This is a genomic window from Streptomyces marokkonensis (assembly GCF_008312835.1).
Classification (GTDB): Bacteria; Actinomycetota; Actinomycetes; order Streptomycetales; family Streptomycetaceae; genus Streptomyces; species Streptomyces marokkonensis_A.
Map to the genome: position 1 here is coordinate 1 of NZ_VSKS01000018.1, position 54,407 is coordinate 54,407.

Sequence of the window (54,407 nt, forward strand, 5' to 3'; positions counted from 1 at the left end):
GGGTGCTCCCGGGGTGGAGGGGCCGGGGGCCGGGTGGGGCGGCGGGGGCGTGTGGCCCGTGGGTGGGGCGTACGGCGGGGGCGTGTGGCCCACGGGTGGGGCGTAGGGCGTGGGCGGCGGGTACGGCGCTCCCGGCTGGGGCGGCACGACCGGGGCCGCACCCGGGCCCGAGGGCGCACCCGGGCCCGGGTGCGCGGACGTGTCCGGGGGCGCGGACGTGTCCGGGCCGGGGTGGGTGGCCGGGGGATGGTCCGCCGGGGGGAGCAGGGACGGGTTCTGGGGGACGCCCGGGAGGCGCTGGTTGAGGATGTCGCTGACCGTGCGCAGGGCCAGCTGCTTGGGCCCCTCCAGCTCGAACTTCTCCGCGCCCTCACTCCCCAGCAGTTCCTTCACCAGTTCCATCTGCGCCTGGATCATGCGCAGTTGGTCCTCGCGCATGCTGGTCATCACGAGCCGCGAGTCCTCCGGGTGCTGGGCGAGATGGAGCGCCCAGGCCTGCACACCGCCCTGCGACAGATGCCACTGGTAGAACTCGATCTTCTGCGCCTCGATCTGCTGCAGCTCCAGCATCTGCCGGCCCTGGAGCATCATCTGCTCGTGCTGCCAGCGCTGCTGCTGCAGGGCCAGCTCCTGCTGGCGGCGCCCGTACTCCATGGCCCGCTCGAGCTGCAGCTCGTCCTGCTGCCGGAAACGCTGGTCCGTCCCGACGTCGACCTGCATGCCCTGCTGTGCCGTGCGGATCTGCTCGGCCGCCGAGTGGTCGATCGCCTGGAGGCGCTGCTGGTGGTCGATGTTCGCCTGGTCACGGCGCAGCCGCAGCGTCCAGGTGACCTGGAGCCCCGCGGGCGCACCGAGTGGCCCGACGAGCGTGACCGCCCGCAGCAGCTCCCGCTCGGCCGCCCCGCTGTCGGCGATGGCGAAGCCGCGGGTGACCGGCCGGGCCGCCTGCTGCAACTCGCCGGTCAGCAGCGCGGGCACGTCCCTGATGCCGCTCGCCACGAACCGCGCCGCGTCCAGCACCTGCCAGGAGACGTCCACCTCCGCCGTGAACTCGAAGGCGTCGTTGTCGCTGGGCAGGGCGAGGGTGTCGGTGAAGGGATGCACGCCCATGTCCACCTCGTACACCGCCGTGTACCGGCGGGCCGCGATCTCGCTGCGGCTCGGCCTGGTCGGCGGGGGATAGGCCTCGTACCCGCCCTTCGGGGTGGAGAAGACCAGGGCGTGGTCGATACGGACCACGTGCTTCAGGGACAGCTCGAAGCGGGACAGCTGCCGCACGGTGAGCACCGGGTCGATCAGCCGCGTGTGCCGGTCGGCGGGCTGCTGCCACTCGGGCGGGCGGTGGAAGGAAGGCATGGCGCGTCTTTCGTCAGCGGGGTGGAAGCGTGCTCAGCAGACGGGCGGCCACCTCCGGGGGAGGGTTGCCGTCCTCGCCGGGCATGGTGCGCAGCAGATGGCTCAGCCGCTGGTACTCGGTCGGGGTGGTGACGAGCCTCGGCAGAAGCGCGGCGAGGGCCCATTCGGCGGTCGTGGAACGGCTCGCGATCAGCACCCAGTCGCGCAGCGCGTCCAGCGCGAGCCGGGTGTACTGCGGGTCGGCGAGGGCCTCCCGCCACAGGCGCGCGAGGCCCTGGGCCGCGGTGCCGTCGCCGGCCGAGGCGCGGGCGTACCAGCTCAGGACGAACGGGGTGCCGTACCGCTCGTCGCCCTCGGTGCGGCGGCAGGCGTTGACGAAGCCGCCGAGGGAGAGGTCGCGCACGGCCCGCTCGTCGTCGAGGCGGGAGAGCAGGTCGGTGAGAACCTCGTCGGCGGCCGGCGACAGCAGCAGCAGTTCCACGGCCTCGGCGAGTTCCCGCGCCATCTCCACGTCGAAGTCGTCCGGATCGCCGTGGTGCCGGTACAGCGCCCGGGTGGCGTCGCGCAGCGCGGCGAGTGCCTGGGCCGGCCGTTCGGGGCCGATCAGCGCGTACGCCCGGACCGCCACCCAGCGCAGCCGCCGGTCCTCGGCCGTGGACCAGGCGTCGAGGATGCGCGGGATGTTGGGCGTGTCGATGTGGTGGGCCAGGGTGAGCGAGTTGACCGCGACGAGCCGGTGCCGGAACCGGTTGGAGGTCGCCCACGGCTCGATGACCAGGGCCATCGCGGACGGCAGGTCGGTGCGGGCGAGGACGGCGACGGTGGACGCGGCCCGGGTGCGGACCAGGGGGCGGCCGTCGTCGGCGAGCCGGCGCAGCCAGGCGATCAGCGCGGGGCGGGCCGACGGGTGGCCCGTCCACACCTCCCGCAGCAGCACCAGGGCGGCCCGCTCGTCGTGGAATGCCGCCTTGGCCTGGGTCACCGGGCCCCACTCGGTGTGCTCCTCGGCCTCGTAGCGGCGGGCGCGGGCGAGCTGGAGGCGCTTGCCGACGTGGGTGCCGAAGACGGGGATCTCGGGGACGCGGGCCCGGTTCTCGGTCTGCTGCAGGAAGCCGTAGAGCAGGTCGCTGAGTTCGGCGGTGAGCGCGTACGGCCCGTCGTCGAAGGCGGCGAGTGCGACGAGGAACGCCTTGTCGCGCAGGTGAACGGTGGTCTCGTCCTCCTCGAACCACTCCTGGACCTGGCTCTCCAGCGACACGAGCGAGAAGTCGGCGACCGCCTGTTCGGTGACCTCGCCCGCGGCGTACCGGCCGAGGAGCTGGGCGAAGGCGGCGACCTCGCGCAGCTGGTGGCCGTGGGCCAGGAACTCCTTGACGTCCGGGAGGCCCAGCAGGCGTTCCACGGTCCCGTCGGTGGTGCGGGTGCGCAGGTGTGCGGCCAGCACGTCCTCGGCCGCGGGCGGCCGCCAGCCGGCGGCGGACACGTCGTCCTCCAGGACGGCGGTGGGGCCGACGGTGATCACCGCGTAGGCGTCCTGCTCGGCGAGCCGGTCCGCGGCGCCGAGCAGATGGGTCTCGCGCAGGGCGTTGCCGCGGCGGGTCGCGAGGTCGCACAGGACGTATCCGCGGGCCCGGCCGGTGCCCCGGCCCGCGTCCGGACCCGGGCCCGCTTCGTCGTCGCGCGCGGTGAAACGGTCGGCGAGGGAGTTGGGTGTGGTGTCACGGTCCAGCGCGAGCACAGGAGTGGCGCCGACTTCGTGCAGCAGCATCAGGGCGGCCGTGCGGCGGCCGGTGAAGCGGGCGCCGGACAGCACCAGGACCCGTTCACGGCGCAGCCGCCGCACGAGGTCGTCGAAGGCGTCGCCGTCCGCGGTGACGAAGGAGGCGGCGAGCCGTTCCAGGGTGCCGCGCGGGATCTCGCCCGAGGCGGAGGCGGCCGTGGACAGCCCGGGGAACGACCAGTGGTGGACCGTCTTGCTGCCCATGACGACGTCGCCGGTGACACGGCCGCCGGAGACGCCGTGCTGGTCGCCGGCGGTGTAGCCGCCGCCGAAGCCGGCCTTCATGGTGCGCGGACTGTGGTCGACCAGGTCACGCCGGGCCGACCAGGCGTTCTGCGGCTGGTCCCGCTCCTCCGACTCCTCGGTGGCACCGTCCTTCGAGGCCTCGTCGGGAGGGGTCTCGCCCGGCGCGGGAGCGGCGGGTGCGGGGCTGCCGCCTCCCGGGCCCGCGGCCGGCGGTTCCTGGCCGCTCACGGCCGCTCACCCCGCTCCGTCCTGCTCCCCATGACGACGTCACCGGTGACCTGACCGCCGGAGACGCCGTGCTGGTCACCGGCGACGTAACCGCCGCCGAAGCTCACCGTGCCGCCGCTGATGTCGAAGACCGGGCCCGGCGCCGGGGCTCCCCGATGTCCGGCCGGCGCCGGGCGGCTCTGGTGAGGACCGTCCTGCGGTGCGGGCGCGGCCGGCGCCGGGCGGTCCCCCGATCCGCCCGGCGCCTCCCCCGCCCCCCGGTCACCGTGGTCCTGGGTGGCCCCGCTCCGGTCGCCGGAGTCCTCCGGTACGGGGCCGTGCAGCCACGCCGTCAGCGGGCCGTTCTTGCTGTCCACCGTCACGCGGTGGAAGTCGGCGGCCGGGACGCCGAGGTGGCCGTGGCGTACGACGCCGGTGTAGACGGTGTCCGAAACACACAGGGCGAAGTCGTCGGAGCGTTCACGCAGGGCCGCGCGCAGCAGGGCGGCGTCCAGCAGCCGGCAGGCGTGGTTCAGGTCGGAGCCGACCCAGCCGTCGTGGCGGTCGACGGCCACGTACCCGCTGGCGACGACACCGCGCAGCCGGATCTGCGCCGAGCGGGACGCCATGCGGTTGACGGCCCGCAACTGCTCGGGCACCCCCGTGAGCAGGGCCCGCAGCAGCGCCGTGACCGGGGCGTTCGCATCGATCAGCTCCATCACGGAGTCCCCGCGGTCGGCCCGCATGCGCAGGTTCTCGTCGATGCCGGCGCTCTCCAGCGCGCGGTCGGTGACGTCGTAGAGCATGCGCCGCAGATACGCCTGCTCGACGTCGTCCCGGTCGCTGAACCTCTCGATGTCCAGCAACAGGATCGTGCGGCTCACGGGGTCGGTCATGGTCGCCCTTCGAACGGTGGGGGTAGCCGTGCAGGGCATCAGAGTGTCGGGAGCGGGAGGTGGGGCGTGAGGGCGTATGACCCACTGGAACTGTGACCGCGTACACAGAACCCCACCACCTCGCCCTCCTCGGGGGGCGGAACCGGGGCCCGTGGCCTGCGCGGCCGGGCTCGGCGGGCGGCCGACCCGCGTGCGCGTGGCGCTGCGCTGCGCTGCCGCGACGCGGCGTCGGCACCGGTCCGGCGGCGCTGCTTGCCGGCCCCGCTGCCCCGTTGCCGCGCGCTGCTGGGATGCACGGGCGACCTGTGCGCTCCTGGGCCGGGGCGTGTCACCGCTGACGCCTGGCCTGACGGGCCTGCGGCCGGGTTTCGGGGTCCGACGCGCGTGTTCGGGCTGCGGCTGTCGCCGTCGCGCTGCCGGTGTATGCGGTGTCGGGTTCTGCGGCTCGCTCCGGGGCCCGTGGGCCTGCGCCGGGCTTCGCGGCTCGACGCGCGTGTTCGGGGCTGCGGCCTTTCAGCCTGCCGCTGTCGCGCTGTCGCGCTGTCGCGCTGTCGCGCTGTCGCGCTGTCGCGCTGTCGCGCTGTCGCGCTGTCGCGCTGTCGCGTTGTGGGGCGGCGCGTACCGTGCAACTGCTCGCCGGCGCCGCTGCCTCACTGCCTCGCGGTCTCGCGGCCGGGGGGCGGCCGTCGCGGTGGGTCAGCCGCCGGCGGTGTCGGGCTCACGGGGGCCGCTGTCCCGGCCCGTTGGCCCGTTGGCCGGGCCGCGTCGGGGGTGCGTGCCTTCCCTGATCGGTGCCGGACGGTCCGCCGGCGGTCCCGCGTCGGGCGGACGCTGGGGGGACGGGATGCCCGGGGCGGGCTGGTCCGCGGCGGCGATCCTGCGGAGGATGCCGGGGCGGAGGATCAGCAGCGTGCGCCGGCCGGTCGAGACGGCCTCCTTCTCGCGCAGCTCGCGCAGCAGGCGCTGGACCATCTCCCGCGACGCGCCGACCGAGCCCGCGAGCTCCTGCTTGCTGAGCGGTACGGCGAGCTCGATGCCCTCGGCGGTACGGCGGCCGTGGCTGCGGGCCAGATCCAGCAGGAGCACCGCGAAACGCTGGCGGACGCTCATCGACGCGAACTCCAGACGCCGCCGGTCGGCCGCCCGGGTGCGGTCCGCCGTGAGGCCGAGGAGGGCGAAGGACACCGCGGGGGAGTGGCCCAGGAAGTCCTTGAAGAGCCCGTGCTCGACGGCCACCGCCCGCACCGGCTCCAGCGCGGTCACCGTCGCCGACCGGGGACGCCCCGTCAGCGCCGCCGACTCGCCGACGACGTCACCGGCGCCGCGCAGGGCGAGCAGCGCCTCGTAGCCGTTGGCCGCCGCTGCCGTGACCTTCGTCCAGCCCTGGACCAGGAAGAGGACGTGCGAGGAGGGCTCGCGCTGGTGCAGCAGGACGACCCGGGGAGCGAAGCGCAGCTCGCGGCCGAGGGAGAGAAGTGCGGTCCGTTCCTGGCTCTCCAGGCGGGCGAGGAACGGTACCCGGTCCTCCAGACCGCCGTCGTCCGGTCCGTACGGCGCCGATGTCATCAGGCTGACCCCCCGTTCGTCTGCGGCGGACGGATCAAAGTACTGAGTGCCGCACATGTAAAGGGCGCGATCCGGCCAGCACGGGATATTGGCCACGGACCGGCCACCGAGCGCCCCCACGGGCGGGTGCGTCCGCGGGCGGGCCGTCCGGAGGGGTCCGGGAAACCGGCAGGGCGAAGGGGTCCGGAAACCGGCAGGGCGAAGGGGGAGAAGTCCGGCGTGTCGGGCCGCGCTCCATTTGTTTTGACCGGAGTCCGTGAGCTAGGTACGCTCAGACCTTGTGCCTGGGGTGTGCCCTGGCCTTCGTGCGTGCCATCACACCGCACCGGGGGCTGTGAAACGGCCACCGCAATTCAGCGCTTCCTTCTGCCTTGCGGTGGGAGTCCGCCGGATTCGACACACCCGACCGCGTGGGTCGGAGATGTTCCAGGTTAGCTGTACCCATCGGCACACAGAAACCGGAGAAGTAGTGCCTACGATCCAGCAGCTGGTCCGCAAGGGCCGGCAGGACAAGGTCGAGAAGAACAAGACGCCCGCACTCGAGGGTTCCCCTCAGCGCCGTGGCGTCTGCACGCGTGTGTTCACGACCACCCCGAAGAAGCCGAACTCGGCCCTGCGTAAGGTCGCGCGTGTGCGTCTGACCAGCGGGATCGAGGTCACCGCCTACATTCCGGGTGAGGGACACAACCTGCAGGAGCACTCGATCGTGCTCGTGCGCGGCGGCCGTGTGAAGGACCTGCCGGGTGTTCGCTACAAGATCATCCGCGGCTCGCTCGACACCCAGGGTGTCAAGAACCGCAAGCAGGCTCGCAGCCGTTACGGCGCCAAGAAGGAGAAGTAAGAATGCCTCGTAAGGGCCCCGCCCCGAAGCGCCCGGTCATCATCGACCCGGTCTACGGTTCTCCTCTGGTGACCTCGCTCATCAACAAGGTGCTGCTGAACGGCAAGCGCTCCACCGCCGAGCGCATCGTCTACGGTGCCATGGAGGGTCTGCGTGAGAAGACGGGCAACGACCCGATCATCACGCTGAAGCGCGCGCTGGAGAACATCAAGCCGACCCTCGAGGTCAAGTCCCGCCGTGTCGGTGGTGCGACGTACCAGGTTCCGATCGAGGTCAAGCCCGGCCGCGCCAACACGCTCGCGCTGCGCTGGCTGGTCGGTTACTCCCGCGCCCGTCGCGAGAAGACCATGACCGAGCGTCTGCTCAACGAGCTCCTCGACGCCAGCAACGGCCTCGGCGCCGCTGTGAAGAAGCGCGAGGACACGCACAAGATGGCCGAGTCCAACAAGGCCTTCGCGCACTACCGCTGGTAGTCGCAGACCCCATCGAGACCGAGAGAAGACTGAAGCCTTATGGCTACCACTTCGCTTGACCTGGCCAGGGTCCGCAACATCGGGATCATGGCCCACATCGACGCGGGCAAGACGACCACCACCGAGCGGATCCTGTTCTACACCGGCGTTTCGTACAAGATCGGTGAGGTCCACGACGGCGCTGCCACCATGGACTGGATGGAGCAGGAGCAGGAGCGTGGCATCACGATCACCTCTGCTGCCACCACCTGCCACTGGCCGCTGGAAGACGTCGACCACACCATCAACATCATCGACACGCCGGGCCACGTCGACTTCACCGTCGAGGTGGAGCGTTCCCTGCGCGTACTCGACGGTGCCGTGACGGTGTTCGACGGCGTCGCCGGCGTCGAGCCCCAGTCCGAGACGGTGTGGCGTCAGGCGGACCGCTACGGCGTTCCGCGTATCTGCTTCGTCAACAAGCTCGACCGCACCGGTGCCGAGTTCCACCGCTGCGTCGACATGATCAGCGACCGTCTGGGTGCCCAGCCGCTGGTCATGCAGCTGCCGATCGGTGCCGAGGCCGACTTCAAGGGCGTCGTCGACCTCGTGACGATGAAGGCCTTCGTGTGGTCCGCCGAGGCGGCCAAGGGCGAGATGTACGACGTCGTCGACATCCCGGCCACGCACACCGAGGCCGCCGAGGAGTACCGCGGCAAGCTGCTCGAGGCCGTCGCCGAGAACGACGAAGAGCTGATGGAGCTGTACCTGGAGGGCACCGAGCCCACCGTGGAGCAGCTGTACGCGGCGATCCGTCGCATCACCATCGCCTCCGGCAAGGGCGGCGGCACGACCGTCACCCCCGTGTTCTGCGGCACCGCGTTCAAGAACAAGGGCGTTCAGCCCCTGCTCGACGCGGTCGTGCGTTACCTGCCCTCCCCGCTCGACGTCGAGGCCATCGAGGGCCACGACCCGAAGGACGCGGAGAAGGTCGTCGCGCGCAAGCCGTCGGAGGACGAGCCCCTCGCCGCGCTCGCGTTCAAGATCATGAGCGACCCGCACCTCGGCAAGCTCACCTTCGTCCGCGTGTACTCCGGCCGTCTGGAGTCCGGCACCCAGGTGCTGAACTCCGTGAAGGGCAAGAAGGAGCGCATCGGCAAGATCTACCGCATGCACGCCAACAAGCGTGAGGAGATCGACTCGGTGGGCGCCGGTGACATCGTCGCCGTCATGGGTCTGAAGCAGACCACCACCGGTGAGACGCTGTCCGACGACAAGAGCCCGGTCATCCTGGAGTCCATGGACTTCCCGGCCCCGGTCATCCAGGTCGCCATCGAGCCCAAGTCGAAGGGCGACCAGGAGAAGCTCGGCGTCGCGATCCAGCGCCTGGCCGAGGAGGACCCGTCCTTCCAGGTCCACTCGGACGAGGAGACCGGCCAGACCATCATCGGTGGTATGGGCGAGCTGCACCTCGAGGTGCTGGTCGACCGTATGCGCCGTGAGTTCAAGGTCGAGGCCAACGTCGGCAAGCCCCAGGTCGCGTACCGTGAGACGATCCGCAAGGCCGTCGAGCGCGTGGACTACACCCACAAGAAGCAGACCGGTGGTACCGGTCAGTTCGCCAAGGTGCAGATCGCGATCGAGCCGATCGAGGGCGGCGACGCCAGCTACGAGTTCGTGAACAAGGTGACCGGTGGCCGCATCCCGAAGGAGTACATTCCTTCGGTGGACGCCGGTGCCCAGGAGGCCATGCAGTTCGGCATCCTGGCCGGCTACGAGATGACGGGCGTCCGCGTCACGCTCATCGACGGTGGCTACCACGAGGTCGACTCCTCCGAGCTCGCGTTCAAGATCGCCGGTTCGCAGGCCTTCAAGGAGGCCGCGCGCAAGGCTTCGCCCGTGCTCCTGGAGCCGATGATGGCCGTCGAGGTCACCACGCCCGAGGACTACATGGGTGAGGTCATCGGTGACATCAACTCCCGCCGTGGCCAGATCCAGGCCATGGAGGAGCGGGCCGGTGCCCGCGTCGTGAAGGGTCTCGTGCCCCTCTCGGAGATGTTCGGTTACGTCGGCGACCTGCGCAGCAAGACGTCCGGCCGGGCCAGCTACTCCATGCAGTTCGACTCCTACGCCGAGGTTCCGCGGAACGTCGCCGAGGAGATCATCGCGAAGGCCAAGGGCGAGTGAGGGACTCCGTTTAACGGACCCCGTCCTCACGCTTTAGGCTTGACCCCGGAGCCTGCAAGTGGGCATTCCGTCGCCAACCCGGCGGAATGCCCAGGGTCCGGGTTTCCCAGCAAAGATCACCTGGCGCCGATGAGTAAGGCGTACCAGAACCACTCTCAGGAGGACCCCCGTGGCGAAGGCGAAGTTCGAGCGGACTAAGCCGCACGTCAACATCGGCACCATCGGTCACATCGACCACGGTAAGACGACCCTCACGGCCGCCATTACCAAGGTGCTGCACGACGCGTACCCGGACCTGAACGAGGCCTCGGCCTTCGACCAGATCGACAAGGCTCCCGAGGAGCGCCAGCGCGGTATCACCATCTCCATCGCGCACGTCGAGTACCAGACCGAGACGCGTCACTACGCCCACGTCGACTGCCCCGGTCACGCGGACTACATCAAGAACATGATCACGGGTGCGGCGCAGATGGACGGCGCCATCCTCGTGGTCGCCGCCACCGACGGCCCGATGCCGCAGACCAAGGAGCACGTGCTCCTGGCCCGCCAGGTCGGCGTTCCGTACATCGTCGTCGCCCTGAACAAGGCCGACATGGTGGACGACGAGGAGATCCTGGAGCTCGTCGAGCTCGAGGTCCGTGAGCTGCTCTCCGAGTACGAGTTCCCGGGCGACGACCTGCCGGTCGTCAAGGTCTCGGCGCTCAAGGCCCTCGAGGGCGACAAGGAGTGGGGCAACTCCGTCCTCGAGCTCATGAAGGCCGTGGACGAGAACATCCCGCAGCCCGAGCGCGACGTCGACAAGCCGTTCCTGATGCCGATCGAGGACGTCTTCACGATCACCGGTCGTGGCACCGTCGTCACCGGTCGTATCGAGCGTGGTGTCCTCAAGGTCAACGAGACCGTCGACATCGTGGGCATCAAGCAGGAGAAGACCACCACCACGGTCACCGGCATCGAGATGTTCCGCAAGCTGCTCGACGAGGGCCAGGCCGGTGAGAACGTCGGTCTGCTCCTCCGTGGCATCAAGCGCGAGGACGTCGAGCGCGGCCAGGTCATCATCAAGCCGGGCTCGGTCACCCCGCACACCGAGTTCGAGGCGCAGGCCTACATCCTGTCCAAGGACGAGGGTGGCCGCCACACGCCGTTCTTCAACAACTACCGCCCGCAGTTCTACTTCCGTACGACGGACGTGACCGGCGTCGTGACCCTCCCCGAGGGCACCGAGATGGTCATGCCGGGTGACAACACCGAGATGAAGGTGGAGCTCATCCAGCCCGTCGCCATGGAGGAGGGCCTGAAGTTCGCCATCCGTGAGGGTGGCCGGACCGTGGGCGCCGGCCAGGTCACCAAGATCAACAAGTGAGCTTGCTGATCTGACCTGGTAGCTCCTGCTGCGAGCACCTGAGAGGGCCCGCACGACTTCGGTCGTGCGGGCCCTTTCGCTTGTGCGGGCGCCCGAGAGTGCTGGGCGCGCCGAGCGTCAACGCCGGCATCGGGCAGGTCACTCGGTCGCGTGGACGGTATTGCATATGTCTGCGACCTATGCAATGCCCTCATAGGTTCGCCCCATGGTCCGATCATCCCAGGCACTCAAGGGCTTGTGGGCCGACGACGAGAACACCGCAACCACCTTCATCGAACTCACGGAACAAGGCCTCGGGACGACGCAGGCCGCGGAATTGTGGAGGCATCTCATGGCCGTCGACCTCTCGTTCTTCCAGTCGCAGACCGCTCAGCAGCTCTGGGCGGAGGGCCGGGCGGAGAGCCGGGCGAAGGACCTCCTGCTGCTGCTGGGGCATCGGGGTGTCGAGGTCTCCGAACAGGACCGGGCGCGCATGGTCGGCTACGGTGACCCCGACGTGCTGGGCCTGTGGTTCAGGAAGGCCCTCACCGCCACGTCGACGGCGGAGGTCTTCGCGTCGGCCGAGGAGGCCGGGACCGCGGACCGATGACAGGGAAGCGGCCCCGGGTACGCCGTCACAGCGCGCCCGGGGCCGGTTCCGTCCCCCGTCGGGATGGTCAGTCGCAGCTCAGACGCGCTGCCAGAGCGCCGGGACGTTCGGGGGCTCCCAGCCCGGCTGGGCCTGGTGGCCCTGGAGGCAGCGGTATGTGGCGCCGCCGTAGGTGACCGTGGCGCCCGGCTGGTAGACGGTGCCCGCCGACCAGGTGCCGCCCCCGGGCGGGGGCTCCTCGCCGCCGCCGTCGTCGGTCGTCTTCAGGGTGAGGCCGTAGTTCTGGAGCAGCGGATTGATCGGCTGGTGGAACGTCGTGCCGCCGCTGCTGCAGTTGCCCGAGCCGCCCGAGGTGACGCCCTGCGCCTGGCTGCCGGAGATGTACGAGCCGCCCGAGTCACCGGGCTCGGCGCACACCGTGGTCTGGGTGACGCCGGTGATGGTGCCCTCGGGGTAGGTCACGCTGGTGTTGTGCTGCTGGATGGTGCCGCAGTGCCAGCCCGTGGTGGAGCCGGAGCGGCACACCGAAGCGCCGACCGTGGCCTGGGTGGAGCCGGTGACCTGGACGTTCTGGCCGCCCGCGCCCTTCACGTACGGCGTCGCCGTCCACTGGGAGTTGGTGGCCACCCACGCCATGTCGCGGCCCGGGAAGACCGAGCCCTGGAAGGTGCCCTGGGCCACCCGGTTGTGGCCGCTGGTGCTGTCGCCGGTCCGGCCGCAGTGCCCGGCCGTGGCGTAGCCCTGCTGCGTGCCCTTGGTGACGGGGAAGCCGATCGAGCAGCGGCCGCTGTTGTTGATGTAGTACGCCTCGCCGCCGCGCAGGTCGTACAGCGCGCGGGGCCGGTCGGCCGACTTCTCGATCCGGGTGAGGGAGCGGTCGACGCCGGCCGCCGACAGCAGCGTGCGGGCGGCGGAGGGGCGTATCGCCTGCACGGTGACCGTGTTCGTGCGGACGTCGACGTACCAGACGGGGGCGTCGGTGGTGTCGTTCCGCTGAGCCGCCCGGTCCAGGCGGGACTTGGCCGCGTCCAGGTCGGCCAGGGAGTGCCGTACGACGGTGGCCTCGGCGCCCCGCGCCTCGATGGCCGGTACGTCGCGGGCGTCCGTGGTCGCCACCGTCAGCGTGCCGGAGTCCGCGCCGCGCACCCAGGCGCCCGCGAAGTCGGAGCCCAACGCCGCCCGGAGGCGGCCTGCGGTGGCGCCCGCCTCCGCCTCGTTCACCAGGCGGCGTTCCGCCTGCCGGCGGTCGAGACCCAGGTCGCGTTCCATGGCCTTGAGAAGGGCGGGCGGAGCCGCGTCGGTGCGCAGCGTCTCCGCGGCGGAGGGGCCGGCCGGGGGAGCGGCCGGTCCCGCGCTCGCGGAGCCGCTGAGCCCGGCCACGAGCAGGGCGGCCGTCGCCGCGACGGCGGCCGCCGCGGCTCTGGCGTGCCGGGGGAGGTGTCGGTGGGGCATGAGGCATCTCCTCGGTTCGGGTGGGGAGGTGCCGAAACCGTAGGGAGGGCCGGCCGGACGCCGTAAGCCGTCGGCCGGCCCCCTCCCCGGCGTTATGGAACGGGCTGCGCGGCGAGCCACTCCGCGTAGCTGTCGCTGCGGGCCGCCACGCCCGCGTGTGCCAGCCGGGCCTGTGCCAGGACGGTGGCCGCGGTCTCCGCCCGCTGCGTCACCCGGTGCCAGCCCAGCAGATGCCGCCAGGTCAGCGGCGTGCCGGTGAGCGGACGGGTGATGATCCCGGGCGTGTTCGGGAAGGTCGCCCGGCACAGTCCGACCGCCCGGCCGACCTGCACGAGGTGGACCAGGGACGAGGTGTCCGTCTCGTACATCCGGTGCGGGGTGAAGCCGGCGCGGGCGCAGGCCGCCGTGAAGCAGTCCCCGAAGCAGCCGTCGCCCGGCACGCAGGCCCACTCCTCACCGGCCAGCTCGGTCAGCTCGACCTCGCCCGGGCGGGCGAGCGCGTGCCCCTCCGGCACCATGACGAACACCGGGTCGACCGCGACCTCCTGCCAGACCAGGCCCTCCGCGCCGGGTGGCGAGGCCGAACCGCACGTTCCGGCGAGGGCGAAGTCCAGCCGCCCCTCGGTCAGCAGGCCGGCCAGCTCCCGTTCGGACCAGGAGGCGCAGGTGGTCACCCGGGCGTCGGGCGTCACGTCCGCGAGCCGGTCCACCACGGCGCCGAGGAGGGGGCCGTGGGTGCCGCCCAGCCGGAGGCACGCCGTCGCGCGGGAGGTGCGGGCGAAGCGGGCCGCCTCCTGTTGCAGCTCGGTCACCGCCGGCAGCACGATCCGGCTGCGCTCCAGCACGAGTTCGCCCAGCGCGGTGGCCCGCACCCCGTGCCGTCCGCGCTCGAACAGCTCACCCCCCAGGGCGCGCTCGATCCGCTTGAGCTGGGCGCTCAGCGCGGGCTGCGCGAGCCCCAGGTCGGTCGCCGCCCGGGTGAGGCTGCCCGCGTCGGCGATCGCCCGGATCGTTCTCAGATGCCGCAACTCCAGCTCCATGAGGGGAGCTTGCGGCGTGGGAGGGGCAGGGGCAAGAGGTTGGTACGGACCTGCTTCCCGGCGGGTCGTCGGAGCGGGTGGCGCGGGCCCGGTCGTCAGCGCGGATGACGCAGTCCGTCGACGAGGACGCCGACCAGCCGGCGCGCGTCGTAACCGGGATCGCTCTCCGCGCCGATGCAGAGGTTCCCGACGCCGCGCATGAGGGTGAGCGCGTCGATGTCGGTGCGGATCTCACGGGCGGAGATCGCGGCGTCGAGCAGTTCCGCGCAGACGGGCAGGAGGCGGTCGAGGAAGTAGGTGTGCAGTCCTTCGAAGCCGCTGTCGTCGGACCGCAGGACGGCGGCGAGTCCGTGCTTGGTGACCAGGAAGTCGACGAACAGGTCGATCCACTGCCGCAGGGCGGCGTGCGGGGTCGCGGCGGCGGCCAGCAGGGCCGGCCCGGCCTCGGCGCAGGCGTCGACCTGGTGCCGGTAGACGGCGATGATCAGGTCGGCCCGGGTCGGGAAGTGGCGGTAGAGGGTGCCGAGCCCGACGCCTGCCCGGGACGCGATGTCGCGCACCGGGGCGTTCACGCCCGACGCGAGGAAGGCCGCTACGGCCGCCTCGAGCAGCGTCTCCTTGTTGCGCCGGGCGTCCTTCCGCCGTGACCGGTCCCCGGGCCCGGCGCCCTCGTCGCTCTGGTTCACCGCGTTGTTCCTCCCGCTCTCGCGCGCTCCCGCATGGTCTCACGCACGCCCGCGCACGCCCACGCCTCCCGGGTGCTTGCCAAAACGGAACAGCGTTCCGTATCGTTTCGAGCGTACCGGAACGGTGTTCCGTTTCTGGTTCCTTCTGCCATGAGGAGACACGGCCATGCAGTACCGCACCCTGGGCCGGACCGGCGTACAGGTCAGCACGCTCGCGCTCGGCGCGATGAACTTCGGCGCGATCGGGCGCACCGGTCAGGACGAGGCCACCGCCATCGTCGACGCCGCCCTGGAGGCCGGTGTCAACGTCATCGACACCGCCGACATGTACGGCGGCGGGGAGTCGGAGGAGATGGTCGGCAAGGCCATCGCCGGGCGCCGCGACGACATCGTGCTGGCCACGAAGGCGACCATGCCGATGGGGGAGGAGCGCAACCACCGGGGCGGTTCGCGCCGCTGGCTCGTCACCGCGCTGGAGGACAGCCTGCGCCGGCTCGGCGTCGACCACGTCGACCTCTACCAGATGCACCGCTGGGACCCGGCCACCAGTGACGAGGAGACCCTGTCGGCGCTCACCGACCTGCAGCGCGCGGGGAAAATACGCTACTTCGGCTCCTCCACCTTCCCCGCGTACCGCATCGTGCAGGCGCAGTGGGCCGCCCGTGAACTGCGCCTGGGCCGGTACGTCACCGAGCAGCCCAGCTACTCCATCCTGCAGCGCGGTGTCGAGACCCATGTTCTTCCGGTGACCGAGGAGTACGGGCTCGGCGTGCTGGTGTGGAGCCCGCTGGCCTCGGGCTGGCTGTCGGGCGCGGTACGCAGGGGACGCGACGTCACCACGCACCGCTCGACGGTCATGCCGGACCGCTTCGACCCCTCACTCCCCGCCAACCGGACCCGGCTCGACGCCGTCGAGCGGCTGGCCGCGGTCGCCGACGAGGCCGGACTGACCATGATCCAGCTGGCGCTCGGCTTCGTGACCGCGCATCCCGGTGTGACCAGCGCGCTCATCGGTCCGCGCACGCCGGACCACCTGCGGGCTCAGCTCGCCGCCGCCGACACCGTGCTCCCCGCCGACGTGCTCGACGCCATCGACGCGATCGTCGCTCCGGGTGTCGACCTGGCCCCGCACGAGAAGCACGACACGCCGCCCTCACTGCTCGACGCCTCACTGCGCCGCCGCTGACCGACCCGGAGGTCCACCAGCCCATGTCACCCGCACCCCGACCCCGTTTCGGGATCATGACCGCGCCCTCGCAGGTCGACTACCACGACATCCTGCGGGTCTGGCGCGAGGCGGACACGGTCCCGGAGATCGAGCACGCGTGGCTGTTCGATCACCTCATGCCCATCTTCGGCGACCCGGAGGGCCCGACCTACGAGGGCTGGACGCTGCTCTCGGCGCTCGCGGCGCAGACCCGGCGGCTGCGGCTCGGCGTGATGGTGACCAGCAACCGGTTCCGGCCGCCGGCGCTGCTCGCCAAGATCGCCACGACCGTCGACATCGTCTCCAACGGACGGCTCGACCTCGGCATAGGCGTCGGCTCCCGCCCGAACCCTCCCCAGGCATGGCGCGAGTACCCGGCGCACGGCCTGCCCTTCCGGCCCCCGGCGCAGGCGGTGGAGAGCCTCGCCGAAGCCTGCACGGTGATCCGGAGGCTGTGGACCGAGAAGGAACCCTTCGACTTCCACGGCACCCACCACCACCTCACCGGGGCGTTCGGCAGCCCCAAGCCCGTGCAGCGGCCCCACCCGCCGATCCTCATCGGCGGACGCTCCAGCGCGACGCTGCGCGTGGTCGCCGAGCACGCGGACCTGTGGAACATCCCCGGCGGTGACATCGACGACGTGGTCCGCCGCAGCGCCCTGCTGGACCGCTACTGCGCGGACATCGGCCGCGACCCGGCCTCGATCGTCCGCTCGATCCACCTGCCCGTCGACTACGACCGGCCCGGCGCCGTGCGGGAGGCGATCGGCGAGGCGGCCGACGCCGGTTTCGGGCACATCGTCCTCGGGCTGGGGGCGCCGTACCCGGCCGGCGTCGCGCGGTGGGTCGCCGACGAACTCATCGGTGCGTCGGGGGGAAAGGGCCGCGCGCACGGGTATTGACGCGCCGCTCGGCCAGACCTTAGCGTCCGCCCATCCCTAATGTTTCGGATTCTACTTCGAAACATTCGAGAACGACGATGGGAATGAGACTCCCCGCATGAGATCCATTCGTTTCGCCACCGTGGCCGTCGCCACCGCCGCCCTGACCCTGCCGCTCCTGGCGGGCACGGCGACCGCCGACCCGTCCGCCGGCCGGAAAGCCCCGCCGCACTCCAACGCCAAGTTCGACCGGCTGCGTGCGGCCGCCCCCGAGGGCTTCGTCGTGGGCACCGCCGTGGCAGGCGGCGGCCACCACCTGGAGCAGGACTACCCGGACCCCTTCACGTACGACAAGGAGTACCGGAAGCACCTGGGACGCCAGTTCAGCTCGGTCTCCCCCGAGAACCAGATGAAGTGGGACTACATCCACCCCGAGCGGGACCGCTACGACTTCGGGCAGGCCGACGCCATCGTCGAGTTCGCCGCGCGCCACAAGCAGGTCGTGCGCGGCCACACCCTGCTGTGGCACAGCCAGAACCCGGCGTGGCTGGAGGAGGGCGACTTCTCGAAGGAGGAGCTGCGCTCCCTCCTGCGTGAGCACATCACCACCGTCGTCGGCCGCTACGCCGGCCGGATCCAGCAGTGGGACGTCGCCAACGAGATATTCGACGACCAGGGCAACCTGCGCACCCAGGACAACATCTGGATCCGCGAACTGGGTCCGGGCGTCGTCGCCGACGCCTTCCGCTGGGCCCACGAGGCCGACCCCGAGGCGAAGTTGTTCTTCAACGACTACAACGTGGAGGGCGTCAACGCGAAGAGCGACGCCTACTACACGCTCATCCAGGACCTGCTCGAGCAGGACGTACCCGTGGACGGCTTCTCCGTCCAGGGGCACCTGAGCACGCGCTACGGCTTCCCGGGCGACCTGGAGGACAACCTGCGCCGCTTCGACGCGCTCGGCCTGGAGACCGCCGTCACCGAGCTGGACGTCCGCATGGACCTGCCGGAGAGCGGTGTGCCCACCGAGGCGCAGGAGCAGAAGCAGGCCGACTACTACCAGCGGACGCTCCAGGCGTGCCTGGCCATCGACGGCTGCAACTCGTTCACCATCTGGGGCTTCACCGACAAGTACTCGTGGGTGCCGGTGTTCTTCGAGGGCGAGGGCTTCGCCAACGTCATGACCGACGACTACGCGCGCAAGCCCGCCTTCTACGCCCTGCGGGACACGCTGAAGGAGGCACGGCACGACGACTGCGACAAGCACCGGTAGGACCGGCACCGGGCCCCGGACGGGCGGCGCATGCCCGTCCGGGGGTGGCCCCCTCCTCCTGGCCCGCGGGACTCACGCCTTGCGGGCCACCGCCACATAGGCCCCGCTGTGGACGCCCTCCTGCCCGGGAACCGGCTCTCCGAGCTCCGGGTGCCACTCCTCGGCCGCCACGATGCCGGGCTCGACGATCTCCAGCCCTTCGAAGAACCGGGCGAACCGGTCCCTGCTGCGCATGTCCATGGTCAGCCCGCCCGCCCGGTAGAGGTCGATCACCTTCCGGGAGGCTTCCTCCGGGTGGAAATCGGGAGTGAGGTGCGACATGACCAGGTAACTGCCGGGCGCCAGCGCCTCCTTGAGCCGGTCCACCAGCTCGTACGCCCCGTCCTCGTCGCCGATGAAGTGCAGCAGCGCGATCAGGGACAGCGCCACCGGCCGCTCGAAGTCCAGCGTCTTGCGGGCCTGCTCGACGATGACGGCGGTGTCCCGCGCGTCCGCCTGCACATAGTCGACGACCCCCTCGGAGGTACCCCGCAGCAGCGCCTCGGCGTGGACGAGGACGATCGGGTCGTTGTCGCAGTACACCACCCGTGCGTCGGCGGCGATTCCCTGCGCCACCTGGTGCAGGTTCGGCTCCGTCGGTATGCCGGTCCCGATGTCGAGGAACTGGCGCACGCCCTGGTCCGCCACCCAGCGGGTGGCGCGGTGCATGAACGCCCTGTTCATCCGCGCCATGACCGGGATGACCGGCGCGAACTCCACGAGCTGTCTGCCCAGCGCCTCGTCCACCGGGTAGTTGTCCTTGCCGCCGAGGAACCAGTCGTACATCCGCGCGGGATGCGGCTTGCTGGTGTCGATCCGTACGGGAGCGTCCATGCCGAAGTCAGGCTGATTCACGCCGATCCCCCTTGTCACGCCGGGCAGTTGACCCTGTTCGGTCGTGCTCGTCACGATAGCCAGCCGCCTGACCGGCAGCGGCCCGGGGCGGCGCTTTCTCAGATCTCGGGTTCCGCTGCTGGAGGACGTAGTCGCTCGAACGTGTGAATGGGGCGTTCTGCCCGTACTGGGGTTCATGTCGCGATCTAACGTGATCCGTGTGGCTCGGCTACGCGTGGTGACTGTCCGCCGGTTGTCCGGTGCTGTCCGGGCCGTCGGCGTGGTTGGTGCGGGTAGGGCGCCGCGGTATGGCGCGGACGACGGAGGGGTGCGGCATGTCGGTGGACGGTGAGGCGGTACGGCTCAAGGGCGAGGCGGACGAGCCGGGGTGGGAGGTGGACCCGGACGACGAGTGGGGCGTCGCGGTCATCACCACGGTGGGGCGGCAGTTGAAGCTGCGGCGCGAGGCGGCGGGGATGCGGGCCGGCCAGTTCGGGGCGGCGATCGGGTACGGGGAGGACCTCGTCTACAAGGTCGAGGGAGGGAAGCGGATCCCGCAGCGGGAGTATCTGGACAGGGCCGACGAGGTGCTGGGGGCGGGTGGACTGCTCTCGGCGGCCTGGGAGGACGTGAAGAGGGTCCGGTATCCGAGGAAGGTTCGGGAACTGGCCAAGCTGGAGGCTCAGGCGGCCGAGATCGGTGTGTACGAAAGCATCAGCATCAATGGTCTGCTGCAGACCCCGGAGCATGCTCGAGCCCTGTTCGAGGCATGGCAGCCCGCCTACTCGGAGGAGGATCTGGAGCGCGTGCTGGCAGCACGAATGGCTCGCCAGGCCATCTTCGAGCGGTCACCCGCGCCTGCGCTGAGCTTTGTCGAAGAAGAGGCGGCTCTGCGACGTCGTGTGGGGAGCACAATGGTGTGTCGTCAGCAGCTGGAACATCTGCTGGAGGTGGGTCGGCTGCGCAACGTAACCCTTCAAGTGATGCCGACGAGCAGCAATGCCCACCCCGGACTGAGCGGAAGGATCGAAATCCTGAAGTTCGCCGACGGAACTGCTGTAGGGCGATCCGACGGCGCGTTCAACGGTCGCCCCACCTCGGACCCCAAGCAGCTCCGCATCCTTGAGCTGCGGTATGGCACCATCCGAGCTCAAGCGCTCCCGCCCGAGGAGTCGCTGGCCCTCATCGAGCAAGTGCTTGGAGAGACATGACACGCAAGGCCTCTGCAGGAGACACCTCCGAGCTGAAGTGGTTCAAGAGCAGCTACAGCAGCGGCCCCGACGGTGACTCCTGCGTCGAGATCGCGATAGCACCCCGCACCATCCACGTCCGCGACTCCAAGAGCCCGGCCGGGCCTCGGCTCGCGCTCGCGTCGGACGCGTGGGCGAGCTTCGTGGCGTACGCGTCGAAGCACTGACCTGGCCGTCCGCTCTCCGTACGCCGCGTCCACATAGCGGACGATCCGGCCTGTCCCTTGGTATCGCGTTAACACAGGAGTAACACTGGGAGGGTTGGCCGGCCTGTCGTATACGAACGGGGCGGCCGCTGTCCCGCGCGCGGCAACGGCGCCGAGCGCTCCTCACCGGTCCCGCACCGGTGTCAGCCGTGCCAGAAAGGGACTCCGTGGCCACACGACCCGACCCCAAGATCTCGCTCGACCAGCTGCGCGCCGAGGTGGAGCGCCGTAACCCGGCGGAGCCCGAGTTCCACCAGGCCGCGCGCGAGGTGCTGGAGACGCTCGCTCCGGTGCTGGCCGCCCGGCCCGAGTACGCCGACCCCGGGCTCGTGGAGCGGCTCGTGGAGCCGGAGCGGCAGATCATGTTCCGGGTGCCGTGGCAGGACGACAACGGCCGGGTCCACGTCAACCGGGGCTTCCGGATCGAGTTCAACAGCGCCCTCGGCCCGTACAAGGGCGGCCTGCGCTTCCACCCCTCGGTGAACCTCGGGATCATCAAGTTCCTCGGCTTCGAGCAGATCTTCAAGAACGCGCTCACCGGACTCGGCATCGGCGGCGGCAAGGGCGGCAGCGACTTCGACCCGCAGGGCCGCAGCGACGCCGAGGTCATGCGCTTCTGCCAGTCCTTCATGACCGAGCTGTACCGGCACATCGGCGAGTACACCGACATCCCGGCCGGTGACATCGGCGTCGGCGCCCGCGAGATCGGCTATCTGTTCGGCCAGTACCGGCGGATCACCAACCGCTGGGAGGGCGGCGTGCTGACCGGCAAGAGCGCCGGCTGGGGCGGCTCGCTGATCCGCCCGGAGGCGACGGGCTACGGCAACGTGCTGTTCGCGGAGGCCATGCTGCGCGCCCGGGGCGAGGACCTCGAGGGGCAGACCGCGGTCGTCTCCGGCTCCGGCAACGTGGCGATCTACACCATCCAGAAGCTGGCCGCCCTCGGCGCCAACCCGGTGACCTGCTCCGACTCCGGCGGCTACGTCGTCGACGAGAAGGGCATCGACGTCGAGCTGCTGCGCCAGGTCAAGGAGGTCGAACGCGGCCGGGTGAGCACGTACGCCGAGCGCCGGGGCGCCTCCGCGCGGTTCGTGCCCGGCGGGCGGGTCTGGGAGGTCCCCGCCGACGTCGCCCTGCCGTCGGCGACCCAGAACGAACTGAACGCCGTGGACGCCGACGCCCTCATCCGCAACGGCGTGAAGGCGGTCTCCGAAGGCGCGAACATGCCGACGACGCCGGAGGCCGTGCAGCTCTTCCAGCGGGCCGGCGTCGCCTTCGGCCCCGGCAAGGCGGCCAACGCGGGCGGCGTCGCCGTCAGCGCGCTGGAGATGACGCAGAACGCGTCGCGCACCTCGTGGAAGGCGGACCAGGTCGAGCAGGAGCTGGCCCGCATCATGACCGACATCCACACCACCTGCGCCGAGACCGCCGAGCGCTACGGCGCCCCCGGCGACTACGTGACCGGCGCGAACATCGCCGGCTTCGAGCGGGTGGCGGACGCCATGCTCGCGCAGGGCGTCATCTGAGCCGTACGCGCCGTCTCGTCACGGTGTGGGGATGCCGGCCGGACGGGCCGGGCGCCCGAAGCGGACGGGGACGCCCGGTGAGTACAGCACGCTCACCGGCTCCCCGGCCGGCCTCGGCAGCCCGGCCGCGGTGATCAGGTCCTCCTCGCACTCCACCAGCTCCGCCCGGTGCAGCGGCCAGCGCGGATGCGCGTTGGGCAGGTACATCGACCGCCCGAAGAAGGCGTTGTGCATGCCCCAGCGCGCGGTGAGGAAGTGCTCCAGCTCGGTCGGCTCCCCGATCGGCTCGCCCCTGCGCACGGTGAGACGGCTGCCGGCGCGGCGCGGCCCCGGCCAGCGCCGGGAACCGGTGTAGGTGACGGTGCCGCCGTCGAGGTGGTCGACGCTCATCCGGGACCAGAGGTAGGGCATCCGGAACCCGAGACGGGCCACCACCACCGGGATCAGCCGGGAGGCGTCCAGGGAGAGGAAGACGACGCCCCGCCGTCCGTGCGCGTCGACCGAGTAGAGGCGGACGTTGGTCTCGGGGAAGCTGCCGAGATAGGGGACACCCGGCAGGCGGAGCCACCCCACGCGGTGCATCCGGAACGCCACGAGACCGACGTACGTGACCCCGTCCAGCGTGTCCGGCACGGTGCCCGGCGGCAGCAGCCCGGCCACGTCGGCCGGCTCCACCGCCCAGTGCACGAACGTCAGGTCGAGCCAGGACTGCGTGAGCAGCGGGCGCGCGATCGCCTCCGGCGGATCGGGCGTGACGGGCTGCGAGGGCGGCGGTGTGGGCGGCACACCGCCAGTATCGCGGAGCAGGCGTGCAGCGGTACGGCTGCCCGGGGAACGCGGCGGACACCACGATGTGCCCCACATGGCCCTGGTGACCGAAGGGCCCGCCCGGGAAGCTGGGGACCATGCAGAAGCTCTCCCTCGACGCCCTCGCCCGCGAACACCTGGAACGCGCCACCGCCACCCCCAACGGCCGCAGCGCCACCACCGTCTACGGCGGACACGAACACACTCTGCGCCAGACCCTGCTCGCCCTGACCGCGGGCACGAGCCTCGCCGACCACGACAGCCCCGGCGAGGCCACCCTGCTGGTGCTGCGCGGCCGTGTCCGCCTCACCAGCGGCGAGACCGAGTGGGAGGGCCGCACCGGCGACCTCCTCGTCATCCCTCCCACCCGTCACGGCCTTCAGGCACTGGAGGACGCGGCGGTGATCCTCACGGTCGCCAAGCGCGGGTAGCCCCGTCGCCGGGGTGTCAGACGCGGTGCACGGTGTGCAGGGTCCGGGCGTAGGTGCCCGTCCCGTCCAGGAGCGAGGCGCCCCCCATGTCGGACATGGTGGGGCCGTTGACCGTCTTGCGGCTGGACAGGAAGCGGCGCCTGCCGGCCGTGTCCGTGCCGAGGTGGATACCGACGTGGTCCACCGTCGCCGTCGGGCCGTCGTCGCCCGAGTCCGCGTTGAACAGCACGAGATCACCCGGCTGGAGCTGCTCCGCGGGTGGCGGGTTCACCCCGTCGGTGCGGGCGACGCGCACCCCCGGCAAGTGGTCGGCCATGTCGCGGGAACGCCGGGGTATCCGGGTACCTGAGGTGTCCTGCCCCGCCGCCATCGGCACCCCCATGTGATAGCCGTACACCATGCGCGTGTAGCCCGAGCAGTCGAGGTTGCCCACCTGCTTGCTGGACGGGCCCGTGTAGGTCCCGTCCGGGAAGGTCCAGCCGGTGTTCATGTACTCGTGGAAGTCGGCGCCCTCGTAGCGCCGGCCCTGCGGGTCCAGGTAGCCGTATCCCGCCGCGCCCAGCACCTGCTTGCCCTCCGCGGGTCCGGAGCCGGAGACCACCGGGGGAGCACCGGGAAGGAACATGGCCGCGTGGGCCAGCACGTCCGGCGCGGTGGAGCCGGCCCAGGCGCGGACGGTGCTTGCCAGCTCCGGCGTCCAGGTCCCGCCGAAGGGCTCCGGCAGCACCCGCACCCAGTGCCCGTGGGTGACCGCCGGCGGCTCGGCCCAGCCGGCGGCGTCCAGCTGGAAGCGGCTGACCAGCAGCTTCATCGGCAGGCTGGTGCAGCCCCGGTTGGCCAGTGCGCGCAGGCCGACCCGCCCCGCGCCGAAGGTCGAGTCGGACACGTCGGCCGCCCACCCGGAGGGCTCCGCCGAGGCGGACGCCCAGGCCTTGGCCCGGATACGACTGCCCTCGCGGCGCACACGGATCGTCCAGTCCGTGCCCGCGGGCACACCGGTGGCGACCGTGACGGCCGGAACCAACTGGGTGACCGTGTCGTCGGCCTCCTTCTCCACCCGCAGCTGGACCGCACCGGTCGTGAGGAAGGACAGCCGGGCCCGGTAGTTGTTGTGGGTGTCCTGGTAGCCGAAGGACAGCGCGTAGGAACAGGCCTCTCCGGCGGGCACCTTGTCGAAGCGGGCGACGGAGCGGACGTCGACGTCGGCGAGTGCGTCGTCGCGGAGGGTGGCGTGGCGGCTGGCGTGGTCGGTGGTCAGATCGATGACACCGGTGCCCGGCAGCACCGAGTAGTCGGTGTCGACGGGACCGAGGGTGGACCAGACCCCGCCGCCGGGGGAACTCCCCCAGTACGAACGCTTGTCCGCGGGGAGGGACAGGTCGGGCAGCGTGCGTCCGAAGTCGTCCACGAAGGGCCGCTTGTTCTCCGTGAACGTCCGTTCCGGTCCGGACAGCAGCACGGTGCGGGCGCCATGGGTCAGGAGGGCGACACGTCTGCCGCCCGAGGTGACCTCGGTGCGGGCCGGGGTGCCCGGCAGTACCGTCGCGGTGAGGGGCGACCGCAGTGTTTCGCGGAAGAAGTGGGTGGCGTCCAGCGGCGCAGTCGTCACGGACGAGAGGGCGGAGCCCGGTGCCGCCGGAGCCGCGAGGGGCGCGGCCGCGCCCGCCGCCCGCGCGGAGGAGGCGGTCGTGCCGATCAGCGGGAGAGCAGTGGTGGAGGCGGCGAGAACGGCGAGGACACTGCGCCGTGAGGTGTTCGACATGGCTTTCATGATCGCGGAGAGGGGGCGTGTCCGGGCCTCCGGCGCCCAAGTCGGGGGCGCCCGCGTTTGATTCCGGCCGTCCCGGGGGTACTCTCTTCCGCCCGATTGGCCAGGCCCCCACCCACTGTGGCAAACTGTCGGAGTTGCTCGGTCGAGCGTTGATGCTGCGCGCCTCCCGCCGGGAGGACCGGAAGCGAGTCCCACAGTACTCGTCGTCCCTGAGGGGCGGACGTACGGGAATCTTCCGGGAAGCGTACGTGCGGCGCCGGCCAGGCACCCGGTGGGCCTTTCGCCCCCGGTCCACGGTTCTGGTAAGGCCGTGTCAATCCCGCGGGGATGTTCGAACAAGGGACATTCATGTCAGCGGGAGTGCGACACGCCCGACCGCGTGGGTCGGAGGACGAGACCTGGAACACCGGGTTCCAGAGCGTAAAGAGAGACAGGACTACGAAGTAGCCATGGCGGGACAGAAGATCCGCATCCGGCTCAAGGCCTACGACCACGAAGTCATCGACTCTTCGGCGAAGAAGATCGTCGAGACGGTGACGCGCACTGGTGCGTCGGTCGCGGGCCCAGTGCCGCTGCCCACTGAGAAGAACGTGTACTGCGTCATCAAGTCGCCGCACAAGTACAAGGACTCGCGCGAGCACTTCGAGATGCGCACGCACAAGCGCCTGATCGACATCCTCGACCCGACCCCCAAGACCGTTGACTCTCTGATGCGACTCGACCTCCCGGCCGGTGTCGACATCGAGATCAAGCTCTGAGGCCGGTGATCTGAAGAGATGGCAAAGCAGATCAAGGGCATCCTGGGCGAGAAGCTCGGCATGACGCAGGTGTGGGACGAGAACAACCGTGTTGTTCCGGTCACCGTCGTCAAGGCCGGCCCCAACGTCGTCACCCAGGTCCGTACGAACGACGTCGACGGCTACGAGTCGGTCCAGATCGCCTTCGGCGAGATCGACCCGCGCAAGGTGAACAAGCCCCTCAAGGGCCACTTCGCCAAGGCCGACGTCACCCCCCGTCGTCACCTCGTCGAGATCCGCACCGCGGACGCCTCCGAGTACACGCTGGGCCAGGAAGTCACCGCCGAGGTGTTCGAGGCCGGCGTGAAGGTCGACGTGACCGGCAAGAGCAAGGGCAAGGGCTTCGCCGGTGTCATGAAGCGCCACAACTTCCGTGGCCTCGGCGCCGGACACGGTACCCAGCGCAAGCACCGCTCGCCCGGTTCCATCGGTGGCTGCGCCACCCCGGGCCGTGTGTTCAAGGGCCTCCGCATGGCGGGCCGCATGGGCAACGAGCGGGTCACCACCCAGAACCTGACCGTCCACGCCGTTGACGCGGAGAAGGGTCTGCTGCTCATCAAGGGCGCGGTTCCCGGTCCGAACGGCGGCCTCGTCCTGGTCCGCACCGCGGCCAAGGGGGCCTGAGGTAACCGATGAGCACTGTTGACATCCTTTCGCCGGCGGGCGACAAGGCCGGTACCGTCGAGCTCCCCGCGGAGATCTTCGACGTCGAGAAGGTCAGCATCCCGCTGATCCACCAGGTCGTCGTCGCGCAGCTGGCCGCTGCCCGCCAGGGCACCCACAAGACCAAGACCCGCGGTGAAGTCCGTGGTGGTGGCCGCAAGCCGTACCGCCAGAAGGGCACCGGCCGCGCCCGTCAGGGCTCGACCCGCGCGCCGCAGTTCGCCGGTGGTGGCGTCGTCCACGGCCCGCAGCCGCGCGACTACTCGCAGCGGACCCCGAAGAAGATGAAGGCTGCCGCTCTGCGTCACGCCCTCACCGACCGGGCCCGCCACAACCGCATTCACGTCGTCACCGGCGTGATCGAGGGTGAGACGCCCTCCACGAAGGCCGCCAGGACGCTGTTCGGCAAGATCTCGGAGCGCAAGAACCTGCTCCTGGTCGTCGACCGCGCCGACGAGGCCGCGTGGCTGTCCGCCCGCAACCTGCCCCAGGTCCACATCCTGGAGCCGGGCCAGCTGAACACGTACGACGTTCTCGTCTCGGACGACGTGGTCTTCACCAAGGCCGCTTTCGAGTCCTTCGTCGCCGGCCCGAACAAGGCCAACGACAACGAAGGGAGCGAGGTCTGATGGCTGCCCGTCACCCCTCGATCGCCTCGAAGGCCGCCAAGGCGGCCAAGGCCGCGCGCGTCGCCAAGGCGCGCCGCCACGAGGCCGAAGGCAAGAACACCGTCGTCACCCCGGCGAGCAAGGCGTTCACGGACCCCCGTGACGTCCTGCTGAAGCCGGTCGTGTCCGAGAAGAGCTACGCGCTCATCGACGAGAACAAGTACACGTTCATCGTCGCGCCGGGCTCCAACAAGACCCAGATCAAGGAGGCCGTCCAGGCGGTCTTCGAGGTCAAGGTCACCGGGGTCAACACGATCAACCGCGCCGGCAAGCGCAAGCGCACCAAGACCGGTTTCGGTCAGCGTGCGGCGACCAAGCGCGCGATCGTGACCCTCGCTGAGGGCGACCGTATCGACATCTTCGGCGGTCCGACCGCGTAAGCGGTCAGGATCGTTCGATATCGGACGAGGACTGAGAAATGGGTATCCGCAAGTACAAGCCGACGACTCCGGGCCGTCGTGGCTCCAGCGTCGCCGACTTCGTCGAGGTCACGCGGTCCACGCCGGAGAAGTCGCTGGTCCGTCCCCTGCACAGCAAGGGCGGCCGTAACAATTCCGGACGTGTGACCGTCCGCCACCAGGGTGGTGGCCACAAGCGCGCCTACCGCGTGATCGACTTCCGTCGTCACGACAAGGACGGCGTGCCGGCGAAGGTCGCGCACATCGAGTACGACCCCAACCGCACCGCGCGCATCGCGCTGCTGCACTACGCCGATGGCGAGAAGCGCTACATCCTCGCCCCGCGCAACCTGCAGCAGGGCGACCGCGTCGAGAACGGTCCCGGGGCCGACATCAAGCCGGGCAACAACCTTGCCCTGCGCAACATCCCGGTCGGTACGACGCTGCACGCCATCGAGCTGCGTCCCGGCGGCGGCGCCAAGTTCGCCCGCTCCGCCGGCGCCTCGGTGCAGCTGCTCGCGAAGGAGGGCACGATGGCCCACCTCCGCATGCCGTCCGGCGAGATCCGCCTGGTCGACCAGCGCTGCCGCGCCACGGTCGGCGAGGTCGGCAACGCCGAGCAGAGCAACATCAACTGGGGCAAGGCCGGCCGCAAGCGGTGGCTGGGCGTCCGTCCGACCGTCCGTGGTGTCGTCATGAACCCGGTCGACCACCCGCACGGTGGTGGTGAGGGCCGTACCTCCGGTGGTCGCCACCCCGTGTCCCCGTGGGGCAAGAAGGAAGGCCGTACGCGTTCGCCCAAGAAGGCGTCGAACAAGTACATCGTCCGCCGCCGCAAGACGAACAAGAAGCGCTAAGGACGGGTTGAGATGCCTCGTAGCTTGAAGAAGGGACCCTTCGTCGACGACCACCTGATCAAGAAGGTGGACGTCCAGAACGAAGCCGGTACCAAGAACGTCATCAAGACCTGGTCCCGTCGCTCGATGATCGTCCCGGCGATGCTGGGCCACACGATCGCGGTGCACAACGGCAAGACCCACATCCCGGTGTTTGTCACCGAGTCGATGGTCGGCCACAAGCTCGGCGAGTTCTCGCCGACCCGCACCTTCCGGGGCCACGTCAAGGACGACCGGAAGTCGAAGCGCCGCTAGTCGGCGGGGTGCAATCGACCATGACAGACACTGAAGGGACAACCATGGAAGCCAGGGCCCAGGCGCGGTACATCCGCGTCACGCCCATGAAGGCCCGCCGCGTGGTGGACCTCATCCGTGGCATGAGTGCCACGGAGGCTCAGGCGGTCCTGCGTTTCGCCCCGCAGGCCGCGAGCGTGCCGGTCGGCAAGGTGCTGGACAGCGCCATCGCCAACGCCGCGCACAACTACGACCACACCGACGCCGACAGCCTCGTCATTTCCGAGGCGTACGTCGACGAGGGCCCGACCCTGAAGCGGTTCCGGCCGCGCGCCCAGGGCCGTGCCTACCGGATCCGCAAGCGGACCAGCCACATCACCGTGGTCGTCAGCAGCAAGGAAGGAACCCGGTAATGGGCCAGAAGGTAAACCCGCACGGGTTCCGGCTCGGCATCACCACCGACTTCAAGTCGCGCTGGTACGCCGACAAGCTGTACAAGGACTACGTCAAGGAAGACGTCGCCATCCGTCGGATGATGACGTCCGGCATGGAGCGCGCCGGCATCTCGAAGGTGGAGATCGAGCGCACCCGTGACCGCGTGCGTGTGGACATCCACACCGCCCGTCCCGGCATCGTCATCGGCCGCCGCGGCGCCGAGGCCGACCGCATCCGCGGCGACCTGGAGAAGCTGACCGGCAAGCAGGTCCAGCTGAACATCCTCGAGGTCAAGAGCCCGGAGACGGACGCTCAGCTGGTGGCCCAGGCCGTCGCCGAGCAGCTGTCCTCCCGCGTCTCCTTCCGTCGTGCCATGCGCAAGAGCATGCAGGGCACGATGAAGGCCGGCGCCAAGGGCATCAAGATCCAGTGCGGTGGCCGCCTCGGTGGCGCCGAGATGTCCCGCTCGGAGTTCTACCGCGAGGGCCGTGTGCCCCTGCACACGCTCCGCGCGAACGTGGACTACGGCTTCTTCGAGGCCAAGACGACCTTCGGCCGCATCGGTGTGAAGGTCTGGATCTACAAGGGCGACGTCAAGAACATCGCCGAGGTCCGCGCCGAGAACGCCGCTGCCCGCGCCGGCAACCGCCCGGCCCGTGGCGGCGCCGACCGCCCGGCCCGTGGTGGCCGCGGTGGCGAGCGTGGCGGTCGCGGCCGCAAGCCGCAGCAGGCTCCCGCTGCCGAGGCCCCCAAGGCCGAGGCTCCGGCTGCCGCTCCGGCTGAGAGCACCGGAACGGAGGCCTGACCGACATGCTGATCCCCCGTAGGGTCAAGCACCGCAAGCAGCACCACCCGAAGCGCCGTGGCCAGGCCAAGGGCGGTACGACGGTTGCGTTCGGCGAGTACGGCATCCAGGCCCTCACGCCGGCGTACGTGACCAACCGCCAGATCGAGGCGGCCCGTATCGCGATGACCCGCCACATCAAGCGTGGCGGCAAGGTCTGGATCAACATCTACCCGGACCGCCCGCTCACGAAGAAGCCTGCCGAGACCCGCATGGGTTCCGGTAAGGGTTCCCCGGAGTGGTGGATCGCGAACGTGCACCCGGGCCGGGTCATGTTCGAGCTGTCCTACCCCAACGAGAAGATCGCCCGTGAGGCGCTGACTCGTGCGGCCCACAAGCTGCCGATGAAGTGCCGGATCGTCAAGCGCGAGGCAGGTGAAGCGTGATGTCGGCCGGTACCAAGGCGTCCGAGCTGCGCGAGCTGGGCAACGAGGAGCTTCTCGCGAAGCTTCGCGAGGCCAAGGAAGAGCTGTTCAACCTCCGCTTCCAGGCGGCGACCGGTCAGCTCGAGAACCACGGTCGGCTGAAGGCCGTCCGTAAGGACATCGCGCGGATCTACACCCTGATGCGCGAGCGCGAGCTGGGCATCGAAACGGTGGAGAACGCATGAGCGAGAACAACGTGACTGAGACGAACACCGAGGCTCGGGGCGACCGCAAGACCCGTGAGGGCATCGTCGTCAGCGACAAGATGGACAAGACCGTCGTCGTCGCTGTCGAGGACCGCAAGAAGCACGCGCTGTACGGCAAGGTCATCCGCAGCACGAGCAAGCTCAAGGCCCACGACGAGCAGAACGCCGCCGGCGTCGGCGACCGCGTCCTCCTGATGGAGACCCGGCCGCTGTCCGCCACGAAGCACTGGCGCGTCGTCGAGATCCTCGAGAAGGCCAAGTAATTCCTGCGGCAAACCGCAGGGTAGTTCCGCCAGGCTCCGACGGGGCTGAGCGCTGTTCGTTCAGCACAGCAGCCCCGTCGGGGAACCGGCAGACGATCAGGAGATAGACGTGATCCAGCAGGAGTCGCGACTGCGTGTCGCCGACAACACTGGTGCGAAGGAGATCCTTTGCATCCGTGTGCTCGGTGGCTCCGGTCGCCGCTACGCGGGCATCGGTGACGTCATCGTCGCCACCGTCAAGGACGCGATCCCCGGTGGCAACGTGAAGAAGGGTGACGTCGTCAAGGCGGTCATCGTTCGCACCGTCAAGGAGCGCCGCCGTCCGGACGGCTCGTACATCCGCTTCGACGAGAACGCCGCCGTCATTCTGAAGAACGACGGCGACCCTCGCGGCACCCGTATCTTCGGCCCCGTGGGCCGTGAGCTGCGCGAGAAGAAGTTCATGAAGATCATCTCCCTCGCGCCGGAGGTGCTGTGAGCATGAAGATCAAGAAGGGCGACCTGGTCCAGGTCATCACGGGCAAGGACAAGGGCAAGCAGGGCAAGGTCATTGCCGCTTACCCGCGCGAGGAGCGCGTCCTGGTCGAGGGTGTCAACCGGGTCAAGAAGCACACCAAGGCCGGCCCGACCGCTCGCGGTTCCCAGGCCGGCGGCATCGTGACCACCGAGGCCCCGATCCACGTCTCCAACGTCCAGTTGGTCGTGGAGAAGGACGGCAACAAGGTCGTCACGCGCGTCGGTTACCGCTTCGACGACGAAGGCAACAAGATCCGCGTTGCCAAGCGGACGGGTGAGGACATCTGATGACGACCACCACCACTCCGCGTCTGAAGACGAAGTACCGCGAGGAGATCGCGGGCAAGCTGCGCGAGCAGTTCTCCTACGAGAACGTCATGCAGGTTCCCGGCCTCGTCAAGATCGTGGTCAACATGGGTGTGGGCGACGCCGCCCGCGACTCCAAGCTGATCGAGGGCGCCATCCGCGACCTCACCACGATCACCGGTCAGAAGCCGGCCGTCACCAAGGCCCGCAAGTCCATCGCGCAGTTCAAGCTGCGTGAGGGCCAGCCGATCGGTGCCCACGTCACGCTCCGTGGCGACCGCATGTGGGAGTTCCTGGACCGCACCCTGTCGCTCGCGCTGCCGCGCATCCGCGACTTCCGCGGTCTGTCCCCCAAGCAGTTCGACGGCCGTGGCAACTACACCTTCGGTCTCACGGAGCAGGTCATGTTCCACGAGATCGACCAGGACAAGATCGACCGTGTCCGGGGTATGGACATCACCGTGGTGACCACGGCGACCAACGACGAAGAGGGCCGCGCCCTTCTCCGTCACCTCGGCTTCCCGTTCAAGGAGGCGTGAGCGAGATGGCGAAGAAGGCTCTCATCGCGAAGGCTGCTCGCAAGCCCAAGTTCGGAGTGCGCGGCTACACCCGCTGCCAGCGCTGCGGTCGTCCGCACTCCGTGTACCGCAAGTTCGGCCTGTGCCGCGTGTGCCTTCGTGAGATGGCTCACCGTGGCGAGCTGCCGGGCGTGACCAAGAGCTCCTGGTAGTCCGGTAGTTCCGGACTCCCAGGGCTCTCGGTAAGCAATGGGAACGGCAGGAGGCCCGCCCCGCATGGCTTAGGCTTGTGGGGTTGGGCACCTGCCGTGCCCGTACGCACGCGGGCAGCTGCCCGCTCATGTTTGCTTACTACGCCGTAGGTCCACCGCGCCGCACCCGTCCCGTCTCGGATCGGGGAGAGGGATGGCGCACCAGGAAACCCCGGCGAGAGAGGCCGAAGGCCAATTCATGACCATGACTGATCCGATCGCAGACATGCTTACGCGTCTGCGGAACGCGAACTCGGCGTACCACGACTCCGTGGCGATGCCGCACTCGAAGATCAAGTCTCACATCGCGGAGATCCTCCAGCAGGAGGGCTTCATCACGGGCTGGAAGGTCGAGGACGCCGAGGTCGGCAAGAACCTCGTCCTGGAGCTGAAGTTCGGCCCCAACCGTGAGCGCTCCATCGCGGGCATCAAGCGGATCTCCAAGCCCGGTCTCCGGGTGTACGCGAAGTCCACCAACCTGCCGAAGGTGCTCGGCGGCCTCGGCGTGGCGATCATCTCCACGTCGCACGGGCTCCTCACCGACAAGCAGGCCGGCAAGAAGGGCGTGGGTGGGGAAGTCCTCGCCTACGTCTGGTAGCGGAAGGGAACGGAGGAAACAGCTATGTCGCGCATCGGCAAGCTCCCCATCGCGGTTCCCGCCGGCGTGGACGTCACCATCGACGGCCGTACGGTCTCGGTCAAGGGCCCCAAGGGCACGCTGACCCACACCGTCGTGGCGCCGATCGAGATCGCCAAGGGTGAGGACGGCGTGCTCAACGTCACCCGCCCCAACGACGAGCGTCAGAACAAGGCCCTGCACGGCCTGTCCCGCACGCTGGTGGCGAACATGATCACCGGCGTGACCCAGGGTTACGTGAAGAAGCTCGAGATCAGCGGTGTCGGCTACCGCGTTGTCGCCAAGGGTTCGAACCTGGAGTTCTCCCTCGGTTACAGCCACCCGATCACGGTCGAGGCCCCCGAGGGCATCACCTTCAAGGTGGAGGCCCCCACCCGTTTCTCGGTCGAGGGCATCGACAAGCAGAAGGTCGGCGAGGTTGCGGCCAACATCCGCAAGCTGCGCAAGCCCGACCCGTACAAGGCCAAGGGCGTCAAGTACGAGGGCGAAGTCATCCGCCGCAAGGTCGGAAAGGCGGGTAAGTAAGCCATGGCATACGGGCAGAAGATCCTCAAGGGCGACGCCTACAAGCGTGCTGCTATCAAGCGTCGTCACATCCGGATCCGCAAGAAGCTCGCGGGTACCGCCGAGCGTCCTCGCCTGGTCGTGACTCGTTCCAACCGCCACATCGTGGCGCAGGTGATCGACGACCTGAAGGGTCACACCCTGGCGTCGGCGTCCACCCTGGACGCGTCGATCCGGAGTGGCGAGGGCGACAAGTCCGCGCAGGCCAAGCAGGTCGGCGCCCTGGTCGCCGAGCGCGCCAAGGCCGCCGGTGTCGAGGCCGTCGTGTTCGACCGTGGTGGCAACCAGTACGCCGGGCGCATCGCCGCTCTGGCGGACGCCGCCCGCGAAGCCGGTCTGAAGTTCTGAGCCGGTTCCGTAGCTAGCGGAAACAGAGAGAGGTAATTCCAATGGCTGGACCCCAGCGCCGCGGTGGCGGTGCCGGTGGCGGCGAGCGGCGGGACCGGAAGGGCCGTGACGGCGGCGCAGCTGCCGCCGAGAAGACCGCATACGTTGAGCGCGTCGTCGCGATCAACCGTGTCGCCAAGGTTGTGAAGGGTGGTCGTCGCTTCAGCTTCACCGCGCTGGTCGTGGTGGGCGACGGTGACGGCACCGTGGGTGTCGGATACGGCAAGGCCAAGGAGGTGCCGGCCGCCATCGCCAAGGGCGTTGAGGAGGCCAAGAAGCACTTCTTCAAGGTCCCCCGCATCCAGGGCACCATCCCGCACCCCATCCAGGGTGAGAAGGCCGCCGGCGTCGTGCTGCTCAAGCCCGCGTCGCCCGGTACCGGCGTGATCGCCGGTGGTCCGGTGCGCGCCGTGCTCGAGTGCGCCGGTATCCACGACGTGCTGTCGAAGTCGCTCGGCTCCGACAACCAGATCAACATCGTGCACGCGACCGTGGAGGCCCTCAAGGGCCTGCAGCGTCCCGAGGAGATCGCGGCCCGCCGTGGTCTGCCCCTCGAGGACGTCGCTCCCGCGGCTCTTCTCCGTGCGCGTGCCGGGGCGGGTGCGTAATCATGGCGCAGCTCAAGATTACGCAGGTCAAGTCCTACATCGGCAGCAAGCAGAACCACCGTGACACCCTGCGTTCGCTTGGCCTGAAGAGGGTCAACGACGTGGTCGTCAAGGAGGACCGCCCCGAGTTCCGCGGCATGGTGCACACCGTCCGCCACCTCGTGACGGTCGAGGAGGTCGACTGATCATGGCGGAGAACAACCCGCTCAAGATCCACAACCTCCGTCCCGCCCCCGGCGCCAAGACCGCGAAGACCCGTGTCGGTCGTGGTGAGGCGTCGAAGGGTAAGACGGCCGGTCGTGGTACGAAGGGCACCAAGGCCCGTTACCAGGTTCCGGAGCGCTTCGAGGGTGGCCAGATGCCGCTCCACATGCGTCTCCCGAAGCTGAAGGGCTTCAAGAACCCGTTCAAGACCGAGTTCCAGGTCGTCAACCTGGACAAGCTCGTCTCCCTCTACCCCGAGGGCGGGGAGGTCACGGTCGAGGACCTGGTCGCCAAGGGTGCCGTGCGCAAGAACCAGCTCGTCAAGGTCCTGGGCCAGGGCGAGATCTCCGTGGCGCTGCAGGTGACGGTCGACGCCGTCTCCGGCTCCGCCAAGGAGAAGATCACCGCCGCCGGCGGTACCGTCACCGAGCTCGTCTGATCCCTTCAGGTGTCTCGATGACGTAGAGCGATCCCGACCGGGGATACCCCACAAATGGGGTATCCCCGGTTGGTCGTTCCTAGGGCGGCAGTCTCGCCGGTAAGGTGGCCTGCGCTGCCCATTGACCTCGGGCGCCCCACACGGGGCACTCACGGCGGCAGTTGACCGTTACGTAATCGTCCTTAGTCGGAATCTCAAGACCGTCACCCTTGACGCAGTTGCGCGGGGGGTCGCAGGAGGCACCGTGCTCACCGCGTTCGCCCGGGCGTTCAAGACGCCCGACCTGCGCAAGAAGCTGCTCTTCACGCTCGCCATCATTGTGGTGTACCGCATCGGTACCAACGTTCCCATTCCGGGCGTCGACTACCGCAACGTACAGACCTGTATCGACAATGCCGAAGCCAACTCGGGTCTGTTCGGTCTGGTCAACATGTTCAGCGGCGGCGCGCTGCTCCAGATCACGATCTTCGCGCTGGGCATCATGCCGTACATCACCGCGGCCATCATTCTGCAGCTGCTGACGGTGGTGATCCCGCGCCTGGAAGCCCTCAAGAAGGAGGGCCAGGCCGGTACGGCGAAGATCACGCAGTACACCCGTTACCTGACCGTCGCGCTCGCCATCCTCCAGGGCACCGGCCTGGTGGCCACCGCCCGCAGCGGCGCCCTGTTCCAGGGCTGCCCGGTCGCGAACCAGATCGTCCCGGACCAGTCGATCTTCGTGACGATCACCATGGTCATCACCATGACCGCCGGCACGGCCTTCGTCATGTGGCTCGGTGAGCTCATCACCGACCGCGGCATCGGCAACGGCATGTCGATCCTGATGTTCATCTCGATCGCCGCGACCTTCCCCTCCGCCCTGTGGGCCATCAAGGAGCAGGGCAGCCTGGCGGACGGCTGGATCGAGTTCGGCACCGTCATGCTCGTCGGGTTCGTCATGGTCGGCCTGGTGGTCTTCGTCGAGCAGGCCCAGCGCCGGATCCCCGTGCAGTACGCCAAGCGCATGGTCGGCCGCCGTTCCTACGGCGGTACGTCGACGTACATCCCGCTCAAGGTGAACCAGGCGGGTGTGATCCCCGTCATCTTCGCCGCGTCGCTGCTGTACATCCCGGCGCTGATCGTTCAGTTCTCCAACTCGACGGCGGGCTGGGCGACGTGGGTCGAGGCGAATCTCGCCAACCCCGCTGCCACGGCGCACATCATTCTGTACTTCCTGATGATCGTGTTCTTCGCGTTCTTCTATGTGGCGATCTCCTTCAACCCCGAGGAAGTCGCCGACAACATGAAGAAGTATGGTGGCTTCATCCCGGGCATCCGGGCTGGCCGACCGACCGCTGAGTACCTCAGCTTCGTACTCAACCGGATCACCTGGCCGGGTTCGCTGTACTTGGGTCTGATCTCTCTCGTGCCGACAATGGCGTTGGCGGGTTTCGGGGCGAACCAGAACTTCCCGTTCGGCGGGACCAGCATCCTGATCATCGTGGGTGTCGGTCTCGAGACGGTGAGGCAGATCGAGAGCCAGCTCCAGCAGCGCAATTACGAAGGGTTCCTCCGCTGATGCGAATCGTCCTCGTCGGGCCGCCGGGTGCTGGAAAAGGTACGCAGGCCACCCGCCTTGCCGAGAAACTGCGCATCCCGCACATCTCCACAGGTGACCTGTTCCGCGCCAACATCAGCCGGCAGACCGAGCTCGGGAAGCTCGCGAAGTCCTACATGGACGCGGGCAATCTCGTCCCCGACGAGGTCACCATCGCCATGGCCAAGGACCGCATGGAGCAGCCCGACGCCGAGGGCGGCTTCCTGCTGGACGGCTTCCCGCGCAACGTGTCGCAGGCCGAGGCGCTGGACGAGCTGCTGCAGACCGAGGGCATCAAGCTGGACGCCGTACTCGATCTGGAAGCCCCCGAGGACGAGGTCGTCAAGCGGATCGCCGGGCGGCGCGTCTGCCGCAAGGACTCCGCGCACGTGTTCCACGTGACGTACAGCCCGCCCCAGCAGGAGGGCGTGTGCGACGCGTGCGGTGGCGAGCTGTACCAGCGCGACGACGACTCCGAGGAGACGGTGCGGACGCGGCTGGAGGTCTACCACACGCAGACGGAGCCGATCATCGGCTACTACCGGGCGCAGGGTCTGGTGGTCACCATCTCCGCGATGGGCCCCGTCGACGAGGTCACGGAGCGGGCGCTGGAGGCGCTGAAGAGCGGTAAGTAGTCCGATCCCGGTCGTGTCGCAGCCGCGGTTCCCGTGTTCAAGGGACCGCGGCTGCGGCGTGGCGCGGGTGGGTCGCGCAGCCCGGCGTCTGCGGGGCCGTGACCGCCCGTATCGTTGGAAGCGTCCGTACTCCTTCACTGGTCCAGAAAGGCCGTCGTCCCCATGGTGCAGATCAAGAGCCCTGAGCAGATCGCCAAGATGCGTGAGGCGGGGCTGGTCGTCGCCGCCATTCACGCGGCCACCCGCGAGGCCGCCGTGCCCGGGGCCACGACGAAGGATCTGGACCAGGTCGCGCGCAAGGTCCTCGCCGAGCACAACGCCAAGCCGAACTTCCTCGGCTACGGCGGTTTCCCCGCGACGATCTGCACCTCGGTGAACGAGGTCGTCGTCCACGGCATCCCCTCCGACGACGTCGTGCTCAAGGACGGCGACGTCATCTCCATCGACTGCGGCGCGATCATCGACGGCTGGCACGGCGACGCCGCCTACACCGCGTTCGTCGGGTCCGGCCACTCCCCGGAGCTGGTCGAGCTGTCCCGGGTGACCGAGGAGTCGATGTGGGCCGGCATCGCGGCCATGGAGCAGGGCAACCGGCTCGTCGACATCTCGCGCGCCGTCGAGACCTACATCCGCCGCCAGCCGAAGCCGGGCGGCGGCAAGTACGGGATCATCGAGGACTACGGCGGCCACGGCATCGGCACCGAGATGCACATGGACCCGCATCTGCTGAACTACGTCGACCGGCGCCGGGGCAAGGGCCCCAAGCTGGTCCCGGGCTTCTGCCTCGCCATCGAGCCGATGGTCTCCCTGGGCACCCCGAAGACGGAGGTCCTGTCCGACGACTGGACCGTCATCACCACGGACGGCACCTGGTCGTCCCACTGGGAGCACTCCGTCGCCCTCACCGAGCAGGGGCCCCTGGTCCTGACCGCGCCCGACGGCGGCAAGGCCAAGCTCGCCGAGATGGGCATCACGGCGGCACCGGATCCGCTCGGCTGACGACCGACCACGGGCGGATCCGCCGGCCGGAGGCCGGCGCAGCCGCTCGAAGCCTGTGAGGCGCCCCGGTGCGCCCTCCTCGCCCGGCCCGCCGGCGCCGAGCCCGCGAGGGCGGCGTCGGGGGTCGGGCTCCGCTCGGTTAAGGATCTCCTGTGTGGGGCAGGCTTTCTCGATTCGTGTTTCCGGGTGCGCTGACGTAGACTGACTCGTCGGCTCTTGTGCACCCGCATGTCTGCATGTACTCACACGGTGCACGCCGGAGTCGATCAAGGTAGTCGATTCGAAGGGCGAAGCGTGGCCAAGAAGCAAGGTGCCATCGAGATCGAGGGCACTGTCGTCGAGTCTCTTCCGAACGCCATGTTCAAGGTCGAGCTCCAGAACGGCCACCAGGTCCTGGCACACATCAGCGGCAAGATGCGCATGCACTACATCCGCATCCTCCCTGACGACCGGGTCGTGGTGGAGCTGTCTCCGTACGACCTGACGCGTGGCCGGATCGTCTACCGGTACAAGTAGATCTTGCCCGCGCCCCGGCCCGCCGGGGTGATGGCACTGACCCGGAGAACCTCACATCCCATGAAGGTCAAGCCGAGCGTCAAGAAGATCTGCGACAAGTGCAGGGTGATCCGCCGTCACGGCCGGGTCATGGTCATCTGCGAGAACCCGCGCCACAAGCAGCGCCAGGGCTGACCGCAGCACGACCGACCCTCTGCGACTTCCGCAGAACTTCGCGCGACGCGAGCAACACACGTTCATACGCAGGTCCCGAGCCGCACGGCTCGACACCCCCGGCTCGGAGGCCGGGGACCCGGTCCGTACCTCGTACGGCGGGCTGGGATCCGGCCCTGTGGAAGACCTCCGACAATCAACTGGAGCCATTGAATGGCACGCGTTTCCGGTGTTGACATCCCGCGCGAAAAGCGCGTGGAGATCGCCCTCACCTACGTGTTCGGCATCGGCCGGACCCTTTCGCAGCAGACGCTGGCCGCCACCGGCGTCGACCCGAACACCCGCGTTCGCGACCTCTCCGAGGAGCAGCTCGTCGCGATCCGCGAGTACGTCGACAACAACATCAAGACCGAGGGTGACCTCCGTCGCGAGATCCAGGCCGACATCCGCCGCAAGGTCGAGATCGGTACCTACCAGGGTCTGCGTCACCGTCGCGGTCTGCCCGTCCGCGGTCAGCGCACCAGCACCAACGCGCGTACCCGCAAGGGCCCGCGTCGCGCCATCGCCGGCAAGAAGAAGCCGGGCAAGAAGTAGTCCTCAGCGGACGCTCATCCAGCGGTCTTGCTGCAGGACCGACCACCTCCCGTAGGAGTAATAGATGCCCCCCAAGGGTCGTCAGGGCGCTGCCAAGAAGGTGCGCCGCAAGGAAAAGAAGAACGTCGCTCACGGCCACGCGCACATCAAGAGCACGTTCAACAACACGATCGTCTCGATCACGGACCCGTCCGGCAACGTGATCTCCTGGGCCTCCGCCGGCCACGTCGGCTTCAAGGGCTCCCGGAAGTCCACGCCGTTCGCCGCGCAGATGGCCGCCGAGTCGGCCGCCCGCCGCGCCCAGGAGCACGGCATGCGCAAGGTCGACGTGTTCGTCAAGGGCCCGGGCTCCGGTCGTGAGACCGCGATCCGTTCCCTGCAGGCCACGGGCCTCGAGGTCGGCTCCATCCAGGACGTCACCCCGACTCCCCACAACGGCTGCCGTCCGCCGAAGCGCCGTCGCGTCTGACGCACGGCCGCTTCGATCGGCTTCGGGTTCCGGGCGGTACGGCTCGCAAGGGCCGTATCGCCCGTACCCTTGCAGTACCCGCACTTTTCACCGGGTGCGGTTTCCGTCGGGCGTCAAATAGCGGGCGTCCACGAAAGAAGGATCTGATCCACACATGCTGATCGCTCAGCGTCCCTCGTTGACCGAAGAGGTCGTCGACGAATTCCGCTCCCGGTTCGTGATCGAGCCGCTGGAGCCGGGCTTCGGCTACACCCTCGGCAACTCCCTCCGCCGCACCCTCCTGTCGTCGATCCCCGGTGCCGCTGTCACCAGCATCCGCATCGACGGCGTCCTGCACGAGTTCACCACCGTGCCGGGCGTCAAGGAGGACGTCACCGACCTGATCCTCAACATCAAGCAGCTGGTCGTCTCCTCCGAGCACGACGAGCCCGTGGTGATGTACCTGCGCAAGCAGGGTCCGGGTCTGGTCACCGCCGCCGACATCGCGCCCCCGGCCGGTGTCGAGGTGCACAACCCCGACCTCGTCCTCGCCACGCTCAACGGCAAGGGCAAGCTGGAGATGGAGCTGACCGTCGAGCGCGGTCGCGGCTACGTCTCCGCCGTGCAGAACAAGCAGGTCGGTCAGGAGATCGGGCGTATCCCGGTCGACTCGATCTACTCGCCGGTTCTCAAGGTCACCTACAAGGTCGAGGCGACCCGTGTCGAGCAGCGCACCGACTTCGACAAGCTGATCGTCGACGTCGAGACCAAGCAGGCGATGCGTCCGCGTGACGCCATGGCCTCCGCGGGCAAGACCCTGGTCGAGCTGTTCGGTCTCGCCCGCGAGCTGAACATCGACGCCGAGGGCATCGACATGGGCCCGTCCCCCACGGACGCCGCCCTCGCCGCCGACCTGGCGCTGCCGATCGAGGAGCTGGAGCTCACCGTTCGGTCGTACAACTGCCTCAAGCGTGAGGGCATCCACTCCGTGGGTGAGCTCGTCGCGCGCTCCGAGGCGGACCTCCTCGACATTCGCAACTTCGGTGCGAAGTCCATCGACGAGGTCAAGGCGAAGCTGGCCGGCATGGGCCTGGCCCTGAAGGACAGCCCGCCCGGATTCGACCCGACCGCTGCGGCGGACGCCTTCGGTGCGGACGACGACGCGGACGCGGGCTTCGTGGAGACCGAGCAGTACTGAGCTCCGGGCTCGACGGTCCGTACTCGGGCGCGGGTGCGCTGTGGCTTGTCGCGCCCACGCGGCGGAGCCGCACATGAGTACAGTCCCGCGCCCCTTCCAGGCCCCTTCGGGGGCCTGGATCTCCGACAGGCGACCGCCTGCTCGGATACTGACCCCGGTACCTGATACGGCCGGGGCAGACACCTAGGAGAAACACCATGCCGAGGCCCACCAAGGGTGCCCGTCTGGGCGGCAGCGCCGCGCACGAGAAGCTGATGCTCGCGAACCTCGCGAAGGCGCTTTTCGAGCACGGCCGCATCACCACCACCGAGGCGAAGGCGCGCAAGCTGCGTCCGTACGCCGAGCGTCTGGTCACCAAGGCGAAGAAGGGCGACCTTCACAACCGCCGTCAGGTGCTCCAGGTCATCACGGACAAGAGCATCGTCCACACGCTCTTCACCGAGATCGGCCCGCGGTACGAGAACCGTCCCGGTGGCTACACCCGCATCACCAAGATCGGTAACCGCCGTGGCGACAACGCGCCCATGGCCGTCATCGAGCTGGTCGAGGCGCTGACGGTGCAGCAGGAGGCCACGGGCGAGGCCGAGGCCGCGACGAAGCGTGCGGTCAAGGAAGACGCCCTCAAGAAGGACGAGGCCGCCGAGGCCAAGTCCGACGAGGCCGCCGAGGCTCCGGCCGAGGAGTCGAAGGACGCGTAAGCGTTCTGGCGGGGGGCTGTCCGTTCGCGGCTGCGGCTCCGTTGTGGCTTGTCGCGCCCCACACGGCGGAGCCGCATGTCCAGCACGGCCCCGCGCCCCTTCGGGGCGCGTAGCGGGTCCGCTTCTCTTCAGGAGCGGGCCCGCTTTTCTGTGTGGGTGAGAGGATCTCTGTGTGAGTGACGAAGTGCGGCCCGGGTTCGTGCGGGTGCGGCTGGACCTTTCCTACGACGGGACCGAGTTCTCCGGCTGGGCCAAGCAGGCCGGTGGGCGGCGGACCGTGCAGGGGGAGATCGAGGACGCCCTGCGGACCGTGACGCGGTCCGGCGGGACGACGTACGAGCTGACCGTGGCCGGGCGGACCGACGCCGGTGTGCACGCCCGGGGTCAGGTCGCGCACGTCGACCTGCCGCGGGAGGTGTGGGCCGAGCACCACACGAAGCTGCTCAAGCGGCTCGCCGGGCGGCTGCCGAGGGACGTGCGGGTGTGGGCGCTCAGGGAGGCGCCCGCCGGGTTCGACGCGCGGTTCTCCGCGGTCTGGCGGCGCTATGCCTACCGGGTGACCGACAACCCCGGGGGAGTCGACCCGCTGCTGCGCGGCCACGTGCTGTGGCACGACTGGCCGCTCGACGTCGACGCCATGAACGAGGCCGCGCGCGGGCTGCTGGGGGAGCACGACTTCGCCGCGTACTGCAAGCGGCGCGAGGGCGCGACGACCATTCGCACGCTCCAGGAACTGAGCCTGGAGCGGGATGCGGACGGGATCATCACGGCGACCGTCCGGGCGGACGCCTTCTGCCACAACATGGTGCGCTCGCTGATCGGCGCGCTGCTGTTCGTCGGCGACGGCCACCGTCCGCCGGACTGGCCAGGGAAGGTCCTGGCCGCGGGCGTACGGGACTCGGCCGTCCATGTCGTACGCCCGCACGGCCTGACCCTGGAGGAGGTCGGGTACCCCGCCGACGGGCTGCTGGCCGCCCGCAGCAGGGAGGCCCGCAACAAGCGGTCCCTGCCGGCGGCCCGGTGCTGCTGATCCCGGTCCGGCGGCGGCGCTACTCGTTCGCCGCCGCCGACGCCTGGGCCTCGCCCCTGCGGCGGATCTGACGGAACGTGAACTCCTGGAGGTCGTCGCCCGTGGCGAAGACGGCCTTGTCCTGCGTCGTCACGTCCTTGCCGTCCGTGAACCCGGCGAGGGTGAAGTAGGCGTAGCGGCCGTAGGAGTTGGTCGTCGAGCGGCAGACCGCGCCGACACAGAAGTCCTTGACGCCGCCGCCCGAGAGCGACTTGACGATGCTCTTCTTGTCGGCCTGCTGCTTGGCCCCGGTCGCCTGGGCCTCGGTGCCGAAGACCGCCACGCCGACCGTCACCGCCACCTTGTCCTTGGTGTAGGTGACCCGGATCAGGCGGGTGCAGTCGTTGTCGGTGAGGACCTTGGGGAGTGTGGCCTTCGCGGCCGACGCGCAGTTCGTGGTGTCGGCCGTCGGGCCCTTCTTGTACACCGTCTCGCCCATGGTCAGCTGCGTGCCCGGAAAGAGGATGTCGGGGCTCAGCGGGGCCTTGTCCTTCTGCGCGCTGGCGATGAAGTCCTTCGGGTCCAGCGGCGGCGGGGCGCTCGTCGGGGCGAACGACGGGACCGTGCCCGTGGGGCTCGGTAGGGAGACGTCGGAGCCACCGGGCAGCTGGGAGGAGGCGCCAGGCGAGGCCTTCCCGCTGTCGTTCGCCGAGACGACGGCGACCGCCACGGCGGTGCCTATCGCGACGGTGGCGAGTGCGCCGCCGCCTATGAACAGCAGCCGGCGCCGCTTGGCGCGGGCCTCGGACGCGTCGGCGAGCGCCGCCCAGTCGGGCGACTGGCCGGCACCGCCGCTGTTCCACGGCTGCTGGGAATTCGGTTTCCAGGGATCCCACTGCTGTGGAGGTCCCCCCTGCCCAAAGCTCATGGGGCGCATCTTAGACGGGGCAAGGGGTGTGCTGGTCCCGGCCAACGGGTCACCGAGGCCCTAGCGTTGGCCGCATGGCGACGGGCAAAAGCGACATCTCCGGGTGGTTGGTGCGACCTGCGGGTGGCTGGTGGTGGGCCGGACTCGTGGGCGTGCTGGGGGCGCTGACGGTTCATACGGTGCTGGTGACCTCGGACGGAGGCATGGACAACGGGATCGTCGTGGACGCCGCGCGGACCTGGCTGGACGGGGGATCGCCGTACGACGACCGGCATTTCCTCTATTTCCCGAGCGCGGTCATGGCCGCCGTGCCGCAGGCGCTGCTGCCGCGGTCCGTGCTCGACGTGGTGGTGCCGGTCGCGGTGACCGTCGCCCTGGCGCTGGGCTGGGCCTGCGCGCTGCTGCTGCACCGGGTGCCGCTGCGCAGCAGGCTCGCCGTCCTCGGGCTGCTGGGCCTCGCCGCCGGCTTCGCGCCGTTCGGGCAGCTGGTGCGGCTGGGGAACTGGACGGTGACGGCCGTGCTGGCGCTGCCGCTGTGTCTGCTGCTGGTGAGCCGGGGCCGGTGGGTCGCGGCGGGCGCGGTCATCGGAGTGGCGGTGGCGCTCAAGCCGTTGCTCGCGCCGATGGCGCTGCTGTTCCTCTTCGCCCGCCGCTGGGGGGCACTGGCCCTGGTGGTCCTGGTGCCGGCGGTCGCCTCGGTGGTGGCGGCGCTGTTCCTGCCCGACCCCACCGGCTTCCTCACCCGCACCCTGCCCTTCCTGCTGAGCGGCGACGACGCCTTCGTGCGGCTCTACGAGGCCTCGCCGGCGGCCGTGCTGCCCCGGCTCGGCGTGCCCCGGGCCCCGGCCACGCTGCTCGCGCTGCTGATGGCCGCGGCGGGCGTGGTGTGCGCGTACGTGCGCTGGCGCGGGCCGGGTCCGGTGCCGCTGCGCCTCGCGGAGACGTCCGCCGGGCTGATGCTGTCGGCGTTCCTGGTCTCCCGGCCCTCCTACAACCACTACCTCCTGGTGGTGCTGCCGCTGCTGCTCGCCGGGCTGCCGTACGCCGGTGCGGTGGCCCGGCGGCCCTGGTTCTGGCTCGCCCTGGTGCCTCAGCTGCCGGGAGTGACGTGGCCGTGGCTGGAGTCGGGGAGGCGGCGGGCGTTCCGGGACGCCTTCACGCTGTGTGCGCTGTCGGTGACCGTCTCGTACCACTGCGTGCGGGGCGCGCGGGTGACGCGCGGGGCGGACGGGCCGCCTCGGACGCCGGAGGGGCGGCGTGCGGCCGTAGAATCGGCGTAGCCCACCGACGGCGGTCTCGTTTTGACCCGTCCGGCCGAGCGTGGGTATCCTGCATGTTCGTTGTGTGTAGTGGCTTACTCATTCTCACGTGAGGGGCCCTTACACCGGTCCACCGGGCCGATGACCAGCGACCAGCACGCGGTTTGCGTCACCGCTGTGCGGTCAGGGCTGTCGTGATCGTCTTCGGTGACCTTGTCAGGACCATTCACTGAAGAAGCGAAGGCTACGAACCGTGCGTACGTACAGCCCCAAGCCCGGCGATGTGACGCGCCAGTGGCACGTCATCGACGCTCAGGACGTCGTCCTGGGCCGTCTGGCCTCCACTGCGGCCTCCATCCTGCGCGGCAAGCACAAGCCGATCTACGCGCCCCACGTCGACACCGGTGACTTCGTCATCATCATCAACGCGGACAAGGTGCACCTCTCCGGCAACAAGCGGACCCAGAAGATGGCGTACCGCCACTCGGGCTACCCGGGTGGTCTGCGCTCCGTCCGCTACGACGAGCTGCTCGCGAAGAACCCCGAGAAGGCCATCGAGAAGGCCGTCAAGGGCATGCTCCCCAAGAACACCCTGGGCCGTCAGATGCTCTCGAAGCTGAAGGTCTACTCGGGCGACCAGCACCCGCACGCTGCCCAGCAGCCGGTGCCGTTCGAGATCACCCAGGTCGCGCAGTAAGTCCGGCCACCCCTAAGACTGAACTGAATCTGAGGAGAATCGTGGCCGAGACCACTGCCGAGCAGCCGCTCGAAGAGCTTGACATCGACAGCTACACCACCGAGTCCGAGGCGCCCGTCGAGGGCGAGTACACCTCGGAGTCCATGGCTTCCCGCTTCGGCGAGCCCCAGCCGGCCGCCGGCCTGGGCCGTCGCAAGAACGCCATCGCCCGCGTCCGGATCGTCCCGGGCACCGGCAAGTGGAAGATCAACGGTCGCACCCTCGAGGACTACTTCCCGAACAAGGTGCACCAGCAGGAAGTCAACGAGCCCTTCAAGGTGCTCGAGCTCGAGGGCCGTTACGACGTCATCGCCCGCATCGCGGGTGGCGGTGTCTCCGGTCAGGCCGGTGCGCTCCGTCTCGGTGTCGCCCGTGCGCTGAACGAGGCGGACGTCGACAACAACCGCGGTGCGCTGAAGAAGGCCGGCTTCCTGCGCCGCGACGACCGTGCGGTCGAGCGGAAGAAGGCCGGTCTGAAGAAGGCCCGCAAGGCCCCGCAGTACAGCAAGCGCTGATCACAGGGCGCTCGCGCGTACTCCGAACGCCCCGGCGGCACGCCACAGTGCTGCCGGGGCGTTCGTTTATTCACTGCCGTGGGCGTATAACGGCACAAGGCGCTCAAACGCTAATGTGATCGGATGGTCGGGTGTCGGGCATGGCCGGTGCGGTGCGTGCCCGGGGTGCGGAGCCGCACGCACTCGCATCGCGACGGTTGCGGCGGTCGTAACGTCGTGACGGTCGTCAGGTTTCGAGCGTCGGACACATCACACGCTTCGTCAGTGGCACGAACGTCGGCCGTACGGCTTTCAATACTGAACTGACGCTTCCTCAGGAGGACAAGTGGGACGACTCTTCGGCACGGACGGCGTGCGCGGTGTCGCCAACGCGGACCTGACGGCAGAGATGGCGCTCGGCCTGTCCGTCGCCGCGGCGCACGTACTGGCCGAGGCGGGCACGTTCGAGGGACACCGGCCCACCGCCGTGGTCGGGCGTGACCCGCGCGCGTCCGGAGAGTTCCTGGAGGCCGCCGTGGTCGCGGGCCTCGCCAGCGCGGGCGTGGACGTCCTGCGCGTCGGCGTGCTGCCGACGCCGGCGGTGGCGTACCTCACCGGCGCGCTCGGCGCCGACCTCGGTGTGATGCTCTCCGCGAGCCACAACGCCATGCCGGACAACGGCGTCAAGTTCTTCGCGCGCGGCGGTCACAAGCTCGCCGACGAGCTGGAGGACCGGATCGAGTCCGTGTACGAGGAGCACCGCACCGGCGCGCCGTGGGACCGCCCGACCGGCGCCGGTGTCGGCCGCGTGCGGGACTACGAGGAGGGGCTGGAGAAGTACGTCACCCACCTCGTCGGCGTTCTCCCGAACCGGCTGGACGGTCTGCGGATCGTCCTCGACGAGGCGCACGGTGCCGCCGCGCAGGTCTCGCCTGAGGCGTTCACGCGGGCCGGGGCCGAGGTCGTCACGATCGGGACCGAGCCGGACGGGCTCAACATCAACGACGGCTGCGGCTCGACCCACCTCGACCGGCTGAAGGCCGCGGTCGTCGAGCACGGGGCCGCGCTGGGCATCGCCCACGACGGCGACGCCGACCGGTGCCTGGCCGTGGACCACACCGGTGAGGAGGTCGACGGCGACCAGATCCTCGCGGTGCTGGCGCTGGCGATGCGGGAGCGGTCCGCGCTGCGGTCCGACACCGTCGTGGCGACGGTGATGTCGAACCTCGGGTTCAAGCTGGCGATGGAGCGGGAGGGCATCCGGCTGGTGCAGACCGCTGTCGGTGACCGGTACGTGCTGGAGGAGATGAAGGAGAAGGACTACGCCCTCGGCGGCGAGCAGTCCGGGCACGTCATCATCCTCGACCACGCGACGACCGGCGACGGCACGCTGACCGGTCTGCTGCTCGCGGCCCGGGTGGCCGGGACCGGCCGGACGCTGCGGGAGCTGGCGTCGGTGATGGAGCGGCTTCCGCAGGTGCTGATCAATGTGCCGGACGTGGACAAGTCCCGGGTGAAGACCTCCGCGGAACTCGCGGCGGCGGTCGGTGAGGCGGAGCGTGAACTGGGGGAGACGGGGCGTGTGCTCCTGCGGTCCTCGGGCACGGAACCGCTGGTCCGCGTGATGGTCGAAGCGGCGGACATCGACCAGGCCCGCTCGGTGGCCGGGCGCCTGGCGGACGCGGTCAAGTCGGCGCTGGGGTAGGTGCGCGGCTGACGCCTGCGGCGCAGCGGGCTGTGCGGCGGGGGTGCGCGTAGCGCCTTCTGCCGGTGGGTGGGTCGGGGCCGGGTCGGGGGTGTACGTCCTCGGACTGGCGCGACCGGGTCGCTCGGTGGAGGTGCGGGGCGTTGACTCGCACCAGCCGCTGCGGGCGCACACCCCCGCCCCGTCCCCTTCCCGCCGTACGCGGCCACTGCCGCGCCGCCGTTTCCGCGGACTGCCCGCCGCTTCCGCGGGCAGTCGTGACGCTGGGGCGATGGGGGAGGGTGGGCGCGACGGTGCCCCGCGAGTGCCGGGCTGTGTGGCCCCCGGTCAGGCGGGTCTGCGTTTGTGTAGGCGGTCGTGTTGTCTGGCCCAGAGGGCCTTCTGCGTCAGCAGGGTCAGCGTCCCCGCGAGGGTGATCGCCAGCAGGTTGAGCAGCAACTGCTGGGACGAACCCCACGTCTGCACCGTGTCCCCGTAACTCAGCGCCACGGCGGCGTTCGCGGCGGCCGGCACCGTCGTGACCGAGATGGCGACGCCCACCAGCGCACCCGACTTCGCGGACGTCAGCGACAGCGTGCCGGCCACTCCGGCCAGTACCGCCACGACGAAGGAGAACCAGTCGGGCGCGTACACGAAGCCGGTCTGTGGCCGGTCGCCATCAAGCTTCTCCTCGGTGAACAGACCGACCGCGTCCATGAAGAGGCTGAAGCCCACCGTCAGCGCCATCGCCACCGCGAACCCCACCAGCAGCGCGACCACCGAACGTGCCGCGAGGCGCGGCCGGCGCTGCACCGCCGCCGTGGAGATGCCGGCCAGCGGGCCGAACTCCGGACCCACCGCCATCGCGCCCACGATCAGGATCGCGTTGTCCAGGACGACACCGCACGCCGCGATCATGGTCGCCAGCGTGAGGAACGCGAGGTAGGTGACCGAGAGGGTCGACTCCTCGTGGGTGGTGTCGGTCAGTCGCTCCCACAGCACCGCGTCCGCGCTCTCGCCCGGCGCCTCCTTCTCCGCCTTGTCCGCGCGCTGCGACAGCGACAGGTCGACGTTCTCCACGGCGATGGAACCGGTCGTGTGCAGTCCGAGCCGCTGCAGCCCGCTGATCAGATCGTCGCCGGCCTCCCGGGCCACGTCGCACAGCACGACGTCCCCGGCGGGGTCGCGGGCGGCACCCGGCAGTACACAGAGGTGCGCGGTCCCGATCGTCCCCCCGATCAGCCGGACCACGTCATCGGTCTGTTCGGCGGGTGTGATCAGGCGCAGGTGCAGCATGGCGGCAGCGTAGTCAGGTTCACAGCTTGCGCAGGCTGAGACGCTGGACCTTGTGGTCCGGGCCCTTGCGCAGGACCAGGGTGGCCCGGCCCCGGGTGGGGGCGATGTTCTCCACCAGGTTGGGCTTGTTGATGGTGCGCCACATCGTGCGGGCGTAGTCGAGGGCCTCCTCCTCGGAGACCTGGGTGTACTTGCGGAAGTACGACGACGGGTCCTGGAACGCGGTCTCGCGCAGCCTCTTGAAGCGGTGGAGGTACCAGCGCTCGATGTCCTCGGTGCGGGCGTCGACGTACACGCTGAAGTCGAAATAGTCGGCGAGCCCGACCCGGGTGCGGCCGTCCTGGCCGGGCAGGGCGGGCTGGAGGACGTTGAGTCCCTCGACGATCAGGATGTCCGGGCGGCGCACGGTGAGCTTCTCGCCCGGGACGATGTCGTAGATCAGGTGGGAGTAGACGGGGGCGGTGACCTCGGCCTTGCCCGCTTTGACGTCGGCGACGAAACGGGTGAGGGCCCGGCGGTCGTACGACTCGGGGAACCCCTTGCGCGACATCAGGCCGCGCTCCTGGAGCTCCTTGGTCGGCAGCAGGAAGCCGTCCGTGGTGACCAATTCCACGCGGGGGTGCTCCGGCCAGCGGGACAGCAGGGCGCGGAGCAGCCGGGCCACCGTGGACTTGCCGACGGCCACGGAACCGGCGACCCCTATGACGAAGGGCGTGCCCGACTGGGAGCCCTGCTCGCCGAGGAACGTGTTCAGGGCGCCCCGGAGGCCGTCGGTGGCGCCGACGTAGAGATTGAGCAGCCGGGAGAGCGGGAGGTAGATGTCGCGTACCTCGTCGAGGTCGATGACGTCACCGAGACCGCGCAGCTGTTCGACCTCGGCGGCCGACAGTGGCAGCGGGGTCTTGTCGCGCAGCGCGCTCCACTCGGCGCGGGTGAGGTCGACGTAGGGAGTCGCCTCCGGCCGCTGCCGGTGGGCGCTCCGGGGCATCGAGGAGACCGGAGAGATCACAGTCCATTGTTAACGGAGTTCGAACGGGGCGACAGGTGTGCTGTGTCACGCCCGCCCGTCTCCGGTGCCCCTGCGGGATCACGTGCTGATCACGGTCGCGTACCGGGTGGTCGCTCGAAGATCATTTGCGCGGTTCCGGCGGTTAGGGTGCGCGCAACGCGTTGCGGATTCCTCCGCGCCTTCGAGAAAGAGTTCCCCGTGAGAACCAGCGCCGTCCGTCGTACCGTGCTCGCCGCCTCCGCCGCCGCGCTCGCCCTGCTCGTCACCGCCTGTGGTGGCTCCGGTGACGAGGGCGAGACCGGCGACGGCAAGGGCAAGGCCGACTCGAGCGCCTCCGCCGAGCCGGCGGGCAAGGCGCTCGGCGCCGCCGAGCTGGAGAAAGCCGCGCTCGCCCAGGCGGACGTCAAGAGCGGCAAGGTCGCCACCAAGCTTCCGGCGACGGACGACATCGCCAAGGACCAGGTGAAGTCGGGCGACGCGGCCTGCCTGCCGCTGGCCCACGCCCAGGCCGGTGTGGCCCAGGGCGAGCCCGCGGCGACCGTGAAGCGGTCCTGGACGGGCGAGCCCGTGAAGCCCTCCGAGGGCACGAACCCCGAGGACGCCCTGCTGGCCTCCCTCGACGTGGACAAGATGCTGATCAACCTCGCCTCCTACGACGGCGACGGCGCCGCACAGGCGGTGAAGGGCCTGACCACCGCCGCCGAGAAGTGCGCGGGCGGCTTCACCGCCACCGTGGCCGGTGAGGAGATGAAGGTCGTCAAGGTCGCCACGACCGCGGCTCCGGAGGGCGGGGACGAGGGCACCGCGATCACCCTGACCGTGGCCGCCGAGGAGGACGTCCAGGCGCCGAGCAAGATCGTTGTCGTCCGCAAGGGCGCCACTCTGGTCTCCTTCAGCGCCGTCAATCTGGCTGCCATGGCCACCGGTGAGGACTTCGACGTCCCGGCGGACGTCGTCGACGCCCAGGTGGCCAAGCTCGGCTGACGCCGCGTGCGACTCCCACCGGTGCCTCGTGCACCGGTGGGAATTTCCGATTTCGGGCACGCAGCGGCGGTTTCCGGCGGCTGACGGATCGTAGGCTGCCGGTCATGTGCGGAATCGTGGGATACGTGGGGCCGCAGTCGGCGCTGGACGTCGTGACGGCCGGACTGAAGCGACTGGAGTACCGGGGCTACGACTCGGCGGGTGTCGCCGTGCAGGCCGACGGCGGACTGGCGACGGCGAAGAAGGCCGGCAAGCTGCTCAACCTCGAGAAGGAACTGGCCGACCGCCCGCTGCCGGCCGCGACCACCGGTATCGGGCACACCCGTTGGGCCACGCACGGCGGTCCGACCGACGCCAACGCCCATCCGCACATCGACAACGCGGGCCGGGTCGCCGTCGTCCACAACGGCATCATCGAGAACTTCGCCGCCCTGCGCGAGGAGCTGGCCGAGCGTGGCCACGAGCTCCGCTCCGAGACGGACACCGAGGTCGTCGCCCACCTGCTCGCCGAGGAGTTCTCCGCCTGCGCCGACCTGGCGGAGGCCATGCGGCTGGTGTGCCGGCGTCTGGAGGGCGCGTTCACCCTGGTCGCCGTGCACGCGGACGAGCCGGACGTGGTCGTCGGCGCGCGCCGCAACTCGCCGCTGGTGGTGGGCGTCGGGGAGGGCGAGGCCTTCCTCGCCTCGGACGTCGCCGCCTTCATCGCGCACACGCGGTCCGCGATCGAGCTGGGCCAGGACCAGGTCGTCGAGCTGCGCAGGGACGCGGTGACGGTCACCGACTTCGACGGCGGCGCGGCCGACGTCCGCGAGTACCACGTCGACTGGGACGCCTCCGCCGCCGAGAAGGACGGCTACGCCTCCTTCATGCTCAAGGAGATCGCCGAGCAGCCGAAGGCGGTCGCCGACACCCTGCTGGGCCGTATCGACGGGTCGGGCTCGCTGACCCTGGACGAGGTGCGCATCCCGGCGAACGTCCTGCGCGAGGTCGACAAGGTCGTCATCGTCGCCTGCGGTACGGCCTTCCACGCCGGGCTGATCGCCAAGTACGCCATCGAGCACTGGACGCGGATCCCCTGCGAGGTGGAACTGGCGAGCGAGTTCCGCTACCGGGACCCCATTCTCGACCAGCAGACCCTGGTCGTCGCCATCTCCCAGTCCGGCGAGACCATGGACACGCTGATGGCCCTGCGTCACGCCCGCGAGCAGGGCGCCAAGGTCCTCGCGATCTGCAACACCAACGGCTCCACGATCCCGCGGGAGTCGGACGCGGTGCTGTACACGCACGCCGGACCGGAGGTCGCGGTCGCCTCGACCAAGGCGTTCCTGACCCAGCTGGTCGCCTGCTACCTGGTCGCGCTGTACCTGGGCCAGGTGCGGGGCACCAAGTGGGCCGACGAGATCCGCGCGGTGGTCCGGGACCTGTCCTCGGTCTCCGGTGCGGTGGACCGCGTGCTCCGGACCATGGAGCCGGTGCGGGAACTGGCCCGTTCCCTCGTGGCCGAGGACACGGTGCTGTTCCTGGGCCGGCACGTGGGCTATCCGGTGGCGCTGGAGGGGGCCCTGAAGCTGAAGGAGCTCGCGTACATGCACGCGGAGGGCTTCGCGGCGGGTGAGCTGAAGCACGGGCCGATCGCGCTGATCGAGGACGACCTGCCGGTCGTCGTGGTCGTCCCGTCGCCGCGCGGGCGCTCCGTCCTCCACGACAAGATCGTCTCCAACATCCAGGAGATCCGCGCGCGCGGTGCGCGGACGATCGTGATCGCGGAGGAGGGCGACGAGGCGGTGGTGCCGTACGCGGACCACCTGATCCGGATCCCGGCCACCCCGACGCTGCTCCAGCCGCTGGTGGCGACGGTGCCGTTGCAGGTCTTCGCGTGCGAGCTGGCGACGGCCCGGGGCAACGAGGTGGACCAGCCGCGCAACCTGGCGAAGTCGGTGACGGTGGAGTAGGCGCGGACCGGGGCCCGGAGGGGTGGGTGCGGGAGGCCGGGGCCGGGTGGTGGAGGATGGAGTCCGTGAGACCGGAAGAAGCTGGACGGACCCTGCGCAAGGCGTTCACGCCGGTGCGGGTGGCGATCGCGGGCGTCGTCGTGGCGGCCGCGGTGTCCGCCTTCCTGGTAGTGGATTCCCACAGGATCGATTCCGCCCCGCGGGGCGGCGACGCGCGGTGTTCCGACGTCGTGGACCGGCTGCCCGACGAGGCCGGCGCGCGATCGCGTGACTGGGCGCTCGGGGACGGTGTCGCCTCGTGGGGCGACCGCTCGCTGGTGCTTCGCTGCGGGGTCGACGAACTCCAGCCGAGCGTCAACCTCTGCGTCTCGGCCGACGGGGTCGACTGGGTCCTGGACGAGGACAGGATGAAGGCGGAGGGTGTGAGTGTGCTCACGACGTACGGGCGCTCTCCGGCGGTGGAAGTCACCTACGACGGGCCGCGGGAAGACGTCGGCGGAATTCTCGTCGAGCTCAACGAGTCCGTCGACTGGATTCCGCAGCAGCGCAAATGCATCGGGGCCGGTGACACCTTGTAGGGGCTTTGCGGGGCCGGCCCGGCCGTAAGGTGCCGGTATGAGCATCATCGGAGTGGGGATCGACGTGGCCGAGATCGACCGGTTCGCGGCGTCCCTGGAGCGGACGCCCGGGCTGGCCCGGCGGCTCTTCGTGGACAGCGAACTGCTGCTGCCCAGCGGGGAGCGGCGCGGCGTCGCCTCCCTCGCCGCGCGGTTCGCCGCCAAGGAGGCGTTGGCCAAGGCGCTCGGGGCGCCCGCGGGGCTGTACTGGACCGACGCCGAGGTGTGGTGCGAGGACAGCGGGCAGCCGCGGCTGCGGGTCAAGGGGACGGTCGCCGCCCGGGCGGCCGAACTCGGTGTGCGGTCCTGGCACGTGTCGCTCAGTCACGACGCCGGGGTGGCGTCGGCGGTCGTCGTCGCGGAGGGGTGAGCCCGGTGCTCGCCTTCGCCGGGGCCGGGGCCGACCTGCCCGTTTGGGGTGATGTGTTCCTCGTCGTCGGCGCCGTGCTCACCGTCGTCTTCGCCCTCGTACGCGTG

64 protein-coding genes and 1 pseudogene (1 of these 65 running past the window's edge) are annotated in these 54,407 nt (G+C 69.8%); 52 read left to right on the forward strand and 13 right to left on the reverse strand.

Annotated elements, in window-relative coordinates:
- The 4 genes and pseudogenes from F1615_RS26470 to F1615_RS26490 all read right to left on the reverse strand — a co-directional run.
- A partial coding sequence (locus F1615_RS26470) for a hypothetical protein (protein ID WP_208818418.1) occupies nt 1-1,356 on the reverse strand: 1,356 nt, incomplete at its 3' end.
- Nucleotides 1,357-1,369: 13 nt separating this feature from the next.
- Complete coding sequence (locus F1615_RS26475; RefSeq protein ID WP_149551578.1) at nt 1,370-3,610, reverse strand: hypothetical protein; 2,241 nt, start codon at nt 3,608-3,610, stop codon at nt 1,370-1,372.
- The gene (locus F1615_RS26480) at nt 3,607-4,485 is read right to left on the reverse strand and encodes a hypothetical protein (RefSeq protein WP_149551579.1); all 879 of its coding nucleotides are present in this window, start codon (nt 4,483-4,485) and stop codon (nt 3,607-3,609) included. Before F1615_RS26480 ends, F1615_RS26475 begins: the two co-directional genes overlap by 4 nt.
- 867 nt (nt 4,486-5,352) lie before the next feature.
- A pseudogene (locus F1615_RS26490) lies at nt 5,353-6,051 on the reverse strand (Crp/Fnr family transcriptional regulator); the annotation flags it as partial.
- 469 nt (nt 6,052-6,520) lie between these two features.
- Between F1615_RS26490 and rpsL the strand changes: the two are divergent.
- From rpsL to F1615_RS26515, 5 genes are all read left to right on the forward strand, one after another.
- On the forward strand, nt 6,521-6,892 hold the full coding sequence (gene rpsL, locus F1615_RS26495; protein WP_003948652.1) for a 30S ribosomal protein S12: 372 nt from the start codon (nt 6,521-6,523) through the stop codon (nt 6,890-6,892).
- A 2-nt stretch (nt 6,893-6,894) separates the two neighbouring features.
- Nucleotides 6,895-7,365: a 30S ribosomal protein S7 gene (gene rpsG, locus F1615_RS26500; protein WP_003992340.1), complete on the forward strand. Its 471-nt coding sequence runs from the start codon at nt 6,895-6,897 to the stop codon at nt 7,363-7,365.
- Between the two features lie 39 nt (nt 7,366-7,404).
- Complete coding sequence (gene fusA / locus F1615_RS26505) at nt 7,405-9,531, forward strand: elongation factor G (protein WP_149551582.1); 2,127 nt, start codon at nt 7,405-7,407, stop codon at nt 9,529-9,531.
- Between the two features lie 169 nt (nt 9,532-9,700).
- Nucleotides 9,701-10,894: an elongation factor Tu gene (tuf, locus tag F1615_RS26510; RefSeq protein WP_030839706.1), complete on the forward strand. Its 1,194-nt coding sequence runs from the start codon at nt 9,701-9,703 to the stop codon at nt 10,892-10,894.
- 205 nt (nt 10,895-11,099) lie between these two features.
- Complete coding sequence (locus tag F1615_RS26515; protein ID WP_244328865.1) at nt 11,100-11,483, forward strand: hypothetical protein; 384 nt, start codon at nt 11,100-11,102, stop codon at nt 11,481-11,483.
- Nucleotides 11,484-11,561: 78 nt separating this feature from the next.
- On the opposite strand, the gene F1615_RS26520 is transcribed toward F1615_RS26515, so the two are convergent.
- The 3 genes from F1615_RS26520 to F1615_RS26530 all read right to left on the reverse strand — a co-directional run bounded on the left by F1615_RS26520 (nt 11,562) and on the right by F1615_RS26530 (nt 14,661).
- Nucleotides 11,562-12,935, reverse strand: coding sequence for an alpha-lytic protease prodomain-containing protein (locus F1615_RS26520; RefSeq protein ID WP_149551583.1), 1,374 nt, complete (start codon nt 12,933-12,935; stop codon nt 11,562-11,564).
- 92 nt (nt 12,936-13,027) lie between these two features.
- Entirely contained in the window at nt 13,028-13,975 is a 948-nt protein-coding gene (locus F1615_RS26525) for a LysR family transcriptional regulator (RefSeq protein ID WP_149551584.1), read from the reverse strand.
- A gap of 95 nt (nt 13,976-14,070) precedes the next feature.
- Entirely contained in the window at nt 14,071-14,661 is a 591-nt protein-coding gene (locus F1615_RS26530) for a TetR/AcrR family transcriptional regulator (protein WP_149551585.1), read from the reverse strand.
- A gap of 166 nt (nt 14,662-14,827) precedes the next feature.
- Between F1615_RS26530 and F1615_RS26535 the strand changes: the two genes are divergently transcribed.
- The 3 genes from F1615_RS26535 to F1615_RS26545 all read left to right on the forward strand — a co-directional run bounded on the left by F1615_RS26535 (nt 14,828) and on the right by F1615_RS26545 (nt 18,022).
- Nucleotides 14,828-15,847, forward strand: a complete 1,020-nt coding sequence (locus F1615_RS26535) for an aldo/keto reductase (protein ID WP_149551586.1) — start codon at nt 14,828-14,830, stop codon at nt 15,845-15,847.
- A 23-nt stretch (nt 15,848-15,870) separates the two neighbouring features.
- On the forward strand, nt 15,871-16,770 hold the full coding sequence (locus F1615_RS26540; RefSeq protein WP_149551587.1) for an LLM class flavin-dependent oxidoreductase: 900 nt from the start codon (nt 15,871-15,873) through the stop codon (nt 16,768-16,770).
- Nucleotides 16,771-16,867: 97 nt separating this feature from the next.
- Complete coding sequence (locus F1615_RS26545; protein WP_149551588.1) at nt 16,868-18,022, forward strand: endo-1,4-beta-xylanase; 1,155 nt, start codon at nt 16,868-16,870, stop codon at nt 18,020-18,022.
- Nucleotides 18,023-18,094: 72 nt separating this feature from the next.
- Here the strand turns inward: F1615_RS26545 and F1615_RS26550 are convergent, their stop codons facing one another.
- Nucleotides 18,095-18,916 (reverse strand): SAM-dependent methyltransferase, encoded by an 822-nt coding sequence (locus F1615_RS26550; protein ID WP_149551589.1) that lies wholly within the window; start codon nt 18,914-18,916, stop codon nt 18,095-18,097.
- Between the two features lie 314 nt (nt 18,917-19,230).
- Here F1615_RS26550 and F1615_RS26555 point away from each other — a divergent pair, with 314 nt between their 5' ends.
- The 3 genes from F1615_RS26555 to gdhA all read left to right on the forward strand — a co-directional run bounded on the left by F1615_RS26555 (nt 19,231) and on the right by gdhA (nt 21,877).
- Complete coding sequence (locus F1615_RS26555) at nt 19,231-20,106, forward strand: helix-turn-helix domain-containing protein (RefSeq protein WP_149551590.1); 876 nt, start codon at nt 19,231-19,233, stop codon at nt 20,104-20,106.
- Nucleotides 20,103-20,312: a DUF397 domain-containing protein gene (locus tag F1615_RS26560; protein WP_149551591.1), complete on the forward strand. Its 210-nt coding sequence runs from the start codon at nt 20,103-20,105 to the stop codon at nt 20,310-20,312. Before F1615_RS26555 ends, F1615_RS26560 begins: the two co-directional genes overlap by 4 nt.
- 206 nt (nt 20,313-20,518) lie before the next feature.
- A complete protein-coding gene (gdhA, locus tag F1615_RS26565; protein ID WP_167533865.1) occupies nt 20,519-21,877 on the forward strand; it encodes an NADP-specific glutamate dehydrogenase in 1,359 nt (452 codons plus the stop codon).
- Nucleotides 21,878-21,895: 18 nt separating this feature from the next.
- On the opposite strand, the gene F1615_RS26570 is transcribed toward gdhA, so the two are convergent.
- The gene (locus tag F1615_RS26570) at nt 21,896-22,663 is read right to left on the reverse strand and encodes a YqjF family protein (protein WP_244328866.1); all 768 of its coding nucleotides are present in this window, start codon (nt 22,661-22,663) and stop codon (nt 21,896-21,898) included.
- A 119-nt stretch (nt 22,664-22,782) separates the two neighbouring features.
- On the opposite strand from F1615_RS26570, the gene F1615_RS26575 reads away from it, so the two are divergent.
- Nucleotides 22,783-23,115 (forward strand): cupin domain-containing protein, encoded by a 333-nt coding sequence (locus F1615_RS26575; protein WP_149551594.1) that lies wholly within the window; start codon nt 22,783-22,785, stop codon nt 23,113-23,115.
- Between the two features lie 16 nt (nt 23,116-23,131).
- Here F1615_RS26575 and F1615_RS26580 read toward each other — a convergent pair whose 3' ends face one another.
- On the reverse strand, nt 23,132-24,877 hold the full coding sequence (locus F1615_RS26580; RefSeq protein ID WP_149551595.1) for an NlpC/P60 family protein: 1,746 nt from the start codon (nt 24,875-24,877) through the stop codon (nt 23,132-23,134).
- A 458-nt stretch (nt 24,878-25,335) separates the two neighbouring features.
- On the opposite strand from F1615_RS26580, the gene rpsJ reads away from it, so the two are divergent.
- From rpsJ to truA, 31 genes are all read left to right on the forward strand, one after another.
- Nucleotides 25,336-25,644: a 30S ribosomal protein S10 gene (gene rpsJ, locus F1615_RS26585; protein ID WP_003948644.1), complete on the forward strand. Its 309-nt coding sequence runs from the start codon at nt 25,336-25,338 to the stop codon at nt 25,642-25,644.
- An 18-nt stretch (nt 25,645-25,662) separates the two neighbouring features.
- Nucleotides 25,663-26,307, forward strand: a complete 645-nt coding sequence (rplC, locus tag F1615_RS26590) for a 50S ribosomal protein L3 (protein WP_030571197.1) — start codon at nt 25,663-25,665, stop codon at nt 26,305-26,307.
- Nucleotides 26,308-26,315: 8 nt separating this feature from the next.
- Nucleotides 26,316-26,975, forward strand: a complete 660-nt coding sequence (rplD, locus tag F1615_RS26595) for a 50S ribosomal protein L4 (protein ID WP_149551596.1) — start codon at nt 26,316-26,318, stop codon at nt 26,973-26,975.
- Complete coding sequence (gene rplW, locus F1615_RS26600) at nt 26,975-27,394, forward strand: 50S ribosomal protein L23 (protein WP_149551597.1); 420 nt, start codon at nt 26,975-26,977, stop codon at nt 27,392-27,394. Before rplD ends, rplW begins: the two co-directional genes overlap by 1 nt.
- A gap of 38 nt (nt 27,395-27,432) precedes the next feature.
- Complete coding sequence (rplB, locus tag F1615_RS26605; RefSeq protein WP_149551598.1) at nt 27,433-28,269, forward strand: 50S ribosomal protein L2; 837 nt, start codon at nt 27,433-27,435, stop codon at nt 28,267-28,269.
- A 12-nt stretch (nt 28,270-28,281) separates the two neighbouring features.
- The gene (gene rpsS, locus F1615_RS26610) at nt 28,282-28,563 is read left to right on the forward strand and encodes a 30S ribosomal protein S19 (RefSeq protein ID WP_003948639.1); all 282 of its coding nucleotides are present in this window, start codon (nt 28,282-28,284) and stop codon (nt 28,561-28,563) included.
- A 44-nt stretch (nt 28,564-28,607) separates the two neighbouring features.
- Nucleotides 28,608-28,955, forward strand: coding sequence for a 50S ribosomal protein L22 (gene rplV / locus F1615_RS26615; protein ID WP_014054168.1), 348 nt, complete (start codon nt 28,608-28,610; stop codon nt 28,953-28,955).
- Nucleotides 28,955-29,782 (forward strand): 30S ribosomal protein S3, encoded by an 828-nt coding sequence (rpsC, locus tag F1615_RS26620; protein WP_030220998.1) that lies wholly within the window; start codon nt 28,955-28,957, stop codon nt 29,780-29,782. Before rplV ends, rpsC begins: the two co-directional genes overlap by 1 nt.
- A gap of 5 nt (nt 29,783-29,787) precedes the next feature.
- Nucleotides 29,788-30,207, forward strand: a complete 420-nt coding sequence (gene rplP, locus F1615_RS26625) for a 50S ribosomal protein L16 (RefSeq protein WP_004927269.1) — start codon at nt 29,788-29,790, stop codon at nt 30,205-30,207.
- Nucleotides 30,207-30,431: a 50S ribosomal protein L29 gene (rpmC, locus tag F1615_RS26630; protein ID WP_007494763.1), complete on the forward strand. Its 225-nt coding sequence runs from the start codon at nt 30,207-30,209 to the stop codon at nt 30,429-30,431. Before rplP ends, rpmC begins: the two co-directional genes overlap by 1 nt.
- Nucleotides 30,428-30,715, forward strand: coding sequence for a 30S ribosomal protein S17 (rpsQ, locus tag F1615_RS26635; protein WP_149551599.1), 288 nt, complete (start codon nt 30,428-30,430; stop codon nt 30,713-30,715). The genes rpmC and rpsQ overlap by 4 nt, the downstream gene beginning before the upstream one ends.
- 109 nt (nt 30,716-30,824) lie before the next feature.
- A complete protein-coding gene (rplN, locus tag F1615_RS26640; protein ID WP_003998823.1) occupies nt 30,825-31,193 on the forward strand; it encodes a 50S ribosomal protein L14 in 369 nt (122 codons plus the stop codon).
- Nucleotides 31,194-31,195: 2 nt separating this feature from the next.
- Nucleotides 31,196-31,519, forward strand: a complete 324-nt coding sequence (rplX, locus tag F1615_RS26645; protein ID WP_031477830.1) for a 50S ribosomal protein L24 — start codon at nt 31,196-31,198, stop codon at nt 31,517-31,519.
- A complete protein-coding gene (gene rplE / locus F1615_RS26650; protein WP_006130773.1) occupies nt 31,519-32,076 on the forward strand; it encodes a 50S ribosomal protein L5 in 558 nt (185 codons plus the stop codon). The genes rplX and rplE overlap by 1 nt, the downstream gene beginning before the upstream one ends.
- A 5-nt stretch (nt 32,077-32,081) precedes the next feature.
- Nucleotides 32,082-32,267 carry a type Z 30S ribosomal protein S14 gene (locus F1615_RS26655; protein WP_003948630.1) on the forward strand — a complete coding sequence of 62 codons (186 nt, stop codon included), beginning with the start codon at nt 32,082-32,084 and terminating at the stop codon, nt 32,265-32,267.
- A gap of 238 nt (nt 32,268-32,505) precedes the next feature.
- A complete protein-coding gene (gene rpsH, locus F1615_RS26665) occupies nt 32,506-32,904 on the forward strand; it encodes a 30S ribosomal protein S8 (RefSeq protein ID WP_004984520.1) in 399 nt (132 codons plus the stop codon).
- 24 nt (nt 32,905-32,928) lie between these two features.
- Entirely contained in the window at nt 32,929-33,468 is a 540-nt protein-coding gene (gene rplF / locus F1615_RS26670; RefSeq protein WP_033272455.1) for a 50S ribosomal protein L6, read from the forward strand.
- Nucleotides 33,469-33,471: 3 nt separating this feature from the next.
- Nucleotides 33,472-33,855, forward strand: a complete 384-nt coding sequence (rplR, locus tag F1615_RS26675; RefSeq protein WP_037929584.1) for a 50S ribosomal protein L18 — start codon at nt 33,472-33,474, stop codon at nt 33,853-33,855.
- A gap of 41 nt (nt 33,856-33,896) precedes the next feature.
- Nucleotides 33,897-34,502, forward strand: a complete 606-nt coding sequence (rpsE, locus tag F1615_RS26680; RefSeq protein WP_004927232.1) for a 30S ribosomal protein S5 — start codon at nt 33,897-33,899, stop codon at nt 34,500-34,502.
- A gap of 2 nt (nt 34,503-34,504) precedes the next feature.
- Nucleotides 34,505-34,687: a 50S ribosomal protein L30 gene (rpmD, locus tag F1615_RS26685; protein ID WP_037929587.1), complete on the forward strand. Its 183-nt coding sequence runs from the start codon at nt 34,505-34,507 to the stop codon at nt 34,685-34,687.
- A gap of 2 nt (nt 34,688-34,689) precedes the next feature.
- Nucleotides 34,690-35,145 carry a 50S ribosomal protein L15 gene (gene rplO / locus F1615_RS26690; protein ID WP_149551600.1) on the forward strand — a complete coding sequence of 152 codons (456 nt, stop codon included), beginning with the start codon at nt 34,690-34,692 and terminating at the stop codon, nt 35,143-35,145.
- Nucleotides 35,146-35,389: 244 nt separating this feature from the next.
- Nucleotides 35,390-36,703 (forward strand): preprotein translocase subunit SecY, encoded by a 1,314-nt coding sequence (secY, locus tag F1615_RS26695; protein WP_149551601.1) that lies wholly within the window; start codon nt 35,390-35,392, stop codon nt 36,701-36,703.
- Entirely contained in the window at nt 36,703-37,356 is a 654-nt protein-coding gene (locus F1615_RS26700; RefSeq protein WP_149551602.1) for an adenylate kinase, read from the forward strand. The genes secY and F1615_RS26700 overlap by 1 nt, the downstream gene beginning before the upstream one ends.
- A gap of 162 nt (nt 37,357-37,518) precedes the next feature.
- Nucleotides 37,519-38,355, forward strand: a complete 837-nt coding sequence (map, locus tag F1615_RS26705; RefSeq protein ID WP_149551603.1) for a type I methionyl aminopeptidase — start codon at nt 37,519-37,521, stop codon at nt 38,353-38,355.
- Nucleotides 38,356-38,649: 294 nt separating this feature from the next.
- Nucleotides 38,650-38,871 (forward strand): translation initiation factor IF-1, encoded by a 222-nt coding sequence (infA, locus tag F1615_RS26710; protein ID WP_003948620.1) that lies wholly within the window; start codon nt 38,650-38,652, stop codon nt 38,869-38,871.
- Nucleotides 38,872-38,931: 60 nt separating this feature from the next.
- Nucleotides 38,932-39,045, forward strand: coding sequence for a 50S ribosomal protein L36 (gene rpmJ / locus F1615_RS26715; protein ID WP_003998809.1), 114 nt, complete (start codon nt 38,932-38,934; stop codon nt 39,043-39,045).
- Between the two features lie 192 nt (nt 39,046-39,237).
- Nucleotides 39,238-39,618: a 30S ribosomal protein S13 gene (gene rpsM / locus F1615_RS26720; protein WP_004984507.1), complete on the forward strand. Its 381-nt coding sequence runs from the start codon at nt 39,238-39,240 to the stop codon at nt 39,616-39,618.
- 64 nt (nt 39,619-39,682) lie between these two features.
- The gene (rpsK, locus tag F1615_RS26725; protein WP_003956432.1) at nt 39,683-40,087 is read left to right on the forward strand and encodes a 30S ribosomal protein S11; all 405 of its coding nucleotides are present in this window, start codon (nt 39,683-39,685) and stop codon (nt 40,085-40,087) included.
- A gap of 154 nt (nt 40,088-40,241) precedes the next feature.
- Nucleotides 40,242-41,264 carry a DNA-directed RNA polymerase subunit alpha gene (locus tag F1615_RS26730; protein ID WP_003966937.1) on the forward strand — a complete coding sequence of 341 codons (1,023 nt, stop codon included), beginning with the start codon at nt 40,242-40,244 and terminating at the stop codon, nt 41,262-41,264.
- 197 nt (nt 41,265-41,461) lie between these two features.
- Nucleotides 41,462-41,962: a 50S ribosomal protein L17 gene (gene rplQ / locus F1615_RS26735; protein ID WP_149551604.1), complete on the forward strand. Its 501-nt coding sequence runs from the start codon at nt 41,462-41,464 to the stop codon at nt 41,960-41,962.
- 172 nt (nt 41,963-42,134) lie between these two features.
- Entirely contained in the window at nt 42,135-42,992 is an 858-nt protein-coding gene (gene truA / locus F1615_RS26740; RefSeq protein ID WP_149551605.1) for a tRNA pseudouridine(38-40) synthase TruA, read from the forward strand.
- 19 nt (nt 42,993-43,011) lie between these two features.
- Here the strand turns inward: truA and F1615_RS26745 are convergent, their stop codons facing one another.
- Complete coding sequence (locus F1615_RS26745; protein ID WP_149551606.1) at nt 43,012-43,899, reverse strand: hypothetical protein; 888 nt, start codon at nt 43,897-43,899, stop codon at nt 43,012-43,014.
- Nucleotides 43,900-43,973: 74 nt separating this feature from the next.
- Here F1615_RS26745 and F1615_RS26750 point away from each other — a divergent pair, with 74 nt between their 5' ends.
- The 4 genes from F1615_RS26750 to glmM all read left to right on the forward strand — a co-directional run bounded on the left by F1615_RS26750 (nt 43,974) and on the right by glmM (nt 48,093).
- Nucleotides 43,974-45,179: a glycosyltransferase 87 family protein gene (locus tag F1615_RS26750; protein WP_149551607.1), complete on the forward strand. Its 1,206-nt coding sequence runs from the start codon at nt 43,974-43,976 to the stop codon at nt 45,177-45,179.
- A gap of 232 nt (nt 45,180-45,411) precedes the next feature.
- Nucleotides 45,412-45,855 (forward strand): 50S ribosomal protein L13, encoded by a 444-nt coding sequence (gene rplM / locus F1615_RS26755; RefSeq protein WP_019526965.1) that lies wholly within the window; start codon nt 45,412-45,414, stop codon nt 45,853-45,855.
- Nucleotides 45,856-45,896: 41 nt separating this feature from the next.
- The gene (rpsI, locus tag F1615_RS26760) at nt 45,897-46,409 is read left to right on the forward strand and encodes a 30S ribosomal protein S9 (RefSeq protein WP_048458032.1); all 513 of its coding nucleotides are present in this window, start codon (nt 45,897-45,899) and stop codon (nt 46,407-46,409) included.
- 325 nt (nt 46,410-46,734) lie between these two features.
- Nucleotides 46,735-48,093 carry a phosphoglucosamine mutase gene (gene glmM, locus F1615_RS26765; RefSeq protein WP_149551608.1) on the forward strand — a complete coding sequence of 453 codons (1,359 nt, stop codon included), beginning with the start codon at nt 46,735-46,737 and terminating at the stop codon, nt 48,091-48,093.
- A gap of 327 nt (nt 48,094-48,420) precedes the next feature.
- Here the strand turns inward: glmM and F1615_RS26770 are convergent, their stop codons facing one another.
- Both F1615_RS26770 and coaA read right to left on the reverse strand, forming a co-directional pair.
- On the reverse strand, nt 48,421-49,368 hold the full coding sequence (locus tag F1615_RS26770) for a DUF389 domain-containing protein (RefSeq protein ID WP_149551609.1): 948 nt from the start codon (nt 49,366-49,368) through the stop codon (nt 48,421-48,423).
- Nucleotides 49,369-49,387: 19 nt separating this feature from the next.
- Nucleotides 49,388-50,356, reverse strand: a complete 969-nt coding sequence (gene coaA / locus F1615_RS26775) for a type I pantothenate kinase (protein WP_167533869.1) — start codon at nt 50,354-50,356, stop codon at nt 49,388-49,390.
- A gap of 219 nt (nt 50,357-50,575) precedes the next feature.
- Between coaA and F1615_RS26780 the strand changes: the two genes are divergently transcribed.
- The 5 genes from F1615_RS26780 to F1615_RS36895 form a co-directional block, all read left to right on the forward strand.
- The gene (locus F1615_RS26780; protein ID WP_149551611.1) at nt 50,576-51,361 is read left to right on the forward strand and encodes a hypothetical protein; all 786 of its coding nucleotides are present in this window, start codon (nt 50,576-50,578) and stop codon (nt 51,359-51,361) included.
- A gap of 104 nt (nt 51,362-51,465) precedes the next feature.
- The gene (glmS, locus tag F1615_RS26785) at nt 51,466-53,313 is read left to right on the forward strand and encodes a glutamine--fructose-6-phosphate transaminase (isomerizing) (protein WP_149551612.1); all 1,848 of its coding nucleotides are present in this window, start codon (nt 51,466-51,468) and stop codon (nt 53,311-53,313) included.
- Nucleotides 53,314-53,378: 65 nt separating this feature from the next.
- On the forward strand, nt 53,379-53,891 hold the full coding sequence (locus F1615_RS26790) for a DUF3515 family protein (protein ID WP_244328867.1): 513 nt from the start codon (nt 53,379-53,381) through the stop codon (nt 53,889-53,891).
- Between the two features lie 37 nt (nt 53,892-53,928).
- Complete coding sequence (locus tag F1615_RS26795; RefSeq protein ID WP_149551614.1) at nt 53,929-54,300, forward strand: holo-ACP synthase; 372 nt, start codon at nt 53,929-53,931, stop codon at nt 54,298-54,300.
- Nucleotides 54,297-54,407 carry the 5' portion of a hypothetical protein gene (locus F1615_RS36895; protein WP_280118909.1) on the forward strand. Its footprint extends 21 nt past the window's final position, so only the first 111 of its 132 coding nucleotides appear in the window; the start codon lies at nt 54,297-54,299; its stop codon lies off the right edge, out of view. The genes F1615_RS26795 and F1615_RS36895 overlap by 4 nt, the downstream gene beginning before the upstream one ends.

Coding starts and splice junctions, on each gene's coding strand:
- F1615_RS26480 (WP_149551579.1), bottom strand. CDS start 4,485: ATGACCGACCCCGTGAGCCGCACGATCCTGTTGCTGGACATCGAGAGG.
- rpsG (WP_003992340.1), top strand. CDS start 6,895: ATGCCTCGTAAGGGCCCCGCCCCGAAGCGCCCGGTCATCATCGACCCG.
- fusA (WP_149551582.1), top strand. CDS start 7,405: ATGGCTACCACTTCGCTTGACCTGGCCAGGGTCCGCAACATCGGGATC.
- F1615_RS26515 (WP_244328865.1), top strand. CDS start 11,100: ATGGTCCGATCATCCCAGGCACTCAAGGGCTTGTGGGCCGACGACGAG.
- F1615_RS26520 (WP_149551583.1), bottom strand. CDS start 12,935: ATGCCCCACCGACACCTCCCCCGGCACGCCAGAGCCGCGGCGGCCGCC.
- F1615_RS26525 (WP_149551584.1), bottom strand. CDS start 13,975: ATGGAGCTGGAGTTGCGGCATCTGAGAACGATCCGGGCGATCGCCGAC.
- F1615_RS26535 (WP_149551586.1), top strand. CDS start 14,828: ATGCAGTACCGCACCCTGGGCCGGACCGGCGTACAGGTCAGCACGCTC.
- F1615_RS26540 (WP_149551587.1), top strand. CDS start 15,871: ATGTCACCCGCACCCCGACCCCGTTTCGGGATCATGACCGCGCCCTCG.
- F1615_RS26545 (WP_149551588.1), top strand. CDS start 16,868: ATGAGATCCATTCGTTTCGCCACCGTGGCCGTCGCCACCGCCGCCCTG.
- F1615_RS26555 (WP_149551590.1), top strand. CDS start 19,231: ATGTCGGTGGACGGTGAGGCGGTACGGCTCAAGGGCGAGGCGGACGAG.
- F1615_RS26560 (WP_149551591.1), top strand. CDS start 20,103: ATGACACGCAAGGCCTCTGCAGGAGACACCTCCGAGCTGAAGTGGTTC.
- F1615_RS26575 (WP_149551594.1), top strand. CDS start 22,783: ATGCAGAAGCTCTCCCTCGACGCCCTCGCCCGCGAACACCTGGAACGC.
- F1615_RS26580 (WP_149551595.1), bottom strand. CDS start 24,877: ATGTCGAACACCTCACGGCGCAGTGTCCTCGCCGTTCTCGCCGCCTCC.
- rpsJ (WP_003948644.1), top strand. CDS start 25,336: ATGGCGGGACAGAAGATCCGCATCCGGCTCAAGGCCTACGACCACGAA.
- rplC (WP_030571197.1), top strand. CDS start 25,663: ATGGCAAAGCAGATCAAGGGCATCCTGGGCGAGAAGCTCGGCATGACG.
- rplD (WP_149551596.1), top strand. CDS start 26,316: ATGAGCACTGTTGACATCCTTTCGCCGGCGGGCGACAAGGCCGGTACC.
- rplW (WP_149551597.1), top strand. CDS start 26,975: ATGGCTGCCCGTCACCCCTCGATCGCCTCGAAGGCCGCCAAGGCGGCC.
- rplB (WP_149551598.1), top strand. CDS start 27,433: ATGGGTATCCGCAAGTACAAGCCGACGACTCCGGGCCGTCGTGGCTCC.
- rpsS (WP_003948639.1), top strand. CDS start 28,282: ATGCCTCGTAGCTTGAAGAAGGGACCCTTCGTCGACGACCACCTGATC.
- rplV (WP_014054168.1), top strand. CDS start 28,608: ATGGAAGCCAGGGCCCAGGCGCGGTACATCCGCGTCACGCCCATGAAG.
- rpsC (WP_030220998.1), top strand. CDS start 28,955: ATGGGCCAGAAGGTAAACCCGCACGGGTTCCGGCTCGGCATCACCACC.
- rplP (WP_004927269.1), top strand. CDS start 29,788: ATGCTGATCCCCCGTAGGGTCAAGCACCGCAAGCAGCACCACCCGAAG.
- rpmC (WP_007494763.1), top strand. CDS start 30,207: ATGTCGGCCGGTACCAAGGCGTCCGAGCTGCGCGAGCTGGGCAACGAG.
- rpsQ (WP_149551599.1), top strand. CDS start 30,428: ATGAGCGAGAACAACGTGACTGAGACGAACACCGAGGCTCGGGGCGAC.
- rplX (WP_031477830.1), top strand. CDS start 31,196: ATGAAGATCAAGAAGGGCGACCTGGTCCAGGTCATCACGGGCAAGGAC.
- rplE (WP_006130773.1), top strand. CDS start 31,519: ATGACGACCACCACCACTCCGCGTCTGAAGACGAAGTACCGCGAGGAG.
- F1615_RS26655 (WP_003948630.1), top strand. CDS start 32,082: ATGGCGAAGAAGGCTCTCATCGCGAAGGCTGCTCGCAAGCCCAAGTTC.
- rpsH (WP_004984520.1), top strand. CDS start 32,506: ATGACCATGACTGATCCGATCGCAGACATGCTTACGCGTCTGCGGAAC.
- rplF (WP_033272455.1), top strand. CDS start 32,929: ATGTCGCGCATCGGCAAGCTCCCCATCGCGGTTCCCGCCGGCGTGGAC.
- rplR (WP_037929584.1), top strand. CDS start 33,472: ATGGCATACGGGCAGAAGATCCTCAAGGGCGACGCCTACAAGCGTGCT.
- rpsE (WP_004927232.1), top strand. CDS start 33,897: ATGGCTGGACCCCAGCGCCGCGGTGGCGGTGCCGGTGGCGGCGAGCGG.
- rpmD (WP_037929587.1), top strand. CDS start 34,505: ATGGCGCAGCTCAAGATTACGCAGGTCAAGTCCTACATCGGCAGCAAG.
- rplO (WP_149551600.1), top strand. CDS start 34,690: ATGGCGGAGAACAACCCGCTCAAGATCCACAACCTCCGTCCCGCCCCC.
- F1615_RS26700 (WP_149551602.1), top strand. CDS start 36,703: ATGCGAATCGTCCTCGTCGGGCCGCCGGGTGCTGGAAAAGGTACGCAG.
- map (WP_149551603.1), top strand. CDS start 37,519: ATGGTGCAGATCAAGAGCCCTGAGCAGATCGCCAAGATGCGTGAGGCG.
- rpmJ (WP_003998809.1), top strand. CDS start 38,932: ATGAAGGTCAAGCCGAGCGTCAAGAAGATCTGCGACAAGTGCAGGGTG.
- rpsM (WP_004984507.1), top strand. CDS start 39,238: ATGGCACGCGTTTCCGGTGTTGACATCCCGCGCGAAAAGCGCGTGGAG.
- rpsK (WP_003956432.1), top strand. CDS start 39,683: ATGCCCCCCAAGGGTCGTCAGGGCGCTGCCAAGAAGGTGCGCCGCAAG.
- F1615_RS26730 (WP_003966937.1), top strand. CDS start 40,242: ATGCTGATCGCTCAGCGTCCCTCGTTGACCGAAGAGGTCGTCGACGAA.
- rplQ (WP_149551604.1), top strand. CDS start 41,462: ATGCCGAGGCCCACCAAGGGTGCCCGTCTGGGCGGCAGCGCCGCGCAC.
- F1615_RS26745 (WP_149551606.1), bottom strand. CDS start 43,899: ATGAGCTTTGGGCAGGGGGGACCTCCACAGCAGTGGGATCCCTGGAAA.
- F1615_RS26750 (WP_149551607.1), top strand. CDS start 43,974: ATGGCGACGGGCAAAAGCGACATCTCCGGGTGGTTGGTGCGACCTGCG.
- F1615_RS26770 (WP_149551609.1), bottom strand. CDS start 49,368: ATGCTGCACCTGCGCCTGATCACACCCGCCGAACAGACCGATGACGTG.
- coaA (WP_167533869.1), bottom strand. CDS start 50,356: ATGCCCCGGAGCGCCCACCGGCAGCGGCCGGAGGCGACTCCCTACGTC.
- glmS (WP_149551612.1), top strand. CDS start 51,466: ATGTGCGGAATCGTGGGATACGTGGGGCCGCAGTCGGCGCTGGACGTC.
- F1615_RS26795 (WP_149551614.1), top strand. CDS start 53,929: ATGAGCATCATCGGAGTGGGGATCGACGTGGCCGAGATCGACCGGTTC.